Source organism: Pseudocitrobacter sp. 73, from assembly GCF_008369545.1.
Taxonomy (GTDB): domain Bacteria; phylum Pseudomonadota; class Gammaproteobacteria; order Enterobacterales; family Enterobacteriaceae; genus Pseudocitrobacter; species Pseudocitrobacter vendiensis.
Map to the genome: position 1 here is coordinate 400,942 of NZ_VTZO01000008.1, position 57,159 is coordinate 458,100.

Genomic DNA, 57,159 nt, shown 5'->3' on the forward strand with positions numbered 1-57,159 from the left:
ATCTGAATATAGAGGAACTCTGGGAGCGCTTCTATCCGCAACGGCCGGTCACCCGCCCCCATGAAGGGCTGATGGTGTGTCTGGAATGCCATCACACAGGCTTCCCGGATTCACGCGGGCGCTGCCATCGTTGCCACGTTCCGCTCACCAGGCGGCGGCGACAGAGCCTGCAAAAATGCTGGGCGGCGCTGATTGCCTCTATCATTTTTCTGCTGCCGGCAAACTTTTTGCCGATATCGATTATTTACGTTAATGGCGGGCGACAGGAAGATACCATTATGTCGGGGATTCTTTCTCTGGCGGACAGTAACGTCGCCGTTGCCGCCGTGGTATTCTTCGCCAGTATTCTGGTGCCGTTTACCAAGGTCATCGTGCTGTTTACGCTGCTGGTTAGCATTCATTCCAAATGTGAACAGGGCCTGCGCACACGCATTCTGTTGCTGCGATTTGTAACATGGATTGGTCGCTGGTCGATGCTGGATCTGTTTGTTATCTCGTTGACTATGTCGCTGATTAATCGCGATCAGCTTCTCGCCTTTACGATGGGCCCCGCTGCATTTTATTTCGGTGCCGCGGTTATTTTGACTATTCTTGCTGTTAATTGGCTGGACAGCCGCTTACTTTGGGACGCTCATGAGTCAGGAAACGCCCGCTTCACCGACTGAAGCGAAAATTAAAATTAAACGTCGCATTTCACCTTTCTGGTTGCTGCCTATCATCGCGCTGATGATTGCAGGCTGGCTTATCTGGAACAGTTACGAAGATCGCGGCACCACCATTACCATCGACTTCATGTCGGCGGACGGTATCGTACCTGGCCGTACGCCCGTGCGCTATCAGGGTGTGGAAGTCGGTACGGTGCAGGAAATTCGCCTGACTGAAGATCTGAACCGTATCGAAGTGAAAGCCAGTATTAAAAGCGATATGGAAGACGCGCTGCGTGATGAAACGCAATTCTGGTTGGTGACGCCGAAAGCCTCGCTGGCTGGCGTTTCCGGGCTGGATGCGCTGGTTGGCGGTAACTATATCGGTATGATGCCCGGTAAAGGTAAAGCGCGCGATCACTTCACCGCGCTGGACACGCAACCCAAATATCGCCTGAATAACGGTGAGCTGATGATTCACCTGCACGCGCCTGATCTCGGCTCGCTCAGCAGCGGCTCGCTGGTCTATTACCGTAAAATTCCCGTTGGCCGCGTTTACGATTACGCCATTAACGCTAACAAGCGCGGTGTGACGATTGATGTGTTGATTGAGCGCCGGTTCACGAATCTGGTGAAAAAAGGCAGCCGGTTCTGGAACGTGTCGGGCATTAAAGCAGATGTAGACTTGAGCGGCGCGAAGGTTCAGCTCGAAAGCTTAGCGGCGTTGGTTAACGGGGCGATTGCCTTCGACTCACCGGAAAACTCGGAAGTTGCGGTGCAAAATGACGAGTACGGCTTGTATGAAGATCTGGCCCACAGCCAGCGCGGCGTTATCGTTAAACTGCAGCTTCCCAGCGGTCAGGGGCTGAAAGCGGGTTCTACTCCCCTGCTCTATCAGGGCCTGGAAGTGGGGCAACTGACCAAACTGAATCTTAACGACGACAGTTCTGTTACAGGCGAAATGACCGTTGATCCCAGCGTAGTCAGCCTGCTGCGTGAAAAAACACGTATTGAGCTCCATGAACCAAAACTCTCGCTGGAGAACGCCAATCTCAGCATGCTCCTTACGGGTAGCACTTTTGAGCTGGTACCCGGCGATGGCGAGGCAAAAGATACCTTTGCGGTGCTTCCGTCCAGTAAAACGCTGTTACAACAGCCAGATGTCATGACGCTTTCTCTGAGCGCGCCTGAAAGCTACGGCATTGATGCCGGGCAACCATTGATATTGCACGGGGTGAAGGTCGGGCAGGTGATGGAACGTAAGCTGACCAATAAAGGCGTAACGTTCACTATCGCCATCGAACCGCAATATCGCGAGCTCATTCATGGCGATAGCAAGTTTGTTGTTAATAGCCGCGTTGATGTCAAAGTCGGCCTTGATGGTGTTGAATTCCTCGGCGCGAGCGCTAATGAATGGCTGAGTGGTGGGATCCGTATTCTGCCGGGTGAAAAAGGCGAGATGAAAGAAGATTATCCGCTGTACGCCAACCTGGAGAAAGCGCAGGAAAATAGCCTGAGCGAGCTGCCTACATCTACCCTCACCCTGACGGCTGAAACCTTGCCGGATATTCAGGCAGGTTCCGTGGTGCTGTATCGCAAGTTTGAAGTGGGTGAAGTGATTACCGTTAGCCCTCGCGCTAACGCGTTTGATATCTCGCTGCACATCAAACCGGAATACCGTTCCCTGTTGACGCCGGACAGCGTGTTCTGGGCCGAAGGCGGTGCAAAAGTCCAGTTGAACGGGAGCGGTTTAACCGTACAGGCCTCGCCGCTGTCTCGCGCGCTGAAGGGCGCGATCAGCTTCGATAACCTGAGCGGCGCGGGCGGAAATACCCGTAAAGGCGACAAACGTATCTTGTTCGCCTCTGAAACAGCGGCGCGCGCGGTAGGCGGGCAAATTACGCTACACGCCTTTGATGCCGGGAAGCTGGCGGCAGGCATGCCAATTCGTTATCTGGGCATTGATATTGGACAGGTACAAACGCTGGAACTGAACGCCGGGCGCAACGAAGTTCAGGCGCGCGCGGTGCTTTACCCGGAGTATGTGAATACCTTCGCGCGTCGCGGCAGTCGCTTCTCGGTTGTGACGCCGCAGATTTCCGCTGCCGGTGTAGAGCACCTTGATACCATCCTGCAACCTTACATCAACGTTGAGATGGGTCAGGGCTCGCCACGTCGCGAATTCGAGCTTCAGGAAGCCACCATCGCCGATTCCCGCTATCTCGACGGGCTGAGTCTGGTGGTGGAAGCGCCGGAAGCTGGTTCGCTGGGCATTGGCACGCCAGTGCTGTTCCGTGGTATTGACGTGGGCACAGTAACGGGGCTGACGCTGGGCTCACTTTCCGATCGCGTGATGGTTGAGCTGCGCATCAGCAAACGTTATCAGCACCTTGTACGCAACAATTCAGTCTTCTGGCTGGCATCCGGTTACAGCCTCGACTTTGGTCTGACGGGGGGCGTGGTGAAAACCGGCACCTTCAATCAGTTCATTCGTGGCGGTATTGCCTTTGCCACACCGCCAGGCACCCCGCTCGCGCCGAAAGCCCAGGCAGGCAAACACTTCCTGTTGCAGGAAGAGGAGCCGAAAGAGTGGCGTCAGTGGGGCACCGCCCTGCCGCGTTAACGTTCAACGCCCCGGTGTCACTGCGCCGGGGCGTTTATGCTAAACTGCGCGCTCTCTGATTACGTGTGGTACTCCCCAGTGGCTCAAAACTCTGTCTTTCTTCCCGATGAATTCCTCGCGCAGATGCGTGAGGCCATGCCCGCTCACCTCGCCTTTGACGATTTTATTGCTGCCTGCCAGCGTCCGCTGCGCCGCAGCATTCGTGTCAATACATTGAAAATCAGCGTTGCCGATTTCCTGGCACTGGTCGCCCCATATGGCTGGCAACTGATACCAGTGCCCTGGTGTGCGGAAGGTTTCTGGATTGAACGCGAAGATGAAGAGTCACTGCCTTTAGGCAGTACCGCCGAACACCTGAGCGGCCTGTTTTACATTCAGGAAGCCAGCTCGATGCTGCCGGTCGCCGCGCTGTTTGCCGGGAACGAGATGCCGAAACGGGTGATGGACGTCGCCGCCGCGCCGGGTTCGAAAACCACCCAGATTGCCGCTCGCATGGGCAACCAGGGTGCCATTCTCGCCAATGAGTTTTCCGCCAGCCGGGTAAAAGTTCTCCACGCTAATATCAGCCGCTGCGGTATCGCCAATGTGGCGCTGACCCATTTTGATGGTCGTGTCTTCGGCGCGGCAGTACCGGAAAGTTTTGACGCCATTCTGCTCGATGCACCGTGTTCCGGCGAAGGTGTTGTACGGAAAGATCCCGATGCACTGAAAAACTGGTCGATTGAAAGCAATCTTGAGATTGCCGCCACGCAGCGTGAGCTTATTGATAGCGCATTTCACGCACTGAAACCTGGCGGTACGCTGGTTTATTCAACCTGTACGCTCAATCGTGACGAAAACGAATCAGTACTGGCCTGGCTGCTGGAACAATATCCGCAGGCGGTTGAAATCCAATCGCTGGCGACCCTGTTCCCGTCAGCCAAAGAGGCGCTCACGCCTGAAGGATTCCTCCATGTCTTCCCGCAAATTTATGATTGCGAAGGCTTCTTTGTCGCGCGTTTGCGTAAAATCGCCTCGGTTGAGCCTCTGCCAATCCCAGGCTACAAAGTGGGTAAATTCCCGTTCACGCCGATGAAAACCCGGGAATCCGCCGCCGTCACTGAGGCAGCCGGTCAGGTCGGACTGTTCTGGAATGACGCGTTTTCCCTCTGGCAGCGCGATAAAGAGATATGGCTCTTCCCGGCCGAGATAGAACCCCTGCTCGGAAAAGTCCGTTTCTCGCGTATTGGCCTCAAACTTGCCGAAACGCATAACAAAGGTTATCGCTGGCAGCACGAAGCAGTGATTGCGCTGGCCCAAACCGACAAGCTGGGGCATGAACTGACGCAGACTGAGGCTCAGGAGTGGTATCGCGGCCGCGATATCTACCCGGAAAATGAGCCAAATCACGACGATGTGGTGGTAACGTATCAGGGCTTTCCGCTTGGACTGGCGAAACGAATCAGCTCACGGTTGAAAAACAGTTATCCGCGCGAACTGGTGCGCGATGGTAAACTTTTTGCCGAAAAATCCTGACTAGCGCGCAAAAATAGCGCACTTTTTGACTGGCGATATTCTCTTCGTTGGCTACGCTAAAAAATGGGCGACCTGAACTGGTCGTACCACAACATCAGCGACCAACGGAGAGTATCATGAGTAAAACCAACGTACGCATCGGCGCATTCGAGATAGATGATGCCGAGCTGCACGGCGAGCAGCACGGTGAACGAACGTTAAGCATCCCCTGTAAATCCGACCCTGACTTATGCATGCAGCTAGACGCCTGGGATGCTGACACCAGCGTCCCTGCCGTACTCAACGGCGAACACTCTGTCCTTTACCGTAAACATTACGATCAACGTTCTGATGCCTGGGTGCTGCGCTTCGCATAACCCAAATGGAACCCGCCCACAGGCGGGTTATTTATTTGCATAACCTTTCCCGCCGTTGCCCTTCATCCCCTACACTTAATCATTAACGGATCCGTTGTGTCATAACCTTTTATCAGACTGAGGATGGGATGTTCGCACTGGTTTTATTCATCTGCTACCTCGACGGTGGCTGTGATGATATCGTCGTGGACGTGTATAATTCGGAAAAACAGTGTGTTGCCGCGATGGACGATCAGCGGTTGCGTCGTGGAGGGTGTTTTCCGATAGAGGATTTTGTGGACGGGTTCTGGTACCCCGCCCACGAATTCAGCGATTTTTGAGTGTTACGATCAGTGTGGTGAAGCCGCATGATAGAGTGATGCTTCTCCGCGCGGACGCGTTTTAAAGCGACGGTGAACCCACAGATACTGCTCTGGTGCGCGTAAAATCTCTTTCTCGATGATTTTGTTCATATAGCTGGCCGCATCGATTTCGTCATCTACCGGGTAATCTGACATCACGTCGCTGATGTGCAGCACATAACCTTTCTTATCCGCCTTACGTACCATAGTGATGCTGAGCATTGCCGCGCCTGACAAACGTGAAAGCACCCAGGTCCCGTTGGTCGTTGCCGCTTCGTTCACTGAAAAGAACGGTGCGAAAACGCTGCCTTTCGGACCGTAGTCCTGGTCTGGCGCAAACCACACGGCTTCACCTGATTTAAGCGCCTGCACAAGACCTCGCAAATTGCGGCGGTCGATCATCGCTTTATTGGAACGCAGGCGACCTTTGGTCTGAACCCACTCCATCAGCGGATCATTATGACGACGATAGGTTGCCATCATCGGGCGACATAAGCCCATGACCCTGCCACCCAGTTCCAAAGACATAAAATGTACGCCGACAACCATAACGCCGCGACGTTCCTGCAATGCTTTGGTCAGGTTTTCATACCCCTCAACGTCAAACCATTTCTTGACGCGCGCATCGCTCCAGAACCAGGCCATGCCGGTTTCGATAAGCCCCATGCCCAATGACATGAAATTTTGCTGTATCAGTGCTTCACGCGAGCCGGCATCCATCTGTGGGAAGCAGAGTTCAATATTGCGTGCAGCAATGCGTTCGCGGCGTTTGAGAAAACGGCGAGACAATTTACCTACCGTCGAACCGAGGGTATGCAGAACAGGATAAGGAAGCTGTACGATAAGCCAAAGCACACCTAAGCCGAACCACGTGAGCCAGTTGCGCGGATGCAATAACCGGGTATCAAATTCTTTAGACATCATTTTTTCCTGAAGCATGAAAAAGTAACGCGTAAGGGAAAAATGAATCCTTCATTTGTCTTTATGCGTACGTATAAGAGTTTGACAGTAATACGTTCGGCAAATTCACTTTCAGGACAAGACTTTACAAAAAAGTACCTGAATCGGAATAAAACTTACTGGAAGGCTGTAACTTAACTCAAGGCAAGCATGCGCTATTTTCAGCAAAATTGATAGTGCGATTTGTACCCACCACACGATTACCTTAAAACCTGAACCCCGCGCAGGACGGGGCCTGCATCGATTTTACCCATCCCACAGATGATTAATCAGGCATTTCCGAAAACTGTGGCCGGAGCCTATTCCAATAAAGCTTAGGACACATTCACAAAATAAATATTCGATAATTTCAGTATAATCTTAGACAACCACTAATAACGTGGGTTATGACAGCGATAAGGTTCTTTTCCGATGACGTTCCAGGCTGTGACGTTGATAGAAACTAACGAACGATACAAAATAATAACAGGCTAATAATTAGCTATGAAACCGAATGCATCAAGAACTGGTTACATCGATATTTCTCTGATACGATTCAGTTAATCGAGATTTTCATTAGTGTGAGAATGAATTCCCTGAAAACTCCGAGGGAAAGAAGTTGCAACATCACTTACACATTAAATTAACACTACAATAACCATTGTGAATTTCAATATGCTCGACAAGCCAACAGTTTCCATTATCATACCCGCTTACAACTCTGGCACGTTTATCCATATCCTCCTTGATTCTTTAATTGTTCAAACCTATAAAAATTTTGAAGTTATAGTCGTGAATGATGGTTCCTCGGATAACACCATAGAGGTGGTCGAAAATTATTCGAGAACTAGTCAACTTACTATCAATCTCATCACGCAAAATAATGCGGGTGTATCAACTGCGAGAAATGTCGGGCTTGATAATGCGCAAGGCGAATTTTGTATATTTATCGATAGCGACGACCATGTCGCCCCTCAATTCCTGGAAAAATTACTCCATAAGCAAAAAGAAACATCCGCTAACATCGTGTATTGTGGATGTAATCAGGGAGGAAAAAACTGCGCCAGGCCGCAGCCTGCAGCGTTCCAGGACGGCAACTTATTACGTCAGCGCATTGCGCGAGAATTACTTTTCCATCTTGGCGGTGTACTGATCAGAAGAGATTTTTTAATACGTGAGAATATAAGATTCAACACAGAACTTGCGTTAGGTGAAGATCTGCTTTTCACCTATACGATTCTTGCTAAACAACATCTGCATGCTGTTCCTGAATATTTATACAACCAAACCTACCGTGAAGATTCCGTAATGAATAGCGCATGGTCCAAGGAAGATTATGAACATAATGCGCATGCAATGGACATTATTTACAGCACGATGATAACACTATGTCATGACTCACAAAAAGAGACTGTAGCCCCACTCCTTAAAAATATGGCTATTACTGCCAAAATTAAATTTTTATGGGGATTATTACAATCAGGCAAATACGATCAGACGCTAAAATATCTCAATAGTACATATCTCACCTTGTCTCAGTCAGACATTGCATCTTTAAAATCTAAAGAAAGAAAAAAATATCGTGTAATTATGTCAAAGAATACATTTTTATGGAGGCTGTACTTTTTATTCCGCAAGAAAAAATTTTGAATTCCGATAGTTAACCCGTAAAATCTGATCCTCAAAACCCTCTGCCCTTACTTACACATGGCGTGACACACCTGTGATAGGGCAGCTCGTAGCCATACCGTTCGACGTTTGAGGATTTGCTGGTGCATTACACATTTTTGAAAGAGTGTCTTAGGGTTGAAGTGATAGGCGGGAAAGATAAAAAATTCTCCTGGCCTCGCGCTATCCGTCATGCGTGGCGCCAACCCAAGCGCCGCTTTCTGTTTTGGTGGCGCATTGCATCACATTTGCACGCTATCGGTGGCAAAAATAGCAAGAAATTCGCGGCTTATCTCAACAGACGCCTGATCAGAAATTATCATACTGAAATAGGGCTGGCCGCCAGGATTCAGCCTGGGTTATTTATCGCCCACTATAATGGAATCGTGGTCACATCCTATTGTGAGATAGGCAAAAATTTTACGCTACGCCAAAACACCACTATTGGGATTAAAACCCTGGGTAAACGTGATGATGAATATAAAATCATCATCGGCGATAATGTAGCCCTTGGCGCAAACAGTTGCATCATTGGTGATAATCTCAGCATTGGTAGCAATGTCATCGTTGGGGCAATGTCTTTTATTAGCAAGGATATCCCGGATAACTGTACCTATTACACCAAAAAAGAGAACGTCATCGAGCGGTATGAAGTATAGCCCCCTGTCTTCATCATGGTTCAATGACGATACGTGTGAAAGATAGAGTTGTAAGATAATTGTTAATGCATTTTTGTTGTGGTATAACCAACAGGAATGGCCCGGATGCCACATAAAAAGAGACCGAATACGATTCCTGTATTCGGTCCAGGGAAATGGCTCTTGGGAGAGAGCCGTGCGCTAAAAGTTGGCATTAATGCAGGCTAAGTCGCCTTGCACTATAAGAATAGATGACCGTGCCAGGTTTTCCAGTCCGCGACGAAAGCGGTCAGAAAATTTCGGCGTCAGAAAACGGCAGCCCCTAAAAAAACCGCTCGCACATTCACAGAATGGCGGCGGTTTTTTATTTGGAATCAATTAGATATTTTTGACAATCAGCAGAGCTTTTCGGCGCGTTCGATAAACGGCGCCAGGCTCATTTTCTCTCCCGGACGCGCTGGATCATCAATTTGTATGATGCTCAAAGGCTGAGCGGTGGTCTTCCCGGCCTTGACCTGCTCTTCAGCAATGGCGTTCAGCGGATACTGGACCAGGGTACTAGGGTTAATCACATACAGCGCATTGCCCGGACGACAGGTCAGCATCACCTCTTCCCTATTAAACGCCCAATTTTCCTTCCCCACCTCAAAGCGGCTCACGGTGATAATTTGCGGGGCGGCCAGCGCGGAACCCGCCGCCGTTAACATTAAAAGAGTCAGAACGATTTTTTTCATATCTTCGCCATTATTTAAAAAGGTTCCCAGGTGGCAAACAGACTGACACAGGCCAGTACCAGCGCCCCAAGAACAAGTTCTACCTGTGTTGCTCGCAGGAAAAAGCGTTGCGTGGCGGGCTCTGCCATCACCATTCGCGGCACGACAACATAGCGGTTCACCAGCGCGATAACCACCATCATGGCGACCAGCGCACATTTTAGCAGCAGCATACGGCTATAAGGTGTATCCAGCGGCCAGCCATGCTGAATCAATAATGCGTTAACGATCCCCGTCAGCACGACGCCCGCCACTGCGAGGTGCCCGTACCGCGAAAAACGCATCATGGTATAGATTGCTGCCTGCCGCCAGCGCCCCTTTGCCAGCCTCAGGCAATAGAGAAACGGCAATAAGCCGCCAAGCCAGGCTGCCGCCAACAGCAAATGCAGCGCATGATTCCCGCGCTGAAGCGCACCGATAGCACCGTCACGCATTGCGGAATGTCCGGTGCCTGCCAACAGGATAAACTGCGCCGCCGTCAGGAACAGCAGCAACCGCATCATCTGACGCGGTTTCACCCAACCAATGGTGAGCGCCACACCCGCCAGAATGATTTGCCACAGCCAGACACCGCCAAATTGCGTCGCCGCCACCGCTAGCCAGACTTCAGGCTGCCAGACGTCGCGCCAGCCATCGCCCATCAACCCACCCTGCACCATCAGCATCAGCAGTGCCGATGCAGCGCAGGCCAGCAGCGAGAGATGAATCAGCGGAGCAAAGCGCTGGCTGAAAAGGCGACGCAGCGGTCGTGGTGCCCACCATCCGCCATAAAGCGCACATCCCAGTACCGCCATCAGCGCGGCAAAATGCACGAATCGCAGCCCGACATAGAGCGTCGTCAGCATCTTATTTCACGCGGAACTGGTACTGGCCCTGGGTTTTATGCCCATCCACTGACACCACGTGCCAGTTAACGGTATAGAGCCCGGATGCCAGCGGTTGGTTAATCGGTACCATCAGTTCCGTTTTGTCGGTTTCACTGCGTACCGCTTTGCCCGTTTCGACTTTTTTAGCATCTTCTCCGATCACTGTGACGCCGCTGAAGCGCGATTCGACGCCTTCAGAGAAATGCAGCGTGATAGATTGCGGTGCGGGGCTCACTTCACTTTCCGCGGCAGGCACCTGTTGTTTGAGGTGGGCATGCGCCCAGACAGCCGGAGCAGAGAGGGTGCAGGTTAAAAACAGCGAAGCGCAGAGTATGCGAACGATGTGGGATCCCATATTCTTCATTCCCTTTTGTTATGGATGTAGCTGAAAGAATAACCTTGTATAATTCCTGAGTCGAGATGTGCCGCCATTAAGCTTGCCATTCTACGAGACTCTTAGTAACGTTGCGCCCTGAAAAGGAGAGAATCTGATGCAGACTAATCTGGCTAAACTACCTCAAGACGAAATGGATAAAGTTAACGTCGATCTTGCCGCGGCGGGCGTCGCTTTTAAAGAGCGCTATAACATGCCGGTGGTGGCCGAAGTCGTGGAACGCGAACAGCCAGAACACCTTCGCGACTGGTTCCGCGAGCGTTTAATTGCCCATCGTTTGGCCTCGGTATCCCTGTCTCGTTTGCCTTACGAACCGAAACAAAAATAATCCTTACGGATTGATACACTTCCTTACGGCAATCGGTGTAAACTTCTTCAGGAAAATCTGAAGTGACGACCCACTGACCTCTTGTTGAAGGAAGCAACTATGCTGGCATGGTCTATTGCAGCGGCGCAATTCGCGCCGCAGAACGGCAGCCTCGCCGAAAATATTATCCACCATCTGCGTTTTATCCGCGCCGCGGCAAAACTGGAATGTAAGGTATTAATTTTTCCAGAACTCTCCCTGACTGGCCTGACGGGCGAGCCCGGGCTCCCCTCACCGCCCAGTAACGACCAGTTGCAACCGCTCACCGATGCGGCCCGCCAGCATCAGATAACCATTGTGGCCGGCTTACCCGTTGAGGAAAACGGTCAACGCAGCAAAGGTGTGGCCATATTCTCCCCCGACACGGCGAAACCGTATACCTGCGCGCAGGGCAACGGCACCTGCCTGACGCCGGAATCGCGCTACATCAGTGTATTGAATCTGAATAACGATGGCTGCGATCTTTCGCCTCAGGCGTCGCTGTTAGCCACGCTCACCAGCACCGCAGAGTCACAGCAGAGCCTGAATACCCAACGGTTACAATGGTTTGCCCGCAAGCATGCCATCGCGGTACTCAAGTCGAATTACAGTTGCGATGACTTTTCCGGCGGCAGTGCCTTATGGGATGAAACCGGGCAACTGATCGTCCGGGCGGACCAGGGTGAACTCCTGGTTACCGGCAGAAAAAGCGCTCAGGGTTGGCAAGGCGACATCATTCCATTACGCTAGCTTCTTTTGGCCGGGAGTATGCCATGTTACGCGTGATCGATACCGAAACCTGCGACCTTCAGGGGGGCGTCGTTGAAATAGCGTCTGTCGATGTCGTGGATGGGAAAATCACCAACCCAATGAGCCACCTCGTGCGCCCCGATCGCCCGATCAGCGCACAGGCGATGGCAATTCACCGCATTACGGAAGAGATGGTTGCCGATCAGCCGTGGATTGAAGAGGTGCTGCCGTTTTACCAGGGAAGCCCGTGGTATGTCGCGCACAACGCCAGCTTCGACCGTCGCGTTCTGCCAGAAATGGACGGCGAGTGGATTTGCACCATGAAGATGGCGCGTCGGTTATGGCCCGGTATCAAATACAGCAACATGGCGCTATATAAGTCACGCAAACTGAGCGTCGCTACGCCGCCGGGGTTGCATCACCACCGCGCGTTGTATGATTGCTATATCACTGCCGCATTACTGATTGATATCATCGATGTTTCTGGCTGGTCGCCCGAACAAATGGTCGATGTCACCGGACGCCCGGCGCTGCTGCGCACCTTTACCTTTGGTAAATATCGCGGCAAAGAGGTTTCGGAAGTGGCGGAGAACGATCCAGGTTATTTACGGTGGTTGTTCAACAACCTGGATCGAATGAGCCCGGAATTGCGCCTCACGTTAAAGCACTATCTGGGCGAATAACTTAGCGGACGCTTCTGCCGGGTAAGGTACCCTGAGCCAGCGCAATCAGAAACGTGAATTCGAGCGCCACGCCTTCATAACTTTTGAAGCGCCCCGACTTCCCACCATGCCCGGAGTCCATATCCGTACACAGCAGCAGAAGGTTATCATCCACCTTCTGCTCGCGCAGTTTGGCCACCCATTTCGCGGGCTCCCAGTACTGTACCTGAGAATCATGCAACCCGGTGGTGACCAGCAGATGCGGATACGCCATCGGCTGCACATTGTCGTAGGGGCTGTATGACTTCATGTAATGGTAATAGGTCTCATCCTGCGGATTTCCCCACTCCTCAAATTCCCCGGTGGTCAGCGGAATAGACTCGTCCAGCATCGTCGTGACGACATCAACAAACGGCACCTGCGCCACCACGCCGTGGAACAGCTCAGGACGCAGATTAATGGCGGTCCCCATTAACATCCCGCCCGCGCTGCCGCCCATGCCGTAGCACAGTCTGGCGTCGCCGTATCCCTGCGCGAGTAGCGCATCGGTCACATCAAGGTAATCATTGAAGGTGTTCATCTTCTTCAGGAATTTGCCGTCTTCGTACCACTGCTGCCCCAACTCACCGCCGCCGCGAACGTGGGCGATAGCATAGACAAAACCGCGATCCAGCAGACTCAGGCGGCTGCTGCTGAAGTCGGCGTCCATACTCGCGCCATAAGAACCATAGCCATACACCAGTAGCGGATTTTTCCCTTTGCGGAAGTGTTCACGGTGATACACCAGCGAAACGGGGACTTCCACGCCATCGCGCGCGGTGATCCACAGGTGTTCGCTCTGATAATGCGAGGCGTCAAAGCCTTTGACCTCCTGCTGCTTCAGCACCTTACGCTCCCCGGAATCCATATCCAGTTCAAATAGCGTATCCGGCGTGGTCATGGACGAATAGCCATAGCGCAGCCGCGACGTTTCCGGCTCAGGATTATAGGCCACCCAGGTGACATAGGCCGGGTCATCAAAGGCAATTCCGCTCTCTTCACGCGTATGGCGATTAATTTGCCGCAGGCTGGTCAGACCGTGCTGACGCTCCTCAAGCACCAGCCAGTCGGTAAAGAGTGTGAAGCTCTCCAGCATCACATCATTGCGTGCTGGGATTAGCGTTTGCCACTCTCTCTCATCGCGTACGCTACTGCGATAAAGACCAAAGTTTTTCCCTTCGCGGTTGGAGCGAATATAAAAATGATGCTGGAAATGATCGATGCTGTATTCATGATCTTTGCGACGTGGCAGGAACACGATCGGTTCGGCATCCGGCAGCTCAGCATCGAGCAACCGCATTTCGCTGGTTGTGGCGCTCGAGAGCGCAATCACTACATAGTGTTTCGAGGACGTTTTATGCAGGCTGACGTAAAACGTATCATCTTTCTCTTCATAGACCAGCGTATCCTGCGCCGCAGGCGTGCCAATGCGATGTCGCCACACCTGCCACGGCAGAAGCGTCGTGGGGTGCTTGCGAACATAATAGAGCGTTTGTGAATCATTGACCCAGACAATGCCAGGAGAGACATTCTCCAGCACTTCAGGGTACCAGTTCCCGGTACGCAAATTGCAAAATCGCAGGCCGTACTGACGACGCGAAAGATAATCTTCAGTGATCGCCAACAGATCGTTGTCCGGTGAAACCGTCAGCCCACCGAGTGTATAAAATTCACTGTGCGCAGCGCGCTGATTGGCGTCGAGTAACAGATCCCAGGGTTCCCACTCCCCCTTCTGCACAGATTGACGCTGATATATCGCGTACTCGCAGCCCGGCTCATAAACCTGGCGATAGCGATAACCGTTTTTGGTATAAGGCGCGGACTCTTCTCGCTGGGGAATACGGTCGACTATCTCCTTTAGCACGCGCTCCTGAAGGGCGTGCTGAGAGTCCATCACACTTTTTCCGTAATCATTTTCCTGATGCAGATAATCGAGGACCTCTGGCGCTGCGCGATTGTCGTCGCGCAGCCAGAAATAGTTATCAATACGCGTATCGCCATGAAGCGTCATGGCGTGAGGAATTTGTTTCGCTTTTGGCGGCATGTCATTGTTCTTCTGTATTAGTCACACCCTATAAGGGTGGACAAATTAAACGACGATGCAAGCGAAACCTGTGACAAGACGTTTAAAGTTGCTGTTTTTGTTGCTGCAAATCCTGCTCGATGCCTTCTCGCACTTCCGGCGGCAGCTTCAGCGCGTCACCCAGGGCATTAAGATAACTGCGCTCCATAAAGTGGTCGATATCTATCGCCGCGCAGCTCACAAAGTAAAGCTCTAAAGCCTCTTCTTCGTTATGCACATCACGCGCCAGACGCTGGGGATCGAGCGGCTGCTCGATAGCCTGCGCGATCAGCGCACGTCCCTGCTCTTCAACACCCGCTTCACGCAGTTGCTGTTCTATCGCCGCCTGCTCTTTGGCATCAATATGCCCGTCGCTCTTCGCGGCAAACACCAGCGCCAGAATCAGTCGCTCTGTACGCACATCCAGCGGAGCGGCAGGTTCACCGTATTTCTGTTCTGTATGCGGATTACCCTGAAGCTTTCCTTTATATTTGTTCCACAACACGCTACCCGCCACCGCACCGCCGCCGACTAACAACGCTCCGGTGCCGTATTTCGCCAGCATTTTGCGCGAGGATTTACTGGCGACCAGCAAACCCGCCAGCCCGCCCAGCGCGCCAGGCACCAGCATTTGGCTGAGATCTTTCTTCCCCTCACCCGATTTTTGCCCCAGCAGCGATTGCAATTGATTAAGCCAGCCAGACATATGACCTCCGATAGATTTGTACCAGTTATCCAGCGTAGGCGAGTCGGTGTCAGGATATGTCTGCGCCGCATAAAGATGCGCAAATTTAACGTGATAGCGCCGCATTAACGTCGACAGCAAGACAGACGCAAACGTTTTCGTTTATAATGCGCGAAATTTTGACAGACGATGGAAAATGCAATGACTTTACTCGGCACAGCCCTGCGTCCTGCGGCGACGCGCGTAATGCTATTAGGTTCTGGCGAACTCGGAAAAGAGGTAGCCATTGAGTGTCAGCGACTGGGAATTGAGGTGATTGCTGTCGATCGCTATGCCGATGCGCCTGCCATGCACGTCGCTCACCGCTCTCACGTCATTAACATGCTGGATGGTCAGGCGCTGAAAGCGCTGGTAGAAGCGGAAAAGCCAGATTTCATCGTGCCGGAAATTGAAGCCATCGCGACCGACATGCTGGTTGAGCTGGAACGTCAGGGCCAAAACGTGGTGCCCTGCGCGCGTGCCACGCAGCTGACCATGAACCGTGAAGGCATTCGTCGTCTGGCCGCCGAAGAACTCAAGCTCCCCACCTCGGCATACCGCTTCGCCGACAGCGAAGCCACATTCCGCGATGCCGTCACGGAAATTGGCCTGCCCTGCATCATCAAACCCGTAATGAGTTCATCCGGCAAAGGCCAGAGCTTCATTCGCAGCGAAGCGCAGCTTGCTGACGCCTGGCAGTATGCCCAACAGGGCGGTCGTGCGGGAGCGGGTCGCGTCATCATCGAAGGGGTGGTGAATTTTGATTTTGAAATCACTCTGCTGACGGTGAGCGCGGTGGATGGCGTTCACTTCTGTGCGCCGGTCGGTCACCGTCAGGAAGATGGCGATTATCGTGAATCGTGGCAACCCCAGCAGATGAGCCCGCTCGCCCTGGAACGTGCGCAGGCTATCGCCCGCGACGTCGTGCTGGCGCTGGGCGGTCATGGTTTATTCGGTGTGGAACTGTTTGTCTGTGGTGATGACGTTATCTTCAGCGAGGTTTCCCCACGCCCGCATGACACCGGAATGGTGACACTGATTTCACAAGACCTCTCCGAGTTCGCCCTGCACGTTCGCGCTTTCCTGGGCCTCCCGGTTGGTGCAATTCGTCAGTATGGCCCGTCTGCCTCAGCGGTTATTCTGCCGTGTTTACAGAGCCAGAACGTCACCTTTGATAACGTAAATGGTGCGGTGGGTGCGGGTCTGCAGGTTCGTTTGTTTGCTAAACCGGAAATCGACGGTACGCGTCGAATGGGTGTGGCGCTGGCAACCGCCGATTCGGTTGATGACGCCATCGAGCGGGCAAAAGTAGCTGCCGCCGCGGTGATTGTGAAGGGATAAAAAAAGCGGGCCGCTGGGCCCGCTTCTGGTTGCTTGCAAAGTGCGTGTTGTTCTTGCCGGATGCGGCGTAAACGCCTTATCCGGCCTACAATTTATGCAAATTCAATACATTGCAGATGCCTTATAGGCCGGGTAAACGCAGTGCCACCCGGCATAGTTACGCACTTACAGCGTTGCAGTCTCTACGGCTTCGCGAGCCAGTTTGGTGATACGATCGTAATCGCCTGCTTCCAGCGCATCCGCCGGAACCAGCCAGGAACCACCAACACACAGAACGCTTTTCAGCGCGAGGTAGTCGCGGCAGTTTTTCAGAGAGATACCGCCAGTCGGGCAGAAACGAACCTGAGAGAACGGACCTGCAATCGCCTGCAGCGCTTTCACGCCGCCGTTTGCTTCAGCCGGGAAGAATTTGAACTCTTTCAGACCGTGATCCATACCCAGCATCAGTTCAGAAACAGAGCTAATACCCGGGATCAGCGGGATAGTACCTTCGGTTGCTGCTTTCAGCAGAGAGTCAGTCAGGCCCGGGCTGATAGCGAACTGCGCGCCTGCTTCGGTGACTTCTTTCAACTGCTGCGGGTTAGTGACGGTACCCGCACCTACGATAGCGTCCGGCACTTCTTTAGCGATAGCGCGGATAGCGTCCATTGCGCACGCGGTACGCAGGGTCACTTCCAGCACGCGTACACCGCCTGCAACCAGCGCTTTTGCCATCGGCACAGCGTGTTCCAGCTTGTTCACTACGATTACCGGTACAACAGGACCCGTAGTCAGGATTGCTTCTGCAGTGGTTTTCCAGTTTTTCATCAGATTATTCTCTCGCCAGATCTAAAAACGTATCATCTTAAAAGGTAATGCAGGTTGCGCCCTGCTCTGCGCCGGAGAGTTTCTCGCGTAGCGCGCTGAACATTTCGCGGCCAGTACCGACACGGGAGGCGCTCATGTCAGGAATGTGCGGTTGACGTGCGGCCAGCTCGGCTTCATCGACCAGCAGCGTTAATTCGCCGGTCTGCCCGTTGACACGGATCATATCGCCGTCACGTACTTTTGCCAGCAAACCACCATCATAGGCTTCCGGGGTGACATGAATTGCTGACGGCACTTTACCTGATGCACCAGAGAGTCGTCCATCGGTGACTAACGCAATTTTGAAACAGCGGTCCAATAATACACCAAGTGGCGGCATGAGTTTATGTAATTCTGGCATTCCGTTCGCTTTTGGCCCCTGATGGCGCACAACGACCACGCAATCTTTGTCCAACAGGCCCGCTTCAAAGGCTGGCAGAACGTCATGCTGGCTCTCAAAGACCACCGCTGGCGCTTCGATAACCTGGTTTTCTACCGGCACGGCAGAGGTTTTCATCACTGCGCGGCCAAGGTTTCCGCTCAGTACTTTGGTGCCGCCATGTTTGGAGAACGGTTTGTCGAAGGAGGCGATGATGTTTTCATCCAGAGACGCGGTTGCGCCTTCACGCCAGTCCAGCTTGCCGTTATTCAGCCACGGCTCCATGGTGTAGTGAGACAGACCGAAGCCCGCCACGGTGTTCACGTCTTCGTGCAGCAGACCGCCTTTCAGCAGTTCACGCACCAACACCGGCACGCCGCCCGCCGCCTGGAAGTGGTTAATATCTGCAGGGCCGTTCGGGTACAGACGCGCCATCAGCGGCACAACGTCGGAGATTTCAGAGAAGTCATCCCAGTTGATGATGATACCCGCAGCACGCGCCATAGCCACCAGGTGCATGGTGTGGTTAGTTGAGCCGCCCGTTGCCAGCAGTGCAACGATACCGTTGACCACAACCTTTTCGTCGATCATCTGACCGAGCGGCATCCATTCGTTACCGTTACCCGTCATGCGGGTCACCTGACGTGCGGCAGCCGCCGTCAGTTCTTCACGCAGCGGCGCATCCGGGTGAACAAATGAAGAGCCCGGCAGCTGCATCCCCATGAATTCAATCACCATCTGGTTAGTGTTCGCGGTGCCGTAAAACGTACAGGTACCTGGCGCATGGTAAGAAGCCGCTTCGGATTCCAGCAGCGCGTTACGATCAACTTTACCTTCCGCATACAGCTGACGAATACGGACTTTTTCTTTATTCGGCAGGCCGCTTGCCATCGGGCCTGACGGAATGAAGACGGACGGCAGGTGACCGAAAGAGAGCGCCGCCATAGCCAGCCCCGGAACGATTTTGTCGCACACGCCGAGATAAAGCGCGCCATCAAACATGTTGTGAGACAGGCCCACCGCGGCAGACATGGCGATCACTTCACGGCTCAGAAGGGAAAGTTCCATCCCGTCCTGGCCCTGCGTGACTCCATCGCACATTGCTGGTACGCCGCCCGCAACCTGACCCACCGCGCTGACGCTGTGCAGGGCTTTACGAATGATATCAGGATAGTGCTCATACGGCTGATGCGCGGAGAGCATGTCGTTATAGGAGGTGATGATCGCAATATTGTTACGCAGCATGCTTTTCAGCGACGCTTTATCCTCTGCGCCGCAAGCCGCAAAACCGTGCGCCAGGTTACCGCAGGCCAGCTGGGAGCGGTGAACGGTTTCGGTCTTCGCACGCTTGATGCGTTCAAGGTAGGCAGAACGGGTATCGCGCGAGCGGTCAATAATGCGATTTGTTACGCGTAACAATACAGGATTCATAAAAGCTCCTCAAAAATTTTCTGTCCAGGCTCCAGCGACATAAGGTTTTGATTAGCATTTTCTGCCACAAAACCCCCGTATTCTGTAGCTTAGGGGCAAACATCTGAAGATAGTGTAATAAAAAAAGCCCCGGGGGTGAATCCACCCGGGGCTTAAATGCGTAAAAATAGCACTACATGCTGTGTTAGATCATGTTACCGGTAAAATACCCCAATGGGATTACCGTCATACGTTACTCAAACTCGTTCCAGGAACGGCCATCGCGGGTGATCATCGCAACGGACGCCACCGGCCCCCAGGTGCCTGCCTGGTACGGTTTCGGCGGGTCCTGATCGGCGGCCCACGCTTCAGTGATGGAGTCGACCCACTTCCACGCTTCTTCCACTTCATCGCGGCGCACGAACAGCGCCTGAATTCCGCGCATGGTTTCCAGTAGCAGGCGCTCGTAAGCATCCGCCAGGTGCGTTTGATTGAAGGTTTCGGAGTAGCTCAGATCCAGCTTGGTGATCTGCAGGTTATGTTTGTGGTCCAGACCCGGCACTTTGTTCAGCACCTGGATATCCACACCTTCATCTGGCTGCAAGCGGATCGTCAGTTTATTCTGCGGCAACTCCTGCCAGGACTCTTTAAACAAATTGAGTTCCGGGTTTTTGAAGTACACCACCACTTCAGAGCATTTAGTCGGCAGTCGTTTACCGGTGCGCAGGTAGAACGGCACGCCCGCCCAGCGCCAGTTATCGATATCCACGCGAATAGCGACGAAGGTTTCCGTATTGCTCTGCTTGTTGGCGCCCTCTTCTTCCAGGTAGCCCGGCACTTTTTTGCCCTGCGCAAAACCTGAAGTGTACTGACCGCGTACGGTTTTTTCGCGCACGTTAGAACGGTCGATACGACGCAGGGATTTCAGTACTTTCACTTTGGCATCGCGAATGCTGTCGGCAGTCAGATCGGACGGCGGCGACATCGCAATCATGCACAGAATTTGCAGCAGGTGGTTCTGAATCATATCGCGCATCTGACCGGCCTGATCAAAGTAGCCCCAACGGCCTTCGATGCCGACTTCTTCTGCCACGGTGATTTCGACGTGATCGATAGTGCGGTTATCCCAGTTGTTCACAAACAGGGAGTTGGCAAAACGCAGCGCCAGCAGGTTCAGCACCGTTTCTTTACCCAGATAGTGGTCGATACGGTAAACCTGGCACTCTTCGAAGTATTCGCCCACCTGATCGTTGATTTCACGCGAGGTCGCAAGCGAGGTACCCAGCGGTTTTTCCATCACCACGCGCGCAGGCTTGGCGTTCAGTTTCGCCTCACCTAACCCTTTGCAAATCGCGCCGAACGTATTAGGCGGCATCGCGAAGTAGTTGATGGTGACACGGTTTTTCTGATCGAGCATGTCGCCAAGGCGGCTAAATGCACTGGTGTCGTTGACATCCAGATTACAGAAATCCAGGCGGCCACTCAGCGTTTCCCACAAACCTTCATCTATTTTCTCCTTCATGAAGGTCTCGAGCGCCTCGCGCACCACTTTGGTGTAGGCTTCTTTGTCCCAATCCGCACGTCCTACCCCGATAATACGGGTGTCCGGATTGATCTGACCGGCTTTTTCAAGCTGATACAGGGAAGGCAACAATTTACGACGCGCCAGGTCACCTTTCGCGCCGAAAATGACCAGATCGCATGCCTGGGCCGTTTGCGTTACCGCCATGTCATTCTCCTCAGTTGTATTTCCTGGTTCTTATGCCAGGCTACAGTTGTAATTTTATTACACCGCACTGTACTGTGTTTACTAACTTACCGAAACCTTTTACCGCCTTAGACCGCACAAATGGAAATATCTGCGGCTTAACGCCTGGGCAAAGCGCTAATTTTGTTCGTTCTTTCGCCCTGAACGGGTATGCAAAAATTCGACGTTGATCATGTAATGAAAAAAAACAACATTTTTTGCTGTTGTTTGTCCCCTTTCATCAACCTTGAGGGGTATATTCTTGCTAAAACGCCTGCAGATTTCACCCATTAATGGAATCGTTTCAATCAATGAGCGCCCCATCACGATGAACATGCTGGAAAAAATTCAGTCGCAACTGGAAAACCTTAGCAAATCCGAACGTAAAGTGGCGGAGGTGATCCTCGCCGCACCAGAGCAGGCTATCCACTCAAGTATTGCGGCGCTGGCGCTGGAAGCTGAGGTCAGCGAGCCGACGGTCAACCGTTTTTGTCGCAGTCTGGAAACGCGTGGCTTCCCCGATTTTAAGCTTCATCTTGCCCAAAGTCTGGCCAACGGTACACCGTATGTTAATCGTAATGTGGATGAAGATGACAGTGTAGAAGCCTATACCGGGAAAATATTCGAGTCGGCGATGGCAAGTCTGGCGCATGTTCGCCAGTCGCTGGAGATGTCGGCGGTCAATCGGGCGGTCGATCTCCTGACTCAGGCTAAACGTATCGCCTTCTTCGGATTGGGTTCTTCCGCCGCTGTCGCCCATGACGCCATGAACAAATTCTTCCGATTCAACGTTCCGGTTGTCTATTCCGATGACATCGTCCTGCAACGGATGAGCTGTATGAATTGCAGCGAGGATGACGTTGTGGTGCTCATTTCACACACGGGCAGAACCAAAAGTCTGGTGGAACTGGCACAGCTGGCACGTGAGAACGATGCCATGGTGATTGCGCTGACGTCGGCAAATACGCCGCTCGCGCGCGAAGCCACGCTGGCCATTACACTCGATGTACCCGAGGACACCGACGTTTATATGCCCATGGTTTCCAGGCTGGCACAGTTGACGGTCATTGACGTGCTGGCTACCGGTTTTACGCTGCGCCGGGGCGCGAAATTCAGGGATAACTTGAAGCGAGTCAAAGAAGCGTTGAAGGAATCGCGGTTTGATAAAGAACGTATGACACACAGCGATAACCATTAAAATTTGTAAAAGCACTATTGATGAGACATTCGGCGTTATCACTGCACAAGCGGTGCTACCTTAAAGGAGCCGAATCCATGTTCACGCAACACCTGGTTGTTTAAGTTAACGGAGTATTACATGTCCAGAAGGCTTCGCAGAACCAAAATCGTTACCACGTTAGGGCCAGCCACTGACCGCGACAATAATCTTGAGAAAGTCATTGCCGCCGGCGCCAACGTTGTACGAATGAACTTCTCCCACGGCACACCGGAAGATCATAAGCTTCGCGCTGATAAAGTACGCGAAATCGCGGCAAAACTGGGTCGTCATGTAGCTATTTTAGGCGATCTCCAGGGTCCCAAAATCCGTGTTTCAACCTTCAAAGAAGGCAAAGTTTTCCTCAACATCGGCGACAAATTCCTGCTCGACGCCAACCTGGGTAAAGGTGAAGGCGATAAAGAAAAGGTCGGTATCGACTATAAAGGTCTACCTGCTGACGTCGTTCCAGGCGACATTCTGCTGCTCGACGATGGTCGCGTACAGCTGAAAGTGCTGGAAGTTCAGGGCATGAAAGTGTTCACCGAAGTAACCGTCGGCGGCCCGCTTTCTAACAACAAAGGTATCAACAAACTGGGCGGCGGCCTCTCTGCAGAAGCCCTGACTGAGAAAGACAAAGCAGATATTGTCACGGCGGCAAAAATTGCGGTCGACTATCTGGCGGTCTCCTTCCCGCGCTGTGGCGAAGACCTCAACTACGCTCGTCGTCTGGCACGCGAAGCAGGCTGCGACGCGAAAATCGTCGCTAAAGTTGAACGTGCGGAAGCCGTTTGCAGCCAGGACGCGATGGATGACATCATCCTGGCGTCTGACGTGGTGATGGTTGCGCGTGGCGACCTGGGTGTAGAAATCGGCGACCCGGAGCTGGTGGGTATTCAGAAAGCGTTGATTCGTCGCGCGCGTCAGCTGAATCGTGCCGTGATCACGGCAACCCAGATGATGGAATCGATGATTACCAACCCAATGCCAACCCGTGCGGAAGTTATGGACGTGGCGAACGCCGTGCTGGATGGTACCGATGCGGTGATGCTCTCTGCAGAAACCGCTGCGGGCCAGTATCCGTCTGAAACCGTCGCGGCAATGGCACGCGTGTGCCTGGGTGCGGAAAAAATCCCCAGCATTAACGTCTCTAAACACCGCCTGGACGTACAGTTCGACAACGTGGAAGAAGCCATTGCGATGTCCGCGATGTACGCGGCAAACCATCTGAAAGGTGTGAGCGCCATCATCACCATGACCGAGTCTGGCCGTACCGCGCTGATGACTTCACGTATCACCTCCGGACTGCCGATTTTCGCCATGTCTCGTCATGAGCGCACCCTGAATCTGACCGCGCTGTATCGCGGCGTGACGCCGGTGCATTTCGATAGCGAAAGCGACGGCGTTGCGGCAGCCCATGAGGCCGTTAATCTGCTGCGCGACAAAGGCTATCTGGTTGCCGGCGACCTGGTGATTGTGACTCAGGGCGACGTGATGGATACCGTGGGTTCCACCAACACCACGCGTATTTTGACTGTCGAATAAGATAGTTCTTTAATGTGTAAAAGGCCTCTTCATGTGAAGAGGCCTTTTTATTTTTAGCTACGAGTAGGCTGTAAAACTGCCTGATGGCGCTTCGCTTATCAGGCCTACCAGACTTTGCCCTACTCAATTCGTGTAGGCCCGGTAAGCGCAGCGCCACCGGGCACATAAAGCGACTTACTCCGGATATCTCTCGCTCGGTTTATACGGCTTAATATCACCCGGTTTACGCGTTTTGAGCAGTTTCAGGATCCAGGTGTATTGTTCCGGATGCGGGCCGACAAAAATCTCCACCTCTTCATTCATCCGACGCGCAATGGTGTGATCGTCGGCTTCCAGCAGATCGTCCATCGGCGGGCGCACCAGGATGGTTAAACGATGTGTTTTGCCATCATAGACCGGGAACAGCGGCACCACGCGTGCACGGCACACCTTCATCAGACGACCAATCGCCGGGAGCGTGGCTTTATAGGTCGCGAAGAAATCAACGAATTCGCTGTGCTCCGGGCCGTGATCCTGATCCGGCAGATAGTAGCCCCAGTATCCCTGACGCACCGACTGGATAAACGGCTTGATGCCGTCGTTACGCGCATGCAGGCGACCACCAAAACGACGGCGCACGGTATTCCACACGTAGTCGAATACTTTGTTGCCCTGATTATGGAACATGGCGGCCATTTTCTGCCCCTGTGACGCCATCAGCATGGCCGGGATATCCACACCCCAGCCGTGCGGCACGAGGAAAATGACGTTCTCGCCCTTCTTGTGCATTTCATCGATGATCTCTTCGCCCTGCCAGTCGACGCGCGGCAGAATTTTCTCTGGCCCGCGAATCGCCAGTTCAGCCATCATCGCCATCGCCTGCGGCGCAGTGGTATACATACCATCGATGATAGACTCGATTTCCGCATCGCTTTTTTCGGGGAAGCAATAGCGCAGGTTAATCTGCGCGCGGCGACGAGCACTTTTACCCAGACGCCCGGCTAAGCGGCCAAGCGTCCCCAGTAACGGGTCGCGAACTTTCGCGGGTAAACACGCGGCTCCCGCAAAGGCGAACACGCCCAACCACGCGCCCCAGTTCTGCGGGCGGCGAAACTCTTTTTCGAATTCAGGAATGTATTCACTGTTTTTTTTGTTTGTTTCCATGCTTATTCCATGAAGAGCGCTTCTGGTGCGAAACGATTACCGATAGTGTAGCGAGGCGCTCAGTTTCACACAAAAGAAGAAGCCGGCGACACTGAGTGCACCGGCTTTAATTGTCTATAAATTAAGCGAAGTTAATCAAAGCGCAGTTGCGGAAGGACCTGCTTAACCTGTGCCAGATAATCCGTACGATCGGAACCGGTCAGACCCTCCGTACGCGGCAGTTTCGCCGTCAGCGGGTTGACTGCCTGCTGGTTGATCCACACTTCATAGTGCAGATGCGGGCCAGTAGAACGTCCGGTATTTCCGGAAAGCGCGATACGGTCGCCACGTTTGATTTTCTGCCCTGGCTTCACGAGGATTTTGCGAAGGTGCATGTAACGGGTGGTGTATGTACGACCATGGCGAATCGCCACATAGTAACCTGCCGCACCGCTACGCTTCGCCATCACCACTTCACCATCACCCACCGCCAGTACTGGCGTACCTTGTGGCATAGCGAAATCTACGCCACGGTGTGGCGCGACGCGACCGGTAACCGGGTTCAGACGACGCGGGTTAAAGTTAGATGAGACACGGAACTGACGCGCGGTTGGGAAACGCAGGAAACCTTTTGCCAGCCCGGTACCGTTACGGTCGTAATACTTACCGTCTTCAGAACGAATTGCGTAATAATCTTTTCCTTCTGTTCTGATTCGTACGCCAACCAGTTGGCTCTGCTCGCGTTTGCCATCCAGCATTTCGCGCGACATCAGTACAGCGAATTCATCATCTTTTTTCAGCTTGCGGAAGTCCATCTGCCACTGCATCGCTTTGATGACCGCGCTCACTTCTGTGCTGGTAAGCCCGGCATTGCGCGCGCTGGTCACAAAGCTGCCGCCAACAGTACCTTTCAGCAGGCTGTTCACCCACTCGCCCTGCTGCGTTTCCGCGCTCATTTTAAAGCCGTTAGCAACGCGGTCATAGGTACGGGTTTCGCGACGGGACATTTCCCAGGTGAGCTGTTGTAAATCGCCATCCGCCGTCAGCGTCCAGGAGAGCTGCTGGCCGATTTTCATATTACGCAGGTCTTTATCTGCCGCCGCAAGACGACTGATATCACCCATATCGATACCATACTGATTGAGGATGCTGCTGAGCGTGTCACCTGTCGAGACGACATATTCATGCTGATTATCAGTTTTTTCGTCCAGCTCATCCTGTGGGATAGCTTCATCTTCCTGTGCTGCCTGGTCGATAGGCTCGCTTGCTTCCGGCAACAGGGAACGTATTTCTTTCTGTTCCAGCTCGATGGTGCGCACAATCGGGCTGGATGTTGGGTGATAAACGTATGGTCGCCATACGGCGACCGCTAAAGTCAGGACTGTCAACGACCCCAGCATAACGCGGTGGGGTCGCGGCAAATTGTTAAACGCCAGGGTGACAGAGCGGGCTATCTGTTGCACGTATTCACTTCCTCATTAATCTCCTTTCAGGCAGCTCGAATATTGGTTCGCGAGTTGACGAAGAAACGTCGCGTAACTCTCTTTGCTCAGTTGAATGTTTGTCCCCAGCGGATCTAACGTGCCCATACGCACAGAAGTTCCCCGGGCCACCGCTTCAACGACCGCTGGCCTGAACTGTGGCTCAGCAAAAACGCAGGTTGCTTTTTGCTCAACCAACTGTGTTCTGATTTGATGTAAACGCTGCGCACCGGGCTGGATTTCAGGGTTTACGGTAAAGTGGCCAAGCGGCGTTAAACCGTACTGTTTTTCATAGTAGCCATAGGCGTCATGAAAAACGAAATACCCCTTCCCTTTCAGCGGTGCCAGCTCGTTGCCAACCTCTTTATCGGCTGTGGCTAATTGTGCCTCAAAATCCTTCAGGTTGGCGTCGAGTTTGGCTCGACTCTGCGGCATAAGTTCCACTAATTTGTCATGGATTGCAACCGCTGACAGCCGCGCTATCTCTGGCGAGAGCCACAGATGCATGTTGTAGTCGCCGTGATGGTGATGTGCGTCACCTTTTTCACTCTCATGGCCTGCGTGATCGTGGTCACCTTCATGGTCATGGTCATCATCATCGCTACCTTTCATGAGCAATGGTTTCACACCGTCAAGCTGGGCAATGGTGACTTTATTTTTGTCAGAAATACTTTGCGTTGACTTATTCATGAACGCTTCCATTTCCGGCCCAATCCAAACGACTAAGTCCGCGTTCTGTAAGCGTTTTACATCCGAAGGGCGTAAAGAATAATCATGTTCAGACGCACCGTCAGGCAGTAAAACCTGCGTGTCGGTGACGCCATCGGTGATAGCTGAAGCGATAAATCCAAGCGGTTTTAATGAGGCGACCACAGCCGCGTCAGCGTGCTGAACGGCGGCACCGCTGAACGCAATCGATAAAGCAGCGAAAAGAAGCGTATTTTTCTGTAACATAATGCGTCTGATAATCGTAATGAATAAGTGGAATGTGATATTATAACATTCACTCACTTGTGCAACCCTTAATTGCTATGACGAATCTTGTAACACTGGAAAATGTTTCGGTCTCATTCGGCCAGCGCCGCGTGCTGTCTGACATTTCACTGGCCCTGAAGCCAGGACGCATTTTGACGTTACTCGGGCCGAACGGTGCGGGTAAATCCACGCTGGTACGCGTGGTTTTAGGCCTGGTAGCACCCAATGAAGGCGTGATCAAGCGCGAGGGCAAACTGCGCATTGGCTATGTGCCGCAGAAATTACACCTGGACGCGACACTGCCGCTGACGGTTGAGCGTTTTTTACGTCTGCACCCGGCAACCAAAAAAGCGGATATCCTTCCGGCGCTGAAACGCGTGCAGGCAGGTCATTTGCTTAACGCGCCAATGCAGAAACTGTCTGGCGGCGAGACGCAGCGCGTCCTGCTGGCGCGCGCGCTGTTGAACAGTCCGCAGTTGCTGGTGCTGGACGAACCGACGCAGGGTGTCGATGTTAACGGTCAGGTCGCGCTCTATGATCTGATTAACCAGCTACGTCAGGAACTGGACTGCGCGGTGCTGATGGTTTCGCACGACCTGCACCTGGTGATGGCAAAAACTGACGAAGTTTTATGCCTGAATCATCACATCTGCTGTTCCGGCACGCCGGACGTGGTGTCAATGCATCCTGAATTTATCTCGATGTTCGGCCCGCGCGGCGCTGAGCAACTCGGTATCTACCGCCATCAGCATAACCATCGCCACGATTTACAGGGTCGTATTGTTTTGCGTCGGGGAAATGGTCACTCATGATTGAATTATTACTGCCCGGCTGGCTGGCCGGGATGATGCTGGCGTGCGCCGCGGGCCCACTGGGTTCGTTTGTGGTCTGGCGTCGCATGTCCTATTTTGGCGATACCCTGGCCCATGCGTCATTGCTGGGAGTCGCCTTTGGCCTGCTGCTGGATGTCAATCCTTTCTATGCGGTTATCGCCGTTACGCTCTTCCTGGCCGGCGGGCTGGTATGGCTGGAAAAACGCCCTCACCTTGCGGTCGATACCTTGTTAGGGATTATGGCGCACAGTGCGCTGTCGCTGGGTCTGGTGGTCGTCAGCCTGATGTCGAATATCCGCGTGGATCTGATGGCGTATTTGTTTGGCGACCTGCTGGCGGTGACGCCGGAAGATCTGGTTTCCATCGCGATTGGCGTGGTGATTGTGCTGGCCATTCTCTTCTGGCAGTGGCGTAACCTGCTGTCGATGACCATCAGCCCGGACCTGGCGTTTGTTGATGGCGTGAAACTTCAGCGCGTGAAGCTGCTGCTGATGCTGGTGACGGCGTTAACCATCGGCGTGGCAATGAAGTTTGTGGGGGCGCTTATCATCACGTCATTGCTGATTATTCCCGCCGCGACGGCACGTCGTTTTGCCCGCACGCCGGAGCAAATGGCGAGCATCGCCGTTGGCGTGGGGATGATTGCGGTCACCGGCGGCCTGACCTTCTCGGCGTTTTATGATACACCGGCTGGCCCGTCAGTCGTGCTGTGTGCAGCAGTGCTGTTCATTTTCAGTATGATGAAAAAGCAGGCTCAGTGAGCCGTTGAGATGCCGGATGGCGGCTTCGCTTATCCGATCTTCAGGCGCGGAGTCGTGTTTTGCCTGATGGCGGCTTCGCCTTATCCGGCCTACGAATACGGTTTTGTAGGTCGGATAAGATGCGTGAGCATCGCCATCCGACACGGTTCTCAGGGCATTTCCGGCGGCGTGATGCCGAAGTGATTCCATGCACGCACCGTCGCCATACGTCCACGCGGCGTACGTTGCAGGAAGCCCTGCTGAATCAGGTAGGGCTCCAGGACATCTTCAATGGTTTCTCGCTCTTCGCCAATCGCCGCCGCCAGGTTATCTAACCCCACCGGGCCGCCGAAGAATTTGTCGATAACGGCAAGCAGCAATTTGCGGTCCATATAATCAAACCCTTCCGCATCGACGTTAAGCATATCCAGCGCCTGCGCGGCGATATCCGCTGAAATGGTGCCATCATGCTTCACTTCCGCGAAGTCGCGCACACGCCTGAGCAGACGGTTGGCAATACGGGGCGTACCGCGCGCGCGGCGCGCCACTTCCAGCGCGCCCTCTTCGCTCATCTCCAGCCCCATATAGCGGGCGCTACGGCCAACGATATGTTGCAGGTCAGGCACCTGATAAAATTCAAGACGCTGAACAATACCGAAACGGTCACGCAACGGCGAGGTTAACGACCCCGCGCGCGTGGTCGCACCAATCAACGTAAACGGCGGCAAGTCGATTTTAATCGAGCGCGCGGCAGGGCCTTCGCCAATCATGATATCGAGCTGATAATCCTCCATCGCCGGATAGAGCACCTCTTCCACCACCGGTGATAGTCGATGGATTTCATCGATAAACAGCACGTCATGCGGTTCGAGATTCGTCAGCATTGCCGCCAGATCGCCCGCTTTCTCCAGCACCGGGCCAGAGGTTGTGCGTAAATTCACACCCATTTCATTGGCTACAATATTAGCCAGCGTGGTTTTACCCAGCCCCGGCGGGCCAAAAATCAGCAGATGGTCGAGCGCATCACCACGCAGCTTCGCAGCCTGGATGAAAATCTCCATCTGCGAGCGCACCTGCGGCTGACCAATATACTCTTCCAGCAATTTTGGCCTGATGGCGCGGTCTGCCACATCTTCTGGCAGCGTGCTTTCTGCACTAATCAGGCGATCTGCTTCAATCATCCTCTACCTCACAGCGCAGCGCGTAACGCTTCGCGGATCAATGTTTCGCTATTGGCATCCGGACGCGCGATTTTGCTGACCATCCGGCTGGCTTCCTGAGGTTTATAGCCCAGCGCCACCAGCGCAGCAACCGCTTCCTGCTCTGCATCGTCCGTCGCCGGGCTTGCCGGAGAGGTGAGCACCAGATCGGCAGCAGGTGTAAACAGGTCACCGTGTAGCCCCTTGAAGCGGTCTTTCATTTCGACAATCAAACGCTCGGCGGTTTTTTTACCAATACCCGGCAGTTTCACCAGTGCGCCAAGTTCTTCACGCTCAACGGCATTAACAAACTGTTGCGCCGACATGCCGGAGAGGATCGCCAGCGCCAGCTTCGGACCAACGCCGTTGGTTTTAATCAATTCTTTAAACAGGGTACGTTCCTGTTTGTTGTTAAAGCCGTAGAGCAACTGTGCATCTTCGCGCACCACGAAGTGGGTGAAGATGATGGCTTCCTGCCCCGCTTCCGGCAGCTCATAGAAGCAGGTCATCGGCATATGCACTTCATAGCCGACGCCGCCCGTTTCCAGCAGTACTAACGGGGGTTGTTTTTCAATGATGATGCCTCTGAGTCTGCCTATCACATGACGCTCCTGCGTTAATGGCTCTGATACAAAGGTGTATCATAAAAAAATGCTGGATAGATATCCAGCGAGGGATGAAACAAAAGTTGATGTGTGGTGGTTTTTCTGGATAGCCGATAGTCAAGGTGAATGCTATTCACCCACTCCCTGCACGTTAAATTTCTTCGGAGTAAGTCCATTCTCAATTCGCCATTGATACGCCTGTGTATGTTCTAAATCGTTACCATCAAGAGTAATCGAGGCCTGGTTTGAGTAAATCAAATATTCATCACCCCTGTTAGCAGATTGAGTGCCAGACAGAGCATAAGTCCCCGCCAGCAAATCCCCCTCTGACACCATTTCATAACTTTTTAACACGTAGCCATATCGCCAGTTAATCACATCAAAAAGTATTCTTTCAGCCGCCTCTCTTGCAAAAATATCATTCCCCACTTTGATGGAAAAACTGCTTGAGTTAATTTTATAATGATGTTTCCCAGGTAAGAATTCAAAAGCCTGAGTCAGTGAAAACGATCTCTTATAATGCCCACCCGGCGGAATAACTTGCCAGCCATCGACACCATCATAAATTCCACACATCCCATCAAGGACAATATTACTCGTTGAAACGTTAAATGCAGCGTTGCAGGGTAGCAATCCACCTTTAAATATATAAGCAGGTTGATTATTGCGATTGTAGAAATCCAGAAATGCATTCACCCCCCGTCCTTGCTGTATGACGCCAAGCCTCACGGCTACTCCACTTTTGGCCATTCTCGCATTGTTGATACTCGTACCAACTTCACCCACGCCGTAGATACCATCACTTATATGAATAATTCGCGGAACAATTTCCCCTTTATCATTTAAAGAAACGCGTCCATAGCGATAGGGGTAGCGAATAACATTGTCATTAGCGAATGCATTCACACAATAACTTATTAAAAGTAAACCCATCACCTTCATTAAGGATTTCATAAAACTTGCCTTGTTATTACCCTAATACAATGTTAATTCTTTATTCTTAGGAAAGAAAGATTATAGATTATATATAAACAATGGATTAAATAGTGAAAATAAATTACCCAGCCAAATATGAAACCGGCGATATTGTCTTCACCTGCATCGGCGCTCGCCTGTTTGGGCAAATCTCCGCTGCCTCACAGTGCTGGAGCAACCACGTCGGCATTATTATCGGTCACGATGGCGAAGACTATCTGGTCGCAGAAAGCCGCGTACCGCTCTCAACGGTGACAACGCTGGCACGCTTTATTCAGCGCTCGACCGATCAACTCTACGCCGTCCGTCGCCTGACAGGGGGATTAACCACGGAACAGAAGCTTGCGCTGGTCGAGAAGGTCCCTGGTCGCCTGCATAAACTCTATCACACCGGTTTTAAATATGACTCCGCGCGTCAGTTTTGTTCGAAATTCGTCTTCGATATTTATAAGGAGGCGTTATGTATTCCTGTTGGGGAAATTGAAACGTTTGAAAATCTGTTGCACCGCAACCCTAACGCAAAACTCGCGTTCTGGAAGTTCTGGTTTTTAGGCTCAATTCCGTGGAATCGCAAAACTGTGACACCAGCCAGCTTGTGGCATCATCCGAGCCTGGATCTTATTTTCAACAGCAGTAATCAGAACATAAAGTAAACCCCAATTATTCAACTGCAAATCAAGCCACTTTCGTTAGAGAAAAGGATGATCTATGAATATTAAGAAATTTATATTTTCAGCATTAATACTTTCCCCGGTTATTGCTTCAGCAAGTACTACAACTGAAATGACAGAGCGTGGAGTTATTGAACAACAAGTAATGGACCTTACCTATAAAAAAGACTGGGTACAGTTGGAATCAATAATTAAACAATATAATACTAACTTCCCTGCAACCAGCGGAGGAACGCAAAAACTAGAAATATTTTGGGGAAGCATGTACGACATCTATAAGAATGATGTCAGCGATGGTGGTTTTACTGATGAGACAATTAATGAATGGCTGAAAGCAGTACCCAACTCTTCCGGTGCAAGGATACTTAAAGCATTTAAATATAATGCTCAGATTGTCGAACTCCGGGGTGAAGGTCCGGCGGACTCTGTTGATCCCAGCGTATGGCCAAAATACAAAAAACTTGTCAACCAGCAAAAAGAATATCTACTAAAAAACAAGGACCTGGCTGATAAAGACGCTGAATGGTATCCCATCATGATGATGGTTGCCAGAAACCTTGAAGATAAAGACTTATTATATAAAACCTTTTATGAAGGAATCGAAAAATACCCTACTTATCAGGATAATTATTTACAGGCAATGGAGGGTCGATTACCTAAGTGGGGCGGCAGTTATGAAGAAATAGAAAAGATCGCGCGAATTGCTGCGGATAAAAATAAAACACAATCTGGTTTATCTATGTATGCTTACATCTGGCATAATGCTTTCTTCTTTCAACCAGATAGCATGAATTTATTGCGAAATAAAAAAATAGTCTCCTGGAACGACCTTCTACAAGGTTGGAGAGACCGCTACGTGCAATACCACTCTACAAGAACGCTGAATGGTGTATTGATCGCCTCTTGCATAGCTGATGATAAAGAGACGTTTACCCGTGCAAATGCCATGATTGATGGTCAAGTCGAACGCCAAAGCTGGCCAATGGGGGTAACATGGCAACAATGCAAAGACTATTTTAAACAGCAGAATTAATATCAAAACGATAATGCCTCTTTCTGAGTCAGCAGAGGCATTCAAATTTAACGCAGTCGCCCTCTCGCCAGATTCAGCCGCGATTCGCTCATTTGCATCGCGTTCTGGCTGACATGGCAGTGGGTGATGGCAATGGCCAGCGCATCGGCGGCATCGGCCTGTGGATTCGCGGGGAGCTTCAGCAGCGTGCGCACCATGTGCTGCACCTGGCTTTTCTCAGCGCTACCAATGCCCACGACGGTCTGCTTGACCTGACGGGCGGCATATTCAAACACCGGTAGGTCCTGATTCACCGCCGCGACAATTGCCACGCCGCGCGCCTGCCCCAGCTTTAACGCGGAGTCGGCGTTTTTCGCCATAAAGACCTGCTCAATGGCAAAAAAATCAGGCTGAAACTGGGTGATGATTTCGCTGACGCCAGCGTAGATTAGCTTCAGACGGGACGGCAGATCATCCACCTTGGTTCGGATGCAGCCGCTGCCTAAATAGGTAAGCTGCCTGCCAACCTGGCGGATGACGCCGTAACCGGTGATGCGTGAGCCGGGGTCAATCCCGAGAATAATCGACAACACGCACCTCCGGTTGTTGAGTGAACGGCTCCATTACAGAGTCGCTGCTACCTCATCAGAGATCTCACCGTTATGGTAGACTTCCTGCACATCGTCGCAGTCTTCCAGCATATCGATCAGACGCAGCAGTTTCGGCGCAGTTTCTGCATCCATGTCTGCTTTGGTCGATGGGATCATGGAGACTTCTGCTTCGTCGGCTTTCAGGCCAGCCGCTTCCAGCGCATCACGTACTGCGCCCATCTCTTCCCATGCGGTGTAGACGTCAATAGCGCCATCGTCGAAGGTCACAACGTCTTCGGCACCCGCTTCCAGCGCAGCTTCCATGATTGCGTCTTCATCGCCTTTCTCGAAGGAGATCACGCCTTTTTTGCTGAACAGGTAGGCAACGGAACCGTCAGTGCCCAGGTTACCACCGGTTTTGGTGAACGCATGGCGCACTTCCGCGACGGTACGGTTACGGTTGTCAGACAGACATTCAACCATCACCGCAGTACCGCCAGGGCCGTAACCTTCATAAATGATGGTTTCCATGTTCGCATCATCATCACCGCCCACGCCACGTGCGATGGCACGGTTCAGGGTGTCACGCGTCATGTTATTAGACAGCGCTTTATCAATCGCCGCACGCAGACGCGGGTTGGAGCCAGCGTCGCCGCCGCCCAGACGCGCAGCCGTTACCAGCTCACGAATGATTTTGGTGAAGATTTTACCGCGCTTGGCATCCTGTGCCGCTTTGCGGTGTTTGGTGTTGGCCCATTTACTATGACCTGCCATAAATATTTCCTCAAAAAGCGCGCCCTATCAGGCGGCGTTAATTACAAACTCTTCAATCGCCTGCCGGTTGCTCCACGACTTGGTTAAGGCCGCGGCGTCCACAGCATTAACCCAGCGGTAGGTCAGATGTTCAGTGAACACGATCTCCCGTTCGTGAGGGAGCGCAAGGCAAAACCAGGATTCAGTATTGCGCATGACCCCCGGCGCATAGCGATGACGTAAATGACTAAAAATTTCAAACTCCACCGTACGCTGACAATCCATAAGATTCAGACGCTCTGCGAAAATATCGACAGAGACCTCTTCCTTTACTTCACGCGCGGCAGCCTGCGGCGCGCTTTCACCCTCTTCCACGCTGCCGGTAACCGACTGCCAGAAATCAGGATCATCACGCCGCTGTAGCATCAGCACCCGCTTCGTGTCCTCGGCATAAATCACCACGAGAATCGACACGGGACGCTTGAATGACATATTACTTGTTCTCCAGCGACTCTTTTGCTTCCTTCGCCACGACCTGAATGTTCAGTTCAGCCAGAGAAGCCGGATTCGCGAAGCTTGGCGCTTCAGTCATCAGACAGGCTGCTGCCGTGGTTTTCGGGAAGGCGATAACGTCACGGATGTTATCGGTGCCGGTCAGCAGCATGGTCAGACGGTCAAGACCGAATGCCAGGCCTGCGTGCGGCGGCGTACCGTATTTCAGTGCGTCGAGCAGGAAGCCGAATTTCTCACGCTGTTCCTGTTCGTTAATGCCCAGAATGCCGAACACGGTCTGCTGCATTTCACCACGGTGAATACGCACAGAACCTCCGCCCACTTCATAGCCGTTGATGACCATGTCGTATGCGTTCGCTACCGCGTCTTCCGGTGCCGCTTTCAGTTCGTCAGCGGTCATGTCTTTCGGCGAGGTGAACGGGTGGTGCATCGCGGTCAGGCCGCCTTCACCGTCGTCTTCAAACATCGGGAAGTCGATAACCCACAGCGGCGCCCACATGGACTCGTCGGTCAGATTAAGGTCTTTACCCAGTTTCAGGCGCAGTGCACCCAGCGCGTCGGCAACCACTTTTTTGTTGTCCGCGCCGAAGAAGATCATGTCGCCGTCTTGTGCGCCGGTGCGCTCAAGAATCGCTTCTACGATTTCTGCATTCAGGAATTTCGCTACCGGGCTGTTGATGCCTTCCAGACCTTTTGCACGTTCGTTGACTTTAATATAAGCCAGACCTTTCGCGCCGTAGATCTTCACGAAATTGCCGTATTCGTCGATAAGCTTGCGGGTCAGTGCCGCACCGCCAGGAACACGCAGCGCCGCAACGCGACCTTTCGGATCGTTTGCCGGGCCAGCGAAGACCGCGAATTCAACATCTTTCAGCAGATCAGCAACATCTACCAGTTCCATCGGGTTACGCAGGTCCGGTTTATCGGAACCGTAACGGCGTTCGGCTTCGGCAAAGGTCATGATCGGGAAATCACCCAGGTCCACGCCTTTGATTTCCAGCCACAGCTGACGAATCATCGCTTCCATGATCTCACGCACTTGCGGTGCGGTCATGAAGGAGGTTTCGACATCGATCTGGGTGAATTCCGGTTGGCGGTCAGCACGCAGGTCTTCGTCACGGAAGCATTTTACGATCTGATAGTAGCGGTCGAAGCCGGACATCATCAGCAGCTGTTTGAACAGCTGTGGAGACTGCGGCAGCGCGTAGAATTTACCTTTATGTACGCGAGACGGTACCAGGTAGTCGCGCGCGCCTTCCGGGGTCGCTTTGGTCAGCATCGGGGTTTCGATATCGAGGAAACCGTGATCGTCCATAAAGCGACGCACAAAGCTGGTGATTTTCGCACGAGTCTTCAGGCGTTGCGCCATTTCCGGGCGACGCAGGTCGAGGTAGCGGTACTTCAGACGCGCTTCTTCGGTGTTAACGTGGTTTGAATCCAGCGGCAGTGATTCTGAACGGTTGATGATGGTCAGATCAGACGCAAGCACTTCGATTTCACCGGTGGCCATGTCGGCGTTGACGTTCTTCTCGTCACGTGCACGCACGGTGCCGGTTACCTGAATGCAGAACTCATTACGCAGTTCGGAGGCCAGCTTTAATGCGTCGGCACGATCTGGATCGAAAAACACCTGCACGATGCCTTCGCGGTCACGCATATCAATGAAGATGAGGCTACCGAGATCACGACGACGGTTGACCCAACCACACAGAGTCACCTGCTGCCCAACGTGGGACGGTCGAAGCTGTCCGCAATATTCTGTACGCATGAGATATCCCTTAACTTAGCCGCAGGCACAACTGTCGCAGCTTTAGCTGAATGTCACTACTGGATGAAAAAAGGGGGCTATTATACTGGAAATTCTCGCTGGCGATAAGCCCGGCGCGCTTTATACGCACGTTTGCTGAACGCTTATTGCGCAGACTCACAAAAATTAACAAAATAGATCCCGCTGATAACCGTTCAGGCGTCGTAAGGTATTGCTCTGTTTGCCTGTTTAGATGAGAAACGTGATGTTGAATATTGACGTGAAAAAGACCGCACTGGTGATTATTGACCTGCAGGAAGGCATTTTACCCTTCGCGGGAGGCCCCCATTCTGCGAGTGATGTCGTCACTCGCGCCGCCCACCTCGCGGACAAATGCCGGGCAGTGGGTGCTTCGGTGGTGATGGTGCGCGTGGGTTGGTCTGCGGATTTCGCCGAAGCGCTGAAACAGCCGGTTGATGCGCAGGCTGGCGCACACGCGTTGCCGGACAACTGGTGGACCTACCCGCAGGCGCTGGGCAAACAAGAGCGCGACATTGAAGTCACTAAACGCCAGTGGGGCGCATTTTACGGCACCGACCTGGAGTTACAGCTACGTCGTCGCGGCATCGACACCATTATCCTGTGCGGTATTTCCACCAACATTGGCGTGGAATCCACCGCGCGCAACGCCTGGGAACTGGGCTTTAATCTGATCATCGCTGAAGACGCGTGCAGCGCCGCCAGTACGGAGCAACACCAGGGCAGCATGACGCATATTTTCCCGCGCATCGCCCGCGTGCGCAGCACTGAGGAGATAGCTCAGGCGCTATGATTTACATCGGTTTGCCGCAGTGGTCACATCCCAAATGGGCACGCCAGGGCATTAGCGGGCTGGAGGATTATGCCCGTTACTTTAACTGCGTCGAGGGGAATACCACGCTCTATGCTCTGCCGAAAGCGGAAATCGTCACCCGCTGGCGTGAGCAGACCGGCGATGATTTTCGCTTCTGTTTTAAATTCCCGGCGACCATTTCCCACGAAGCAAAACTTCGCCACTGCGATGACCTGACCACGGAATTTTTTCAGCGGATGTCGCCGCTGGAAGAGAGGATTGGGCAATACTGGCTCCAGTTGCCCGCCACCTTCGGCCCCCAGGATCTTCCCGTTTTATGGGCTTTCCTCGACGGCCTGCCGAAAAATTTTACCTATGGCATTGAAGTGCGCCATCCGCAGTTTTTCGATAAAGGTGCAGCCGAACAGCAACTGAATCGTGGATTGATTGAACGCGGCATCAATCGCACGATCCTCGACAGTCGACCGGTGCATGCCGCCGTGCCACACACCGAGGCTATCGTTGACGCACAGCGTAAGAAACCGAAAGTGCCGGTTCACGCTATTGTTACCGCCGGTAATCCGATGGTCCGGTTTATCGGTAGTGATGATATGGTGCAGAATCAGGCATTTTTTGCCGCCTGGCTGAAGAAACTTCCCGAGTGGGCAACCACCACAACGCCGTATCTGTTTTTGCACACACCGGATATTGCACAGGCGCTGGAGCTGGTGAACACCCTCTGGCATGACCTGCAAATCGCACTGCCGGAAGTGGGTTCTGGGCCCGCGATCCCACAACAATCTTCTCTTTTTTGATATTCCTACCTATCATAGTGAATGCCATCTGCCAGCGAGAAAGGGAGTTTGTATGGTAAGTGCGCTTTATGCCGTACTGGCCGCACTGTTGTTGATCAAGTTTTCCTTCGACGTCGTTCGCCTGCGCATGCAATATCGCGTCGCCTACGGTGACGGCGGTTTTAGCGAACTGCAAAGCGCGATTCGTATTCACGGTAATGCGGTGGAATATATTCCCATCGGCGTCATTTTATTGCTGTTTATGGAAATGAACGGTGCGGAAACCTGGATGGTTCACCTGTGCGGTATTTTGCTGCTGGCAGGCCGTCTGATGCATTATTACGGTTTTCATCATCGCCTCTTCCGCTGGCGTCGCTCTGGCATGAGCGCGACCTACATTTCGCTTCTGCTCATGGTACTGGCAAATCTGTGGTATCTGCCGTGGGAGTTGGTTTTCTCACTCCGTTAGCGCACAATACGCCGTTTTCGTTTTTTCGGATTTTACGTTATGTCTCACCGCGACACGCTTTTTTCTGCGCCAATTGCCCGTCTCGGCGACTGGACCTTTGATGAACGGGTAGCCGAAGTCTTCCCGGATATGATCCAACGTTCCGTCCCCGGCTATTCCAATATCATCTCGATGATCGGTATGCTGGCGGAACGTTTTGTCCAGCCAGCAACCCATGTCTACGATCTCGGCTGCTCGCTGGGTGCGGCAACGCTCTCCATTCGCCGAAATATCGCCCATGAGAGCAGCAAGATTATCGCGGTGGATAACTCCCCGGCGATGGTGGAACGCTGCCGTCGCCATATTGACGCCTATAAAGCGCCAACGCCGGTTGAGGTGATTGAGGGTGATATCCGCGATATCGAGATTGAGAACGCCTCGATGGTGGTGCTCAACTTTACCCTGCAATTTCTTGAGCCCGCTGAACGTCAGGCGCTGCTGAATAAAATCTACAAAGGGTTAAATCCTGGCGGTGCACTGGTGCTGTCGGAGAAATTCAGCTTCGAAGACGCCACCGTCGGCGAACTGCTGTTTAATATGCATCACGACTTCAAGCGGGCCAACGGTTATAGCGAACTGGAGATCAGCCAGAAACGCAGCATGCTGGAAAACGTGATGCTTACCGATTCTGTCGAAACCCATAAAGCGCGCCTGAGCCAGGCTGGTTTTGAACACTGCGAACTGTGGTTCCAGTGCTTTAATTTTGGTTCGCTGGTGGCATTGAAAGCGGGAGCGGCGGCATGATCGAATTCGGCAATTTTTACCAGCTGATTGCGAAAAATCACCTTTCCCACTGGCTGGAAACGTTACCCGCGCAAATTGCCACCTGGCAGCGCGATCAGCATGGCTTGTTTAAGCAGTGGTCCAACGCCGTCGAGTTTCTGCCAGAAATCACCCCGTGGAAACTGGACCTGCTGCACAGCGTAACCGCCGAGAGCGAAACACCGCTCAGCGACGGGCAAATCAAACGCATCGATACGTTGATGCGCAATCTGATGCCATGGCGCAAAGGCCCCTACTCCCTTTATGGCGTGAATATTGATACCGAATGGCGCTCCGACTGGAAATGGGAACGCGTACTGCCGCACCTTTCCGACCTCACCGGACGCACTATTCTGGATGTCGGCTGCGGTAGCGGTTATCACATGTGGCGCATGATTGGCGCGGGCGCGCATCTGGCGGTCGGTATCGACCCCACGCAGTTGTTCCTGTGCCAGTTTGAAGCGGTGCGTAAATTGCTGGGGAATGACCAGCGTGCACACCTGCTGCCGCTCGGCATTGAACAGCTTCCAGCGCTGAAAGCCTTTGATACCGTGTTCTCAATGGGCGTGCTGTATCATCGCCGTTCGCCGCTGGAACACCTCTGGCAGTTGAAAGATCAACTGGTGAGTGAAGGTGAGCTGGTGCTGGAAACGTTGGTGGTTGAAGGTGACGAAAATACGGTACTGGTGCCGGGCGATCGCTACGCGCAGATGCGTAATGTTTACTTTATCCCTTCCGCCCCGGCATTGAAAAACTGGCTGGAGAAGTGCGGCTTTGTTGATGTGCGTATCGTGGATATGTCCGTCACGTCCACCGAAGAACAGCGCCGGACCGAATGGATGGTAACCGAGTCACTGGCCGACTTCCTCGACCCGAATGACCCGACAAAAACGATTGAAGGTTACCCGGCCCCGCTGCGCGCAGTATTGATTGCAAAAAAACCTTAATTTCTTCACAACGCCTGATGCGCTTCGCTAATCAGGTCTACAAATCACCGTAGGTCGGATAAGGCGAAGCCACATCCGACAATGCACCTCCTGCACCATGCCTGATGCGCTTCGCTTATCAGGTCTACAAAACATCGTAGGTCGGATAAGGCGAAGCCGCATCCGACAATGCATCGCCTGCACCATGCCTGATGCGCTTCGCTTATCAGGCCTACAAATCACCGTAGGTCGGATAAGGCGAAGCCGCCATCCGACAATTCACCGCCTGCACCATGCCTGATGCGCTTCGCTTATCAGGGCTACAAAACACCGTACAACCGGATGCTGAGAATGTTGGAAATCGATCTGCCGTTCCAGTGATACTCCAGGTGCTCGGTCTGGAGGATCTTCGTTACCAGACAAGGCCTGTACAGCACATAGCAGGTATGTCCGGCGTGGCGAACGGAGCAATAGTGAATGCCGTCAACGTTCAGCGCCTTTTGCTGCTGCGCAAACGCCTTCGACTGGCTGTAATCCGTGGCATGATAAATCGAAGAAGAGAGGTAAGGTTCCTGCGTGATATCCACCAGCGTGGCATCAAACTCGGTGTAAAGCACCCGCATCTGAACTTTCTGAGCCGGTTCGTTGGTGTAACCAAAAATGCGCTCCTGATGATACACCGTCTCTTTCACCGCCGTATCAAGCTGTGGCGCACAGTAATAACCGCCAAAATCTCCCGTCGTGAAACGTGCGCCCTCAGGATTCACATGCGTAAAAGCCGCCATGACATAGCTACAGCCATTAAGCCCAACAAGCCAGTCTTCTTTTGGCACTCGGGATAACGTGCCCACTTGCTCCTGTAACCGCTCATTGGTGATGGCTTCAACCGCCCACACGGCTTCTAATTCATCGCTACTGGCGACATCCTCGAATAAATCGATAGTGGGATAGCGGCTGGGGATAATGCGATAAGCCGTTGCACCTTTAAAGGGGGTGAGGATGGGCGCATCATTCTTCACGCCATTCCCCCTCTCCACGCCTGAAGTCGCGTGGCAACTTCGTAAAGGTCAGCAACGCGACCGCCGCTCATCACGTCCATTGCTGAGCGCCCGGCGAAGAAAGGATGATTATTCGGTTTGCGCACCCAGCCATAAATGCTGTCGTCGGCGGTGAACAACACGCGCAGGCACTTATGAATGTTAAGGATGTAGCTCATCCGCTCAAGCGTATCTGCACTGAGGCGGATGCCACCGCTCACCTCTTTATATTTGTTCAATGTTGAACGCGAACTCACACCCAACAGTTTTAACTGTTCATCTGTGGTGCATTGCCATTTATCCAGAATACGGAAGACAACGGGCAGCGCCTTACTGGTATCAATCGCATTATCTTCATGCTGTTTATTGACGATTGCCATAGTTCCCCCTCGCCTGTGCGGCTGCAACGCATATTTCATATAAGAACAATAATAGCTCATCCGTCCATTTATGTACACTATCGAATATACCAGCGTTACACCGTCCGTGAGATAAAAAAAGGCCCCTGTTGAATTGGCAGGGGCCTGGTACAAGCAAACATCACATTGGGCGACATGATGCGCGGTAAAAATCGGTTATTCGGCGCGGCGCGCGATAATCGCCTTCATTTGCGCAACGGCGGTTGCGTCGACGGCATAGCGCGAGTATTCATCCGCATCCGGGTCTGTTGACATGGAGAGCCCCGGATTACGGTAACGCATTACCGACGGGATCCACTGCCCGGCAGAGCTGTGAACTTCTTTCACACCTGCCTCAAGAAACAGTTCAAGGTTGCTGGCCCTGACTCCTGCCCCCGCCATAATGATTGGAGCATCGGCACGAGCAATAAGTTCCCGAATTAATGAAAGTCCTTTTTCCGCTGACGCTTTTTGCCCGGATGTCAGTACCCTTGCCACGCCCAGTTTTGCCAACGTATCAAAAGCTTGCTGAGGATCCGCGCACATATCAAAGGCGCGATGAAAAGTCACCGCCAGCGGGCCCGCCGCTGCCATAATTTGCTGCATCCGCGCGTTATCGACGTTACCATCTTCATCCAGCACGCCGATCACCAGACCAGGAAAACCCAGTTCGCGGACGGTGTGCACATCGTTGAGCATCGTCTGAAACTCACCGTCGGTGTAGCAAAAATCACCACCGCGCGGGCGAATAATTGGATGAACCGGAATCGACACCTGCTCTCGGGTGGATTTCAACACACCATAAGAAGGCGTCAGCCCGCCCTCCAGCGGCGCGGCACACAATTCGATGCGATCGGCACCGTTTTTTTCTGCGCTCAGCGCGCATTCCATGCTGTAACAGCATATCTCCAGCACTGCCATTCGATTCTCCATCACTCAAAACTGGGCGGATCATGCCACGATTAGTGGCTGTAGACCCCGCGTTACTTCACATTGTTACACTGCCTGCTCGCTGGCAACGATCGCTTCAATTGTCCAGGGGTGAAATTTGATGGTCACGTTACCGTCGGTAACGGCCAGAGTCGGATTAGGCAGACGCTCCTTCTCCCCTTTCGGCGAACTGGTTTTGACAAAAATTCCCGGCTGGCTTAGCCCGTCATCGCTCAATAATGCCAGGGCGCGGGCATTCAGGCTCTCTGGCTCTCCCGGCAGCACGATTTCAATATGCTCCCAGCCTTCGTGGGGATAGCGCTTTTCACCCGGCCAGGGAAGCTCGACCACGCTGAACTGCCAGTGCGCCACACAAACAGGCTCACGCAGTTTAAACAGGCAGATGGGGCGGCCATTGATGGTATTCTCTGAAAGCAGTTCACCGCACTGCTCCAGCCCGCGACGCCAGCGCTCAGCGGTGGCATTTTGGTGACAGCGGAGCGAAATATGGTCGGCATCGAGCGGGGCAATATGTAAACCCAGACGAGTGGAAAGTTCTATTAACGCCTGAACGAAACGCGGGAGATCCGCAGAAATATCATTCAGTTCTTCGATTGTCTGCCAGTTAGCCATTTTCCCACTCCTGTTTCTAATAAAGGCGCTAATCTACCCTGTTGTGGGTGGTGAACCAAGAGCAGCGGCGTGGTGAATGGTTATTCATTAATCGTGCGGGCGCATCTGGCGGTTTGTAACGCGTCCCTGATGCTGACGCCATCAGGCAAATGCAGTATACTCCCGCCTTAATTTATCCACACCCGACGCGGCTCTTAACGCGATGCCACGTCTTTCAATGTAAGGTATTTCGGTGAATATTCAGGCTCTTCTCTCAGAAAAGGTTAGCCAGGCCCTGATTGCGGCAGGCGCGCCTGTCGATTGCGAACCGCAGGTTCGTCAGTCAGCAAAAGTACAGTTCGGCGACTATCAGGCTAATGGCGTGATGGCGGTTGCGAAAAAACTGGGCATGGCGCCGCGACAACTGGCAGAGCAGGTCCTGTCTCACCTCGACCTTACCGGTATTGCCAGCAAAGTTGAAATCGCCGGCCCGGGGTTTATCAACATCTTCCTCGACCCGGCATTCCTGGCCGAGCACGTCAACAACGCGCTGCCCTCCGATCGTCTGGGAATTACCCAGCCCGCACCGCAAACCATCGTGGTGGACTACTCTGCGCCTAACGTCGCAAAAGAGATGCACGTGGGTCACCTGCGTTCCACCATCATCGGTGATGCCTCTGTTCGTACCCTGGAACTGCTGGGCCATAAAGTCATCCGCGCAAACCACGTTGGTGACTGGGGTACCCAGTTCGGCATGCTGATCGCGTGGCTGGAAAAACAGCAGCAGGAAAACGCCGGTGAAATGGAACTGGCTGACCTCGAAGGTTTCTATCGCGATGCTAAAAAACACTACGACGAAGACGAAGCGTTTGCCGAGCGCGCGCGTAGCTACGTGGTGAAACTGCAGGGCGGCGATGAATATTTCCGTGACATGTGGCGCAAGCTGGTCGATATCACCATGACTCAGAACCAGATCACCTACAACCGTCTGAACGTCACCCTGACGCGCGACGACGTAATGGGTGAAAGCCTTTACAACCCGATGCTGCCGGGCGTTGTTGCTGACCTCAAAGCAAAAGGCATGGCTGTAGAGAGCGAAGGCGCAACCGTGGTGTTCCTTGACGAGTTCAAGAACAAAGAAGGTGAACCTATGGGCGTCATCATCCAGAAAAAGGATGGCGGCTACCTCTACACCACTACGGATATCGCCTGTGCGAAATACCGTTACGAAACCCTGCACGCCGACCGCGTGCTGTACTACATCGACTCCCGTCAGCATCAGCACCTGATGCAGGCGTGGACCATCGTGCGCAAAGCGGGTTACGTGCCGGAATCCGTACCGCTGGAACACCACATGTTCGGCATGATGCTGGGCAAGGACGGCAAGCCGTTCAAAACCCGTGCCGGCGGTACCGTTAAACTGGCGGATCTGCTGGATGAAGCACTGGAACGCGCCCGTCGCCTGGTTGCCGAAAAGAACCCGGATATGCCTGCCGATGAGCTGGAAAAACTGGCCAATGCGGTCGGTATCGGCGCGGTGAAATATGCGGATCTCTCTAAAAACCGTACCACCGATTACATCTTCGACTGGGACAACATGCTGGCGTTTGAAGGTAACACTGCACCGTATATGCAGTATGCCTACACCCGTGTGCTTTCCGTGTTCCGCAAAGCAGGTATCGAAGAAAGCGAACTGCTGAACGCAACGGTTGAGATTAAAGAAGATCGCGAAGCCCAGCTGGCTGCGCGCCTGCTGCAGTTCGAAGAAACCCTGAACGTGGTCGCTCGCGAAGGCACGCCGCACGTGATGTGTGCCTACCTGTACGATCTGGCCGGTCTGTTCTCTGGCTTCTACGAGCACTGCCCGATCCTGAGCGCAGAAAGCGAATCTGTTCGCAACAGCCGTCTGAAACTGGCGCTGCTGACCGCGAAAACGCTGAAAACCGGTCTGGATACGTTGGGTATTGAGACGGTAGAGCGGATGTAATAAAGAAACCCGGCATCAGCCGGGTTTTTCAATTGCAGCCATGGTGCGCGTTGTTCTTGCCGGATGCGGCGTAAACGCCTTATCCGGCCTACAAATTATGCAGAGACTCTGTAGGTCGGATAAGCGAAGCGCATCCGGCACGTTGCACCATCAAAAATACTTACGCAAATATTCCGTCAGACACAGAATCGCCATCGCCTGGCCATATGGCATAGAGGTCAGCGGGATCTCGCGATAGAAATCGAGATTCGCACCCATCCCGGTACCAAATGAGGTTTGCAGCAATTCCCCTTCCGGCGAGATGTGTTTCACAATTCCTTTAATCGCTTTTTCCGCCACTTCCGCATACTCCGCCCCGACGTAGCGCTTACGCACAGCCTTGAGGATCCCATAGGCAAATCCCGCTGTTGCAGAGGCTTCCAGGTAAGAGTTTGGATCGTCGAGCAACGTGTGCCACAGGCCGCTTTCATCCTGGCATTTCGCCAGCGCGGCAATCTGCGCATTCAGTACCTGCACCAGATAACGACGCACAGCGTTGTTTTCCGGCAGATCCACAAGTTCCAGGAAGTCAGGGATCACAATCGTCAGCCAGCTATTGCCTCGCGCCCAGCGGGCATTGGCGAAGTTATGCTGACCATCGTAGGTCCAGCCGTGAAACCAGAGACCGGTCTCCCGGTCCATCAGGTTCTGTACGTGCAGCAGGAACTGATATACCGCCTCTTCAACATATTCCGGTCGATTGAGCAATTTACCAATTTTCGCCAGTGGCAATACGGTCATCATCAGCGTGTCATCCCACATCTGTTGATGGTTTTCCTCCGCCAGCGTAATGTGCTGCATGCCGCCGTGATTGGTGCGCGGCATCTCGTTCATCGCCCACTCAGCCCAGCTATCGAGCCACGGCAAATACGCGGCGTTACCGGTCTCTTCGTAGCGATACGCCAGCGTCAGGAACGGCGCCATGGTGTTGACGTTTTTGGTGGTTGCCCCTTCAGCAAAGCGATCGGCGAACCAGTTGTCGATGATGTCGCGCATCGCCACATCGCCGGTCTGCTGGAAGTACTGGTGAATACCGTACAGGCCGACGCCGTGCGTCCACTCCCAGCCCGCCCAGCCTTTGGTGTCAATCACTCGGCCATCGTCAAGGCGCAGCAGGAACTGACCCGTTTCATCCTTGATGTTGACCAGATTGTTGGTCACCGTCTGGATCAAATCCTTCAGTTCTTCCCGGGAGATAAAACGCTCCGGTTGACGTAATAACGCGCTGTGTTTTACCGGCCAAACTTTCATATCCATTAACCTCTGTGATAAGTCGAATTCAATGTGACACCCTGCTTAAGCGATGGCGCAGCAGGTTTGTTACGATTCAGATAACCAATATTGTTGTTGCCCCACAGGGATTCATATGGCATCCCTGCCAGCATTTCGACCGTGGCGCGGGCAGCCGGGGTGATGCTTTCCGGCATTGCGCGGCCCGACTCACGCATTTTCGCGGTCTCTTCACGCAGGACGCTGTGCGTTTTCAGATTCAGTTTGAAACGCAGGGAGACCAGGAAGCCGAAGGCCAGTACCAGAATGGTGCCGAAGCTTAAGATCATCAGAATGGTGTGGCTTACTTCCGGTGGCTGAACTTTCTGGCCAGAGACAAAGCCTGACATCTGCATGATGATACCCACCATCATCACCGCACCCGCCTGAGACGCTTTACGTGTCAGGGTCATGATGCCCGCAAAGATACCTTCACGGCGCTGGCCGGTAATCACTTCATCGACGTCAGAAATATAGGTGTAGGTGTTCCACGGCACATAGTTGATACCACCGCGTCCCAGACCGGCAATGGCTGAAATCAGCAGCAACAGGGAATAAACATCGCTCATGCCCGCGTAATACAGCATCGCATAGGAGAGTGAACCGAGGCCAAACAGTACCACCACCATGCGGTAAGACGGCGCGGGCCCAAAGCGGATACACAGCGGGATCATGGCGATAACCGCGATAAACTGGAAGATAGCCATAGTGCCCAGCAGATTAGACGCCATGGAGGCTTCCTGCATCAGCACGAAGACCACGTAGTAGGTAAACACTGCGTTAAAGACGTCCTGTGCAATATAGCCACCGAGGTACATTCCCAGGTGCTGGCGGAAAATTTTAATCCGCAGTGTGGAGGTCAATTCGGTAATTAACCGGCTCATGCTCTGCGCAAATGTCAGGTGTTTTTTCTCTTCTTCCGCACGCAGCGCCGCTTCCGTCCACTCTTCACGCGGGCGCTCCCAGGTGAAGAACCAGACAAAGGTCAGCATCATCGCGCACAGCACCGAGAAGACCAGGCTTGCGTAGAAAAAGGAGATAGCGTTGTCTTTGCCGAAAGTGGTCAACAGAATGCCCGGCAGGAAAGAGGCCAGAATCGCCGACATCTGCGCCATAGAAATACGTGCGCCGGAGAACTTGGTTTTCTGTTTGAAGTCGTCGGTCATTTCCGGCACCAGGGTTTCATACGGCACCAGAATCATGGTGTAGACGATATCGAAGATCAGGTACGTCAGCAGGTAATACCAGAATCCCATGTCTCCGACCCACATGAAGGAGTAGCTGAAGACGCAGGGAATACCGAGCAGAATAAAGAACTTACGGCGACCAAAGCGCTTGCCAAGCCAGGTCGAACCGAAGTTATCGGTCAAGAAGCCCATCAGTGGACTGACAACGGCATCCAGCACGCGCGCCGTAGCAAAAATGAACGTGGCTTCAATCGGCGTTAAGCCGCAGAAGGTAGTGTAGAAATAGAGCAGCCAGGCTGCGGTTAACGCAGTCGTGCCTGCGCCGAGAAAATCCCCTGACCCGTAAGCAAGGTAATTAGCCAAACCTATTTTTCGTGTTTTCATCGCCGTGGATCCTGTGTTTTTTAAGGCCCCTCTCAGAAGACAAGAGAGGACTGACACGGCTACAGTAAAATCATGCAAAGCTTGATACCTTTCCATTATTGCCAGCGGAATCCATTCACTGGCAAAAATGCAAAGAGTGGTGGCACGTGCTTCACTGATTTATAAAACAACGTTTCTTTTCAATCAAAAGAAGGGACCAGAAATGCGAGGCGCGCTACAGATTAGCGCGGCATACGGCGAAAGAAAGTACAACTAGCGGTAATTCGCAATCACCTCATAACGGCGGATCTTCATCGCCGGCACCAGTCTACCGCCCCCCGGCACTTGCCAGATAAAACGTAGTGATTCCCTGGCGGATATGCCACTGAACGCGTGCGTCGTTCCGCTCTGACCGTCCAGCTCGACGCAGCGCGCAGAAGTGCACAAGCGTGTTTGTAACCCGGCGGGCGTCGGGCCGATAAGCTCGTAGCGCCACGCCACCAGCGTCATTTTACCCGTGACCGACTGAGTCGCGCTCAGCGGTAAAGATGATGCCGCCTCACCGCGATAATTCAGCGTCATTCCCGCGCGACTGGCCTGCCAGGCCCCCTCTCCCGCCGCATGAACGGTGAGGGGCAAACACAATAACAGCAGAAACTTAATCATCATTTACCGCCAATCGTCGCAGTCATGCGGATGTTACGGTTGTCCGAAAGTTCCAGGCTGGAGAGCACCACCAGCTGTGGCAGGCTACGGCGTAAGAAGCGCGATAACAGCGGACGCAATGCATGATTCACCAGCAGCACCGGCGGCGCACCGAGCATCTCCTGACGCGCCAGCGCCTCCTGGGTTTGCGCCAGCAATCTGTCCGCCAGCCCCGGCTCCAGCCCCCCGCCACTCTGCAAGGCCTGCAACAATAAGCGTTCCAGCGGCGCATCCAGGCCAATCACCTGCACTTCATCGCTGCCAGGGAACCAGCGCTGCGTGATAGCTCTACCCAGCGCCACGCGCACCACCGCCGTCAGTTCATTCGGATCGTGTTGTATCGGTGCGTGTTCCGCCAGCGTCTCCAGGATGGTACGCATATCGCGAATCGGCACTTTCTCATCAAGCAGATTTTGCAGCACTTTATGCAGCGTAGTGAGCGTGACCACGCCCGGCACCAAATCCTCCGTCAGTTTTGGCATCTCCTGGGTGACGCGATCCAGCAGTTGCTGCGCTTCCTGACGCCCAAACAGCTCTGCCGAGTGCTGGCTTATCAAATGGTTAAGATGTGTGGCGACGACGGTACTGGCCTCCACCACCGTAAAGCCCTGAATTTGTGCCTGCTCTTTTAGCGCATTCTCAATCCAGATTGCCGCCAGCCCAAACGCGGGATCGACCGTCACTTCGCCGGGCAGCGTCCCCGCCGCCGTACCAGGGTTAATCGCCAGCCAGCGCCCCGGATAGGCTTCTCCGCTGCCAATCTCTACGCCTTTGAGTAAGATGCGATAGCGCGCGGGCGGCAGATCCATATTGTCGCGGATGTGCACCACTGGCGGCAGGAAGCCCATCTCCTGGGCGAATTTTTTACGGATGCTGCGAATACGTCCCAGCAGCTCGCCATCCTGCTGGAAATCCACCATCGGGATCAGGCGATAGCCGACCTCCATGCCCAATGTATCTTCCAGCTGTACGTCATTCCAGGTAGCCTCGACCGCCTGTGTATTCTCCACAGGTTTGGTTTGCGGTGCCGGTTCCGGGGCTTTCATTTCGCGCCCGCGCAGCCACCAGGCAAGCCCAAGTAGCGCAGCAGTAAACAGCAGGAAAACAAAGTTTGGCATACCTGGCACCAGCCCAAGCAGGCCCAACACAGCGGCACTCAGCATCATCACGCGCGGGTTGCTGAACAGCTGGCCGACCATCTGCTGCCCCACATCCTGCTCGGTGCTGACGCGGGTCACAATCACCCCCGCAGCGGTAGAAATAACCAGCGCCGGGATCTGCGCGACCAGGCCATCACCGATAGTCAGCAGCGTGTACGATTCCGCCGCTTTGCCCATCGGCAGCCCGTGCTGTAAGACCCCCACCAGCAGGCCACCGATGATGTTTATCACCATTATCAGGATCCCGGCGATGGCGTCGCCACGCACAAACTTACTCGCCCCGTCCATCGAACCGTAAAAATCGGCTTCCTGCGTCACTTCGGTACGACGCTTTTTAGCCTCCTCTTCGCCGATGATCCCGGCGTTGAGATCCGCGTCAATCGCCATCTGTTTACCCGGCATGCCGTCCAGCACAAAGCGTGCGCCCACTTCGGCAATACGCCCGGCACCTTTGGTGATCACCATAAAGTTGATAATCACCAGGATGATGAACACCACAATCCCGATAGCAAAGTTACCGCCGACGAGGAAGTGGCCGAAGGCCTCCACGACTTTCCCCGCCGCCGCGCCGCCGGTATGCCCTTCCATCAGGATGATACGCGTGGATGCCACGTTGAGCGCCAGACGCAACAGCGTCGTGAAGAGCAGAATAGTGGGGAATGCCGCAAACTCCAGCGTCCGCTGGGTGAACATCGCCACCAGCAGCACCATAATCGATAGCGCGATGTTGAAGGTAAACAGCAGGTCGAGAACAAATGCCGGTAGCGGCAGCACCATCATCGACAAAATCAGCAGGATCAGCACCGGCCCGGCGAGAACCTGCCATTGGGTTGATTTAAAATTGTCGGGCAGACGCAGCATTGCAGCCAGATTAGCCATCAGAGTCCTTCTCATTCAAAAAATCCAGCGCCTCAGGCACCGGCAGGTTATCAGGTTTTTTCGGGGGTGTTCCGCCCGCCAGACGCCAGCGTTTAAGCTGCCATACCCAGGCGAGCACCTCCGCAACCGCGGCATATAGCTGGCCGGGAATTTGCTGCCCCACTTCCGCGTGACGATACAGCGCACGCGCCAGCGGAGGGGCTTCCAGCATCGGCACGCGGTTTTCTTCGCCCAGTTCACGAATACGCAGCGCCACCAGCCCGGCGCCTTTTGCCACCACGCGCGGGGCGCTCATTTTGTTTTCGTCGTATTGCAACGCCACCGAATAGTGGGTTGGGTTATTGACGATAACGTCGGCTTTCGGGACGTCGGCCATCATGCGTCGACGCGCCGCCGCGCGCTGCATCTGGCGAATTCGCCCTTTCACATGCGGGTCGCCTTCGCTCTGTTTAAATTCATCACGAATGTCCTGGCGCGACATGCGTAGTTTTTTCAGGTGGCTATAGATCTGCCAGAAGACGTCAAACCCGACCATCGGGATAATCGCCAGCACCACCAGCAGGGCGCAAAAACCGACCATATTTAGTGCGTTACCCATCGCCACCAGCGGCGATTCGCTGATAAGCCGCATCATATCCGGCCAGTGCAGCCATAAGAACAGCCCGGCCATACTGCCCATCAGTAGCGATTTCATCACCGCTTTCATCAGTTCCGCCGCCGTTTGCGCCGAGAACATGCGCTTAATGCCCGGCAACGGGTTAAGTTTGTCGAGTTTGAATGCCAGCGATTTGGTGCTGAACACCAGCCCGCCGAGCATCACCGGGGCCACCAGCGCCACCACCACCACGCCAACAATCAGTGGCATCAGCGCCAGCATCGCCTCTTTCAGCAGCAGGATTATCTGCCCCAGAATGAGATTAGGATCGTTGATAATTGAGTGGTCGAAGCGTAGGCCGGAAGAGAGCAAGCTGGCTAAACGTCGGGCGAGCGATTCCCCGCCAAGCCAGATGACGCAGACTCCCACCAGCAGGATCAACAGCGACGTTAATTCTCGGGAACGCGGAATTTGCCCCTCTTCCCGAGCTTTCTCTAACCGTTGGGGTGTGGGGTCTTCTGTTTTGTCGTCGTTTTCTTCTGACACGCGGTGGCTCTCGCAGACTCATCCACGGTCATTATTACGCGAGGGGAAAAGAACAATCGGAGGAAAAGCGGCGTAAAACGGGGGGAACTCCCCCGTTTACGCTACGGTCAGTACACCGACCGCCCAGCATCAATCAGAACCCTAAACTGTCCAGCAGGTCATCCACCTGATCCTGGCTTGCGACCACGCCCGCTTTTGAGGTGTCCACCTGTGGGCCATTGAGCAGGCTTTCGTTTTCGCGTTTAGCGCGTGATGCAGGTTCAGGCATATTCTCCAGCAGCACCATTAACAGCTGGCGCTCGATCTCCTGGATAACATCCATCATCCGCTTGATAACCTGCCCGGTCAGATCCTGGAAATCCTGCGCCATCATAATTTCCAGTAACTGAGCATTGGTAAAACGGGTGTGTTCGGGCACGTCGCGCAGATACTGGCGCGTGTCGGTGACCAGCTCACGCGCATCCGATAGCGCAATCGGATTTTCAAACCACGCATCCCAGCGCGTACTGAGCGCGTTAGCATTTTTCTCCAGGGCGTCCTGGTGAGGTTGCGATGCCTCGACGCTATTCAGCGCGCGCTCGGCTGCCTGCGCGGTCATCTGCACCACATAGTCCAGACGATCGCGCGCATCAGGAATCGCTTCCGCCGCTTCAGCAATCGCTTGATCAAGCCCCAGTTCACGCAGGCTGTCGCGCAGCATGCGGGTCAGGCTGCCGATACGCGCAATGATATCAGCAGCAGAATGTTCGTCATCGGGCTTAATGGGGGGGTGTATCATGGTCATCTCCTCACATGCCCAGCTTCTCGAAAATCTTATTCAGCTTTTCTTCGAGCGTCGCTGCGGTAAACGGCTTCACCACATAGCCGCTGGCACCGGCCTGTGCAGCAGCAATAATGTTCTCCTTTTTCGCTTCTGCGGTCACCATCAGCACCGGCAGTGCGGACATACCGCCATCGCCGCGAATCGTTTTCAGCAGATCCAGTCCGTCCATATTTGGCATGTTCCAGTCAGAAATCACAAAGCCAAAGCCACCCGCCTGCAATTTATTCAGCGCATCAACACCGTCTTCCGCTTCTTCGACATTATTAAACCCCAGCTCTTTAAGCAGGTTTCGCACAATGCGGCGCATGGTGGAAAAGTCATCCACAACCAAAAACTTAAGCTCTTTATCCGCCATTCACTTCTCTCCTGTTATATACGTATTGCCTGTCCGGCACTGATTTTCGCTAGCATTTGCTGGCTTATCTGACTGAGATCGACCACTTCGCTGACGCCACCCATATTGATGGCTTCGCGCGGCATGCCGAACACCACACAACTGGCTTCGTTCTGGGCGATGGTCCACGCACCCGCCTGGTGCATCGCCCGCATTCCTGCCGCGCCGTCGTTGCCCATCCCGGTGAGGATCACGCCAACGGCATTGCGCCCTGCATGTTGAGCAACGGAATGAAACAGCACATCCACTGACGGCCGGTGGCGATTTACCGCCGGTCCGTCGTGAATTTTGATTTGATAGTTCGCCCCGCTACGTGCCAGCTCAAGATGACGATCGCCCGGCGCGATATAGGCATGCCCCGGCAGGACGCGTTCACCGTCTTCCGCTTCTTTCACGCCAATCTGGCACAGCTTATTGAGCCGATCGGCAAACGATCGTGTAAACCCTGGCGGCATATGCTGGGTGATCAACAACGCCGGGCTGGTCACCGGCAGCGGCTGCAACACATGGCGAATCGCCTCGGTTCCGCCGGTCGACGCGCCAATGGCAATCAGCTTTTCCGAGCTCAGCAATGGCCCGCTTTTTAAGGTGACCGGTGCGGCGACCGTTTTATGCGCGGAAATTTGCGCCCGCGCCGCCGCTCGCACTTTGTCGGCAATCATTTCGCTGTAGGCCAGCATCCCTTCCCGGATACCCAGTTGTGGCTTGGTGACAAAATCCACCGCCCCCAGTTCCAGCGCCCGCAGCGTTACTTCCGACCCTTTTCCCGTCAGCGAAGAAACCATCACCACCGGCATCGGGCGCAGGCGCATCAGCTTCTCAAGAAAGTCGAGGCCATCCATGCGCGGCATCTCAACATCCAGCGTCAGGACATCGGGGTTAAATTTTTTGATCAGATCGCGCGCCACCAGCGGATCTGGCGCAGTGGCAACCATTTCCATATCGCTGTGGCTGTTGATAATCTCGGTCATGATTTGCCGCATCAGCGCCGAATCATCCACCGACAGCACCCTGATTTTACTCATGTGTTTTCCTTACCCAGCGCGTAAACCGTTTGCCCCCGCAGGCTGAATTCATGCACGAGGTGGCTAAAGTTCTCCGAATGCCCGGCAAACAGTAATCCGCCGGGTTTAAGCAGCGGAATAAAGCGGCGGAGGATCGCCTGCTGGGTCGCTTTATCAAAATAGATCATCACGTTACGACAGAAAATCGCATCGAATGGCCCCGGAACGTTGTAGTGTCTTTCCAGCAAATTCACGTTAGAGAAATCCACAAAATTGCTCAGTTCCGGACGCACTTTCACCAGCCCGGTATGCGGGCCAGTACCGCGCATAAACCAGTTTTGTAGCTGCTGTTGGGTAAGTGTTTTCAGCTCTTCCTGACGATAGATACCGTTCCGTGCTTTGTTCAGCACTTCCGTATCAATATCGCTGGCATGCACTTTCCAGCGCCCCGGTGCGTTACCCAGCGTATTGGCGAGCGTCATAGCGATGGAATAGGGCTCCTCACCCGTAGAGGCCGCGGCACTCCAGACCCGGTATTCACCGCGCCGTTTTGCGGCGTGCTCGGCAAGCGTCGGGAAATGGTGCGCCTCACGAAAGAAGGCCGTGAGATTGGTGGTGAGTGAGTTAATAAACGCCTGCCATTCGGTGCTTTCGGTATCCCCTTCCAGCAACGATAAATAGTGACCAAAGTCATCCAGCGCCAGCGTGCGCAAGCGCCGTACCAGGCGGTTGTAGACCATATCGCGCTTGTGATCCGCCAGCACAATACCTGCACGCTGGTGGATCAATTGGCTTATCCGACGGAACTGCGCGTCGGACAGCTCAAGGCGCTGCGTCATCGATGTAGTTAACGACGAGGGAATAGATGTCATAGCGCCTTCTTTCATTACTTTCAGGAAACCGCAGGCTGTGCGTTCTGCACTACCCGCTCAGGAGAAACAGAAGTCAGTTCTTCAATCTTAAATACGGAGACCAGGGCAGTGAGCGTGTCCGCCTGCCCGGTCAATTGCTCCGTTGCGGCGGCGCCCTCTTCAACCAGCGCGGCGTTCTGCTGCGTCACCTGATCCATCTGGCTGACCGCAAGCGCGACCTGCTCAATGCCGCGACGCTGTTCATCTGACGCCGAGGCAATCTCGCCCATGATGTCGTTGACCTGAGTAACCGAATGGACGATTTCACCCATCGTTTTGGCGGCGGTATCCACCAGTGCCGATCCTTCCTGCTCGCGGGCAACCGACTCTTCAATCAATACTTTGATCTCCTTCGCCGCCTGAGCGCTGCGGCTTGCCAGGTTACGCACTTCACCCGCGACCACCGCAAACCCGCGCCCCTGTTCGCCCGCGCGAGCCGCTTCTACCGCCGCGTTAAGCGCCAGAATGTTGGTCTGGAAAGCGATACCGTCAATCACGCTGATGATGTCGCCGATTTTCTGCGAACTGGTGGCGATGCTTTGCATGGTATGCGCGACGTTTGATGCCTGATCGCCCCCCTGGCGCGCCGTGCGCGCCGCGTTACTGGCGAGTTCGGACGCCTGACGCGCGTTGTCGGCGTTTTGTCCGACGGTGGCGGTAAGCTGCTCCATACTGGCCGCCGTTTCTGCCAGCGATGCCGCCTGTTGTTCGGTACGCGATGAGAGATCGTTATTGCCTGCGGCTATTTCGGAAATGCCCGTATGCATGGCGTAGCTACTCTGACGGACCTGGCTGACGGTGTTGCGCAACGCATCCTGCATCGCCTTCAGCCCGGCAAAAATCGCGCTGATTTCGTTTTTACCGTATACCGCAATCGGGCGAGCAAGGTCGCCTTTGGCGATGCTGTCAAAATGGTCGCTGACTATTTTCAACGGCGACACAATCATCCGCCGCGACCACAGCAGGGAACCCGCGGTAATCAGCACCGCCAGCACCACCATGGTAAGGAACATCAATTGTGAACGCTGATAATCACGCTGACTTTCCGCCCGCGCCTCATCAATGTACGCATCGATGTGGCGCTGCCAGCCCTGGTAATCCGCATCAAATTTGGCCTGCATTTTTTGCACCGGCGAGCCAAGGAAATCGGCAAGCTGATTGGTTTCGAGCCAGGTAGCCTGATGTTCGAGGCCGTTACGCCAGGCGCTGAAGCTGGCTTCCGTCCGCTCACCCAACTGGCGCGACTCGGTTGAACGCTGTTCAATCGATTTAAAGGCAGCAAATTCAGTGTCAGCCAGTTTGAGCGCCTGTCGTGCATCTACCATTCCGGCTTTGATTTCATCAAGCGGATACCCCAGCGCGGTCAGCGTGCCCGTGCGATTCAGCACCTGGCTGGTCTGTAGCAGTGCCGCACGCGCCGCCATCAGCGAACTGAGCTGCTGGCCGCTGTGTTCAATT

The 57,159-nt window shown here is 53.6% G+C and carries 56 protein-coding genes (2 of these 56 cut by a window edge); 23 read left to right on the forward strand and 33 right to left on the reverse strand.

Annotation, left to right across the window (positions count from 1 at the left end):
* The 5 genes from yebS to F0Q32_RS09190 form a co-directional block, all read left to right on the forward strand.
* Window positions 1-665, forward strand: the 3' portion of a protein-coding gene (gene yebS, locus F0Q32_RS09170) for a membrane integrity lipid transport subunit YebS (RefSeq protein ID WP_149462796.1). 619 nt of this gene lie to the left of the window's left edge; only the last 665 of its 1,284 coding nucleotides appear in the window; its start codon lies off the left edge, out of view; the stop codon is at window positions 663-665.
* The gene (locus F0Q32_RS09175; RefSeq protein WP_149462797.1) at window positions 634-3,267 is read left to right on the forward strand and encodes a PqiB family protein; all 2,634 of its coding nucleotides are present in this window, start codon (window positions 634-636) and stop codon (window positions 3,265-3,267) included. The genes yebS and F0Q32_RS09175 overlap by 32 nt, the downstream gene beginning before the upstream one ends.
* Before the next feature lie 78 nt (window positions 3,268-3,345).
* Window positions 3,346-4,782, forward strand: coding sequence for a 16S rRNA (cytosine(1407)-C(5))-methyltransferase RsmF (gene rsmF / locus F0Q32_RS09180; RefSeq protein WP_149462798.1), 1,437 nt, complete (start codon window positions 3,346-3,348; stop codon window positions 4,780-4,782).
* 116 nt (window positions 4,783-4,898) lie between these two features.
* The gene (locus tag F0Q32_RS09185) at window positions 4,899-5,138 is read left to right on the forward strand and encodes a YebV family protein (RefSeq protein WP_015964053.1); all 240 of its coding nucleotides are present in this window, start codon (window positions 4,899-4,901) and stop codon (window positions 5,136-5,138) included.
* 128 nt (window positions 5,139-5,266) lie between these two features.
* On the forward strand, window positions 5,267-5,458 hold the full coding sequence (locus tag F0Q32_RS09190) for a YebW family protein (protein WP_149462799.1): 192 nt from the start codon (window positions 5,267-5,269) through the stop codon (window positions 5,456-5,458).
* Between the two features lie 9 nt (window positions 5,459-5,467).
* On the opposite strand, the gene lpxP is transcribed toward F0Q32_RS09190, so the two are convergent.
* Window positions 5,468-6,400: a kdo(2)-lipid IV(A) palmitoleoyltransferase gene (gene lpxP / locus F0Q32_RS09195; protein ID WP_149462800.1), complete on the reverse strand. Its 933-nt coding sequence runs from the start codon at window positions 6,398-6,400 to the stop codon at window positions 5,468-5,470.
* A gap of 693 nt (window positions 6,401-7,093) precedes the next feature.
* On the opposite strand from lpxP, the gene F0Q32_RS09200 reads away from it, so the two are divergent.
* Window positions 7,094-8,068 (forward strand): glycosyltransferase family 2 protein, encoded by a 975-nt coding sequence (locus tag F0Q32_RS09200; protein ID WP_149462801.1) that lies wholly within the window; start codon window positions 7,094-7,096, stop codon window positions 8,066-8,068.
* A gap of 122 nt (window positions 8,069-8,190) precedes the next feature.
* Entirely contained in the window at window positions 8,191-8,745 is a 555-nt protein-coding gene (locus tag F0Q32_RS09205; protein WP_149462802.1) for a serine acetyltransferase, read from the forward strand.
* A gap of 374 nt (window positions 8,746-9,119) precedes the next feature.
* Here F0Q32_RS09205 and F0Q32_RS09210 read toward each other — a convergent pair whose 3' ends face one another.
* The 3 genes from F0Q32_RS09210 to yobA are packed head-to-tail and all read right to left on the reverse strand — an operon-like array spanning window position 9,120 to window position 10,718.
* Window positions 9,120-9,458, reverse strand: a complete 339-nt coding sequence (locus tag F0Q32_RS09210; RefSeq protein WP_149462803.1) for a YebY family protein — start codon at window positions 9,456-9,458, stop codon at window positions 9,120-9,122.
* 14 nt (window positions 9,459-9,472) lie between these two features.
* Window positions 9,473-10,342, reverse strand: coding sequence for a copper homeostasis membrane protein CopD (gene copD / locus F0Q32_RS09215; protein ID WP_149462804.1), 870 nt, complete (start codon window positions 10,340-10,342; stop codon window positions 9,473-9,475).
* A gap of 1 nt (window position 10,343) precedes the next feature.
* Window positions 10,344-10,718, reverse strand: a complete 375-nt coding sequence (gene yobA, locus F0Q32_RS09220) for a CopC domain-containing protein YobA (protein ID WP_149462805.1) — start codon at window positions 10,716-10,718, stop codon at window positions 10,344-10,346.
* Window positions 10,719-10,854: 136 nt separating this feature from the next.
* On the opposite strand from yobA, the gene F0Q32_RS09225 reads away from it, so the two are divergent.
* The 3 genes from F0Q32_RS09225 to exoX all read left to right on the forward strand — a co-directional run bounded on the left by F0Q32_RS09225 (window position 10,855) and on the right by exoX (window position 12,536).
* Window positions 10,855-11,085, forward strand: a complete 231-nt coding sequence (locus F0Q32_RS09225) for a DNA polymerase III subunit theta (RefSeq protein WP_149462806.1) — start codon at window positions 10,855-10,857, stop codon at window positions 11,083-11,085.
* Window positions 11,086-11,184: 99 nt separating this feature from the next.
* Window positions 11,185-11,853, forward strand: a complete 669-nt coding sequence (locus F0Q32_RS09230; RefSeq protein WP_149462807.1) for a carbon-nitrogen hydrolase family protein — start codon at window positions 11,185-11,187, stop codon at window positions 11,851-11,853.
* A 23-nt stretch (window positions 11,854-11,876) separates the two neighbouring features.
* Entirely contained in the window at window positions 11,877-12,536 is a 660-nt protein-coding gene (gene exoX / locus F0Q32_RS09235; RefSeq protein ID WP_149462808.1) for an exodeoxyribonuclease X, read from the forward strand.
* 1 nt (window position 12,537) lies between these two features.
* Here exoX and ptrB read toward each other — a convergent pair whose 3' ends face one another.
* Both ptrB and F0Q32_RS09245 read right to left on the reverse strand, forming a co-directional pair.
* Window positions 12,538-14,598 (reverse strand): oligopeptidase B, encoded by a 2,061-nt coding sequence (gene ptrB / locus F0Q32_RS09240; protein ID WP_149462809.1) that lies wholly within the window; start codon window positions 14,596-14,598, stop codon window positions 12,538-12,540.
* A gap of 82 nt (window positions 14,599-14,680) precedes the next feature.
* Window positions 14,681-15,322, reverse strand: a complete 642-nt coding sequence (locus F0Q32_RS09245; protein WP_149462810.1) for a tellurite resistance TerB family protein — start codon at window positions 15,320-15,322, stop codon at window positions 14,681-14,683.
* Window positions 15,323-15,502: 180 nt separating this feature from the next.
* Between F0Q32_RS09245 and purT the strand changes: the two genes are divergently transcribed.
* The gene (gene purT, locus F0Q32_RS09250; protein WP_149462811.1) at window positions 15,503-16,681 is read left to right on the forward strand and encodes a formate-dependent phosphoribosylglycinamide formyltransferase; all 1,179 of its coding nucleotides are present in this window, start codon (window positions 15,503-15,505) and stop codon (window positions 16,679-16,681) included.
* A 165-nt stretch (window positions 16,682-16,846) separates the two neighbouring features.
* On the opposite strand, the gene F0Q32_RS09255 is transcribed toward purT, so the two are convergent.
* The 3 genes from F0Q32_RS09255 to zwf form a co-directional block, all read right to left on the reverse strand.
* On the reverse strand, window positions 16,847-17,488 hold the full coding sequence (locus F0Q32_RS09255) for a bifunctional 4-hydroxy-2-oxoglutarate aldolase/2-dehydro-3-deoxy-phosphogluconate aldolase (RefSeq protein WP_015964039.1): 642 nt from the start codon (window positions 17,486-17,488) through the stop codon (window positions 16,847-16,849).
* 37 nt (window positions 17,489-17,525) lie between these two features.
* Complete coding sequence (edd, locus tag F0Q32_RS09260; protein ID WP_149462812.1) at window positions 17,526-19,337, reverse strand: phosphogluconate dehydratase; 1,812 nt, start codon at window positions 19,335-19,337, stop codon at window positions 17,526-17,528.
* 232 nt (window positions 19,338-19,569) lie between these two features.
* Window positions 19,570-21,045 carry a glucose-6-phosphate dehydrogenase gene (zwf, locus tag F0Q32_RS09265; protein WP_149462813.1) on the reverse strand — a complete coding sequence of 492 codons (1,476 nt, stop codon included), beginning with the start codon at window positions 21,043-21,045 and terminating at the stop codon, window positions 19,570-19,572.
* Between the two features lie 346 nt (window positions 21,046-21,391).
* Between zwf and F0Q32_RS09270 the strand changes: the two genes are divergently transcribed.
* Window positions 21,392-22,261, forward strand: a complete 870-nt coding sequence (locus F0Q32_RS09270; RefSeq protein WP_113857102.1) for a MurR/RpiR family transcriptional regulator — start codon at window positions 21,392-21,394, stop codon at window positions 22,259-22,261.
* A 120-nt stretch (window positions 22,262-22,381) separates the two neighbouring features.
* Entirely contained in the window at window positions 22,382-23,824 is a 1,443-nt protein-coding gene (gene pyk / locus F0Q32_RS09275; protein WP_015964035.1) for a pyruvate kinase, read from the forward strand.
* 174 nt (window positions 23,825-23,998) lie between these two features.
* On the opposite strand, the gene lpxM is transcribed toward pyk, so the two are convergent.
* The 3 genes from lpxM to znuA form a co-directional block, all read right to left on the reverse strand.
* Window positions 23,999-24,967: a lauroyl-Kdo(2)-lipid IV(A) myristoyltransferase gene (gene lpxM / locus F0Q32_RS09280; protein WP_149462814.1), complete on the reverse strand. Its 969-nt coding sequence runs from the start codon at window positions 24,965-24,967 to the stop codon at window positions 23,999-24,001.
* A gap of 131 nt (window positions 24,968-25,098) precedes the next feature.
* On the reverse strand, window positions 25,099-26,409 hold the full coding sequence (gene mepM, locus F0Q32_RS09285; RefSeq protein WP_149462815.1) for a murein DD-endopeptidase MepM: 1,311 nt from the start codon (window positions 26,407-26,409) through the stop codon (window positions 25,099-25,101).
* Window positions 26,410-26,424: 15 nt separating this feature from the next.
* Entirely contained in the window at window positions 26,425-27,381 is a 957-nt protein-coding gene (gene znuA, locus F0Q32_RS09290) for a zinc ABC transporter substrate-binding protein ZnuA (RefSeq protein ID WP_149462816.1), read from the reverse strand.
* A gap of 77 nt (window positions 27,382-27,458) precedes the next feature.
* Here znuA and znuC point away from each other — a divergent pair, with 77 nt between their 5' ends.
* Entirely contained in the window at window positions 27,459-28,214 is a 756-nt protein-coding gene (znuC, locus tag F0Q32_RS09295) for a zinc ABC transporter ATP-binding protein ZnuC (RefSeq protein ID WP_015964029.1), read from the forward strand.
* On the forward strand, window positions 28,211-28,996 hold the full coding sequence (znuB, locus tag F0Q32_RS09300) for a zinc ABC transporter permease subunit ZnuB (RefSeq protein WP_149462817.1): 786 nt from the start codon (window positions 28,211-28,213) through the stop codon (window positions 28,994-28,996). The genes znuC and znuB overlap by 4 nt, the downstream gene beginning before the upstream one ends.
* Before the next feature lie 149 nt (window positions 28,997-29,145).
* Here znuB and ruvB read toward each other — a convergent pair whose 3' ends face one another.
* The 3 genes from ruvB to F0Q32_RS09320 form a co-directional block, all read right to left on the reverse strand.
* Window positions 29,146-30,156 carry a Holliday junction branch migration DNA helicase RuvB gene (gene ruvB / locus F0Q32_RS09305; protein ID WP_149462818.1) on the reverse strand — a complete coding sequence of 337 codons (1,011 nt, stop codon included), beginning with the start codon at window positions 30,154-30,156 and terminating at the stop codon, window positions 29,146-29,148.
* Window positions 30,157-30,164: 8 nt separating this feature from the next.
* On the reverse strand, window positions 30,165-30,776 hold the full coding sequence (ruvA, locus tag F0Q32_RS09310) for a Holliday junction branch migration protein RuvA (RefSeq protein WP_149462819.1): 612 nt from the start codon (window positions 30,774-30,776) through the stop codon (window positions 30,165-30,167).
* A gap of 132 nt (window positions 30,777-30,908) precedes the next feature.
* Complete coding sequence (locus F0Q32_RS09320) at window positions 30,909-31,733, reverse strand: hypothetical protein (RefSeq protein ID WP_188016845.1); 825 nt, start codon at window positions 31,731-31,733, stop codon at window positions 30,909-30,911.
* Window positions 31,734-31,825: 92 nt separating this feature from the next.
* Between F0Q32_RS09320 and F0Q32_RS09325 the strand changes: the two genes are divergently transcribed.
* Together F0Q32_RS09325 and F0Q32_RS09330 are read left to right on the forward strand one after the other, a co-directional pair.
* On the forward strand, window positions 31,826-32,407 hold the full coding sequence (locus F0Q32_RS09325) for a YebB family permuted papain-like enzyme (protein ID WP_149462820.1): 582 nt from the start codon (window positions 31,826-31,828) through the stop codon (window positions 32,405-32,407).
* A 55-nt stretch (window positions 32,408-32,462) separates the two neighbouring features.
* The gene (locus F0Q32_RS09330; RefSeq protein ID WP_149462821.1) at window positions 32,463-33,458 is read left to right on the forward strand and encodes a DUF4034 domain-containing protein; all 996 of its coding nucleotides are present in this window, start codon (window positions 32,463-32,465) and stop codon (window positions 33,456-33,458) included.
* Between the two features lie 47 nt (window positions 33,459-33,505).
* Here F0Q32_RS09330 and ruvC read toward each other — a convergent pair whose 3' ends face one another.
* Genes ruvC through aspS form a run of 4 tightly spaced genes read right to left on the reverse strand, consistent with a single transcriptional unit; the run spans window position 33,506 to window position 37,061 of the window.
* The gene (gene ruvC, locus F0Q32_RS09335) at window positions 33,506-34,027 is read right to left on the reverse strand and encodes a crossover junction endodeoxyribonuclease RuvC (protein WP_015964021.1); all 522 of its coding nucleotides are present in this window, start codon (window positions 34,025-34,027) and stop codon (window positions 33,506-33,508) included.
* Between the two features lie 33 nt (window positions 34,028-34,060).
* Complete coding sequence (locus tag F0Q32_RS09340; protein WP_015964020.1) at window positions 34,061-34,801, reverse strand: YebC/PmpR family DNA-binding transcriptional regulator; 741 nt, start codon at window positions 34,799-34,801, stop codon at window positions 34,061-34,063.
* A gap of 27 nt (window positions 34,802-34,828) precedes the next feature.
* On the reverse strand, window positions 34,829-35,272 hold the full coding sequence (nudB, locus tag F0Q32_RS09345) for a dihydroneopterin triphosphate diphosphatase (protein WP_149462822.1): 444 nt from the start codon (window positions 35,270-35,272) through the stop codon (window positions 34,829-34,831).
* Between the two features lies 1 nt (window position 35,273).
* Window positions 35,274-37,061 (reverse strand): aspartate--tRNA ligase, encoded by a 1,788-nt coding sequence (gene aspS / locus F0Q32_RS09350; protein WP_149462823.1) that lies wholly within the window; start codon window positions 37,059-37,061, stop codon window positions 35,274-35,276.
* Between the two features lie 244 nt (window positions 37,062-37,305).
* Here aspS and F0Q32_RS09360 point away from each other — a divergent pair, with 244 nt between their 5' ends.
* Genes F0Q32_RS09360 through cmoB form a run of 5 tightly spaced genes read left to right on the forward strand, consistent with a single transcriptional unit; the run spans window position 37,306 to window position 40,883 of the window.
* Window positions 37,306-37,872 (forward strand): hydrolase, encoded by a 567-nt coding sequence (locus tag F0Q32_RS09360; protein ID WP_149462825.1) that lies wholly within the window; start codon window positions 37,306-37,308, stop codon window positions 37,870-37,872.
* Window positions 37,869-38,687, forward strand: coding sequence for a DUF72 domain-containing protein (locus F0Q32_RS09365; protein WP_149462826.1), 819 nt, complete (start codon window positions 37,869-37,871; stop codon window positions 38,685-38,687). Before F0Q32_RS09360 ends, F0Q32_RS09365 begins: the two co-directional genes overlap by 4 nt.
* Window positions 38,688-38,739: 52 nt before the next feature.
* The gene (locus tag F0Q32_RS09370; RefSeq protein ID WP_113857109.1) at window positions 38,740-39,135 is read left to right on the forward strand and encodes an MAPEG family protein; all 396 of its coding nucleotides are present in this window, start codon (window positions 38,740-38,742) and stop codon (window positions 39,133-39,135) included.
* 39 nt (window positions 39,136-39,174) lie between these two features.
* Window positions 39,175-39,918, forward strand: coding sequence for a carboxy-S-adenosyl-L-methionine synthase CmoA (gene cmoA, locus F0Q32_RS09375; RefSeq protein ID WP_149462827.1), 744 nt, complete (start codon window positions 39,175-39,177; stop codon window positions 39,916-39,918).
* A complete protein-coding gene (gene cmoB, locus F0Q32_RS09380) occupies window positions 39,915-40,883 on the forward strand; it encodes a tRNA 5-methoxyuridine(34)/uridine 5-oxyacetic acid(34) synthase CmoB (protein ID WP_149462828.1) in 969 nt (322 codons plus the stop codon). The genes cmoA and cmoB overlap by 4 nt, the downstream gene beginning before the upstream one ends.
* 299 nt (window positions 40,884-41,182) lie before the next feature.
* Here cmoB and F0Q32_RS09385 read toward each other — a convergent pair whose 3' ends face one another.
* The 4 genes from F0Q32_RS09385 to F0Q32_RS09400 form a co-directional block, all read right to left on the reverse strand.
* Complete coding sequence (locus tag F0Q32_RS09385; protein ID WP_149462829.1) at window positions 41,183-41,881, reverse strand: RES family NAD+ phosphorylase; 699 nt, start codon at window positions 41,879-41,881, stop codon at window positions 41,183-41,185.
* The gene (locus F0Q32_RS09390; RefSeq protein WP_149462830.1) at window positions 41,878-42,279 is read right to left on the reverse strand and encodes an MbcA/ParS/Xre antitoxin family protein; all 402 of its coding nucleotides are present in this window, start codon (window positions 42,277-42,279) and stop codon (window positions 41,878-41,880) included. The genes F0Q32_RS09385 and F0Q32_RS09390 overlap by 4 nt, the downstream gene beginning before the upstream one ends.
* 195 nt (window positions 42,280-42,474) lie before the next feature.
* On the reverse strand, window positions 42,475-43,218 hold the full coding sequence (gene cutC / locus F0Q32_RS09395) for a copper homeostasis protein CutC (protein WP_149462831.1): 744 nt from the start codon (window positions 43,216-43,218) through the stop codon (window positions 42,475-42,477).
* 75 nt (window positions 43,219-43,293) lie between these two features.
* Window positions 43,294-43,860, reverse strand: a complete 567-nt coding sequence (locus tag F0Q32_RS09400) for a VOC family protein (protein WP_149462832.1) — start codon at window positions 43,858-43,860, stop codon at window positions 43,294-43,296.
* Window positions 43,861-44,092: 232 nt separating this feature from the next.
* On the opposite strand from F0Q32_RS09400, the gene argS reads away from it, so the two are divergent.
* A complete protein-coding gene (argS, locus tag F0Q32_RS09405) occupies window positions 44,093-45,826 on the forward strand; it encodes an arginine--tRNA ligase (protein ID WP_149462833.1) in 1,734 nt (577 codons plus the stop codon).
* Between the two features lie 150 nt (window positions 45,827-45,976).
* Here the strand turns inward: argS and F0Q32_RS09410 are convergent, their stop codons facing one another.
* The 10 genes from F0Q32_RS09410 to F0Q32_RS09455 all read right to left on the reverse strand — a co-directional run.
* Window positions 45,977-47,116 carry a glycoside hydrolase family 105 protein gene (locus F0Q32_RS09410; protein WP_149462834.1) on the reverse strand — a complete coding sequence of 380 codons (1,140 nt, stop codon included), beginning with the start codon at window positions 47,114-47,116 and terminating at the stop codon, window positions 45,977-45,979.
* Between the two features lie 5 nt (window positions 47,117-47,121).
* Window positions 47,122-48,705: an MFS transporter gene (locus F0Q32_RS09415; RefSeq protein WP_149462835.1), complete on the reverse strand. Its 1,584-nt coding sequence runs from the start codon at window positions 48,703-48,705 to the stop codon at window positions 47,122-47,124.
* Between the two features lie 252 nt (window positions 48,706-48,957).
* Window positions 48,958-49,353, reverse strand: coding sequence for a flagellar protein FlhE (locus tag F0Q32_RS09420; RefSeq protein WP_304627158.1), 396 nt, complete (start codon window positions 49,351-49,353; stop codon window positions 48,958-48,960).
* Window positions 49,350-51,428, reverse strand: coding sequence for a flagellar biosynthesis protein FlhA (flhA, locus tag F0Q32_RS09425; protein WP_149462836.1), 2,079 nt, complete (start codon window positions 51,426-51,428; stop codon window positions 49,350-49,352). The genes F0Q32_RS09420 and flhA overlap by 4 nt, the downstream gene beginning before the upstream one ends.
* A complete protein-coding gene (gene flhB / locus F0Q32_RS09430; protein ID WP_015964003.1) occupies window positions 51,421-52,569 on the reverse strand; it encodes a flagellar biosynthesis protein FlhB in 1,149 nt (382 codons plus the stop codon). Before flhB ends, flhA begins: the two co-directional genes overlap by 8 nt.
* A gap of 133 nt (window positions 52,570-52,702) precedes the next feature.
* On the reverse strand, window positions 52,703-53,347 hold the full coding sequence (cheZ, locus tag F0Q32_RS09435; protein WP_149462837.1) for a protein phosphatase CheZ: 645 nt from the start codon (window positions 53,345-53,347) through the stop codon (window positions 52,703-52,705).
* A 10-nt stretch (window positions 53,348-53,357) separates the two neighbouring features.
* A complete protein-coding gene (gene cheY, locus F0Q32_RS09440) occupies window positions 53,358-53,747 on the reverse strand; it encodes a chemotaxis response regulator CheY (RefSeq protein ID WP_149462838.1) in 390 nt (129 codons plus the stop codon).
* A gap of 14 nt (window positions 53,748-53,761) precedes the next feature.
* The gene (locus F0Q32_RS09445) at window positions 53,762-54,811 is read right to left on the reverse strand and encodes a chemotaxis response regulator protein-glutamate methylesterase (protein WP_149462839.1); all 1,050 of its coding nucleotides are present in this window, start codon (window positions 54,809-54,811) and stop codon (window positions 53,762-53,764) included.
* Complete coding sequence (cheR, locus tag F0Q32_RS09450) at window positions 54,808-55,662, reverse strand: protein-glutamate O-methyltransferase CheR (protein ID WP_149462840.1); 855 nt, start codon at window positions 55,660-55,662, stop codon at window positions 54,808-54,810. The genes F0Q32_RS09445 and cheR overlap by 4 nt, the downstream gene beginning before the upstream one ends.
* Window positions 55,663-55,682: 20 nt before the next feature.
* On the reverse strand, window positions 55,683-57,159 hold the 3' portion of the coding sequence (locus F0Q32_RS09455; RefSeq protein ID WP_149462841.1) for a methyl-accepting chemotaxis protein. The gene runs 125 nt beyond the window's last position; the window shows 1,477 of its 1,602 coding nt (coding positions 126-1,602); its start codon lies beyond the right edge, outside the window — the gene reads right to left on this strand; its stop codon occupies window positions 55,683-55,685.

Coding starts and splice junctions, on each gene's coding strand:
- F0Q32_RS09320 (WP_188016845.1), bottom strand. CDS start 31,733: ATGAAATCCTTAATGAAGGTGATGGGTTTACTTTTAATAAGTTATTGT.
- znuB (WP_149462817.1), top strand. CDS start 28,211: ATGATTGAATTATTACTGCCCGGCTGGCTGGCCGGGATGATGCTGGCG.
- ptrB (WP_149462809.1), bottom strand. CDS start 14,598: ATGCCGCCAAAAGCGAAACAAATTCCTCACGCCATGACGCTTCATGGC.
- F0Q32_RS09245 (WP_149462810.1), bottom strand. CDS start 15,322: ATGTCTGGCTGGCTTAATCAATTGCAATCGCTGCTGGGGCAAAAATCG.
- F0Q32_RS09420 (WP_304627158.1), bottom strand. CDS start 49,353: ATGATGATTAAGTTTCTGCTGTTATTGTGTTTGCCCCTCACCGTTCAT.
- edd (WP_149462812.1), bottom strand. CDS start 19,337: ATGAATCCTGTATTGTTACGCGTAACAAATCGCATTATTGACCGCTCG.
- F0Q32_RS09210 (WP_149462803.1), bottom strand. CDS start 9,458: ATGAAAAAAATCGTTCTGACTCTTTTAATGTTAACGGCGGCGGGTTCC.
- ruvB (WP_149462818.1), bottom strand. CDS start 30,156: ATGATTGAAGCAGATCGCCTGATTAGTGCAGAAAGCACGCTGCCAGAA.
- lpxM (WP_149462814.1), bottom strand. CDS start 24,967: ATGGAAACAAACAAAAAAAACAGTGAATACATTCCTGAATTCGAAAAA.
- pyk (WP_015964035.1), top strand. CDS start 22,382: ATGTCCAGAAGGCTTCGCAGAACCAAAATCGTTACCACGTTAGGGCCA.
- F0Q32_RS09185 (WP_015964053.1), top strand. CDS start 4,899: ATGAGTAAAACCAACGTACGCATCGGCGCATTCGAGATAGATGATGCC.
- cheR (WP_149462840.1), bottom strand. CDS start 55,662: ATGACATCTATTCCCTCGTCGTTAACTACATCGATGACGCAGCGCCTT.
- F0Q32_RS09225 (WP_149462806.1), top strand. CDS start 10,855: ATGCAGACTAATCTGGCTAAACTACCTCAAGACGAAATGGATAAAGTT.
- F0Q32_RS09410 (WP_149462834.1), bottom strand. CDS start 47,116: ATGAAAGTTTGGCCGGTAAAACACAGCGCGTTATTACGTCAACCGGAG.
- F0Q32_RS09200 (WP_149462801.1), top strand. CDS start 7,094: ATGCTCGACAAGCCAACAGTTTCCATTATCATACCCGCTTACAACTCT.
- cmoA (WP_149462827.1), top strand. CDS start 39,175: ATGTCTCACCGCGACACGCTTTTTTCTGCGCCAATTGCCCGTCTCGGC.
- copD (WP_149462804.1), bottom strand. CDS start 10,342: ATGCTGACGACGCTCTATGTCGGGCTGCGATTCGTGCATTTTGCCGCG.
- F0Q32_RS09190 (WP_149462799.1), top strand. CDS start 5,267: ATGTTCGCACTGGTTTTATTCATCTGCTACCTCGACGGTGGCTGTGAT.
- aspS (WP_149462823.1), bottom strand. CDS start 37,061: ATGCGTACAGAATATTGCGGACAGCTTCGACCGTCCCACGTTGGGCAG.
- lpxP (WP_149462800.1), bottom strand. CDS start 6,400: ATGTCTAAAGAATTTGATACCCGGTTATTGCATCCGCGCAACTGGCTC.
- znuC (WP_015964029.1), top strand. CDS start 27,459: ATGACGAATCTTGTAACACTGGAAAATGTTTCGGTCTCATTCGGCCAG.
- exoX (WP_149462808.1), top strand. CDS start 11,877: ATGTTACGCGTGATCGATACCGAAACCTGCGACCTTCAGGGGGGCGTC.
- F0Q32_RS09255 (WP_015964039.1), bottom strand. CDS start 17,488: ATGAAAAACTGGAAAACCACTGCAGAAGCAATCCTGACTACGGGTCCT.
- F0Q32_RS09390 (WP_149462830.1), bottom strand. CDS start 42,279: ATGGCAATCGTCAATAAACAGCATGAAGATAATGCGATTGATACCAGT.
- cmoB (WP_149462828.1), top strand. CDS start 39,915: ATGATCGAATTCGGCAATTTTTACCAGCTGATTGCGAAAAATCACCTT.
- F0Q32_RS09365 (WP_149462826.1), top strand. CDS start 37,869: ATGATTTACATCGGTTTGCCGCAGTGGTCACATCCCAAATGGGCACGC.
- F0Q32_RS09415 (WP_149462835.1), bottom strand. CDS start 48,705: ATGAAAACACGAAAAATAGGTTTGGCTAATTACCTTGCTTACGGGTCA.
- F0Q32_RS09330 (WP_149462821.1), top strand. CDS start 32,463: ATGAATATTAAGAAATTTATATTTTCAGCATTAATACTTTCCCCGGTT.
- cutC (WP_149462831.1), bottom strand. CDS start 43,218: ATGGCAGTGCTGGAGATATGCTGTTACAGCATGGAATGCGCGCTGAGC.
- nudB (WP_149462822.1), bottom strand. CDS start 35,272: ATGTCATTCAAGCGTCCCGTGTCGATTCTCGTGGTGATTTATGCCGAG.
- F0Q32_RS09400 (WP_149462832.1), bottom strand. CDS start 43,860: ATGGCTAACTGGCAGACAATCGAAGAACTGAATGATATTTCTGCGGAT.
- znuA (WP_149462816.1), bottom strand. CDS start 27,381: ATGTTACAGAAAAATACGCTTCTTTTCGCTGCTTTATCGATTGCGTTC.
- F0Q32_RS09340 (WP_015964020.1), bottom strand. CDS start 34,801: ATGGCAGGTCATAGTAAATGGGCCAACACCAAACACCGCAAAGCGGCA.
- flhA (WP_149462836.1), bottom strand. CDS start 51,428: ATGGCTAATCTGGCTGCAATGCTGCGTCTGCCCGACAATTTTAAATCA.
- F0Q32_RS09270 (WP_113857102.1), top strand. CDS start 21,392: ATGAACATGCTGGAAAAAATTCAGTCGCAACTGGAAAACCTTAGCAAA.
- purT (WP_149462811.1), top strand. CDS start 15,503: ATGACTTTACTCGGCACAGCCCTGCGTCCTGCGGCGACGCGCGTAATG.
- F0Q32_RS09360 (WP_149462825.1), top strand. CDS start 37,306: ATGTTGAATATTGACGTGAAAAAGACCGCACTGGTGATTATTGACCTG.
- yobA (WP_149462805.1), bottom strand. CDS start 10,718: ATGGGATCCCACATCGTTCGCATACTCTGCGCTTCGCTGTTTTTAACC.
- zwf (WP_149462813.1), bottom strand. CDS start 21,045: ATGGCGGTAACGCAAACGGCCCAGGCATGCGATCTGGTCATTTTCGGC.
- F0Q32_RS09230 (WP_149462807.1), top strand. CDS start 11,185: ATGCTGGCATGGTCTATTGCAGCGGCGCAATTCGCGCCGCAGAACGGC.
- F0Q32_RS09370 (WP_113857109.1), top strand. CDS start 38,740: ATGGTAAGTGCGCTTTATGCCGTACTGGCCGCACTGTTGTTGATCAAG.
- cheZ (WP_149462837.1), bottom strand. CDS start 53,347: ATGATACACCCCCCCATTAAGCCCGATGACGAACATTCTGCTGCTGAT.
- cheY (WP_149462838.1), bottom strand. CDS start 53,747: ATGGCGGATAAAGAGCTTAAGTTTTTGGTTGTGGATGACTTTTCCACC.
- F0Q32_RS09175 (WP_149462797.1), top strand. CDS start 634: ATGAGTCAGGAAACGCCCGCTTCACCGACTGAAGCGAAAATTAAAATT.
- F0Q32_RS09445 (WP_149462839.1), bottom strand. CDS start 54,811: ATGAGTAAAATCAGGGTGCTGTCGGTGGATGATTCGGCGCTGATGCGG.